This window comes from Methylobacterium sp. J-026, assembly GCF_022829585.1.
GTDB lineage: Bacteria > Pseudomonadota > Alphaproteobacteria > Rhizobiales > Beijerinckiaceae > Methylobacterium.
Genome location: NZ_JAKSYC010000065.1, coordinates 55,170 through 110,684, shown reverse-complemented (window position 1 = coordinate 110,684; position 55,515 = coordinate 55,170). Strand labels below are relative to the sequence as shown.

Sequence of the window (55,515 nt, the reverse complement as noted above, 5' to 3'; positions counted from 1 at the left end):
TCGGTGCATTCGTGTCGATCGTGCTCGTGGCACTGTTCGGGCAGGATCGAGTCCTGCTGCTCCTGAGCTTCACGGTCTGGCTCGGACTGTGCGTGTTCGTGGCGCAGTACCTCCAGGACACCCGCGCTTACGGGGCGATGCTGTCGGGCTACACCGTGGCGATCATCGCCCTCGGACAAATCGACGATCCGCAGGGGGCCTTCGACGCCGCCGTTTCCCGCGTGGCCGTGATCGTCCTCGGGATCGTGGCGATCACCTTCATCAACGACGCGCTGGCCTCGCCGAGCACGTGGCGGGCGTTGCTGCCGCGCCTGCGCGAGGCCTGGGACGGGACGCGGGCCTATGCCCGGGAGACCCTGGACGAGGGCGATCTCGGCGCGCCGCGCACCGCCGCGCTGATCCGGACGATCGCGCCCATGCGGGCCGATGCCAGTGCCATCGCGGGGGAACTCGACGACGGTCCCTTCCGGGCAGCCGGCGCGCGCAGCTGCATCGCGGCGCTCTACGTGATGGCCGCATCGATCCGCACCGTGGCGGCGGCGGCCGCCTGCCTGCGGAACCCGGGCCCCGCGGTCGCGGAGGCCATGGCGATCTGCCGCCGGGTGGCCGACGCGCCCGATCCGGAGTCCCTCGACCGCGATGACGAGCGCCTGCGCGACCTGGTCGATGACGCGATTCGCGACGGGCGCCGGCCCCTCGACGAGGTCGTGGTACTTCAACGCGCCCTCGATTTCGTCTGCGCGGCGACCTTCGCCCAGGACGGGATCGGCGCCGTGGCCGACGGCCACCGACCGTTGCGCGACGCCACGCTGCCCACGCACCGGGATTTCCCCGTGGCCCTGCGCGGCGCCCTTCGGGTGGCCCTTGGTTTCGCGGCGACGGCCGCGGCCTTCGTCGCCCTCGGCCTGCCCCAGGCCTCGTTCGCCCTGGTCCAGGTCGCTGCCACCGCGGCCCTGTCGTCGACGACACCCGATCCCAAGAAATTTGCCAACGGCGTGGTCGTCGGGATGTGCCTCGCCGCGACCTTCGCCGGGATTGCCCGGTTCGTGTTCCTCAACGGCGTCCAGGGCTTCCCGATGCTCGCCATGGCGATGGCGCCGGTGATCTTCCTCGGCTGCTTTCTCTCGCTGAACCCCAAGACCTTCGGCATCGGCTTCATCCTGATCGTGTTCTTCCCGGTGCTGCTCGGCCCGTCGAACCCGCAGACCTACGACGCCCAGACCTTCCTGCTGAACGGGTTCCTGGTCGTGGTCGCGGCCGTCGTCCTGTCGATCCTCGTGCGCATCCTGATCCCGGTCACGCCGGCGCAGCAGCGGATTTTTGCCCTGGATTCTGCGCGCCGGGCCCTGGCGGACGCCCTCGTCGGCGAGGGTGGGGACGCGACCACGCGCACCAGCCTGAACGCGGACCGGCTGTTCCAATTCGCCGGCTACAGCTCCGGGAGCGGCGCGGTGCGGCGGGCCAGTCTCTCGCACGCCTTCGCGCTCGCCCGGCTGGAATCGGCCGCCGCCCGCGCCCATGCCGAGCTGCGCCGGCTGTGGCCGGCGGCGGCGTTACGCGACGCGATCCTGCGGGCCCGCTCGGGCTTGGCGGCGGGGGACGATCGCGCCCTCGAATCGGCGGCCGGCGCACTGATCCGCGCTGCATCCCGGCAGGATCGGATCGTCCGCCTCACGACGGCACGGGCCGCCAGCGACCTCGTAAGCGCGGCGCGAACCGTCGCCCGACACCGGACGTTCCTCCACCGTCTCGACATCGCCCCGTTCTAACGTCTTCAGCAGATGGGATTTTCGGCACGGTCATGTACGAGGACATTCACATCGGCGGGGTCCTGATCTCCTCCTTCGTGGGATATGCCCTGGCGGCGTTCGTCATCCTCCTCCTGTTGCGCTGGTTCTTCGCCCGCATCCGCTTCAGCCGCTACGTTGCCAATGCGCCACTGGCCGAGGCCGGCATCTACGTCTGTGTTCTCGCTGTCCTCATCGCGTTGATCTGAATGTCCGAAACCACCGCCGACGAGGATGATCCCAAGCCCGCGCACCGCGAGGGGAGGACGGATCACGCCGATCTCATGCCGGTCGTCCCGCGCCGGGGCCGGGCCGCCAAGGTCTTCCGCTTGGCCGCGACCGCCTTCATCCTGCTCGTCGCCGTGGCGGCGGCGGCTTACGTCTGGGAGTTCTACGTCGCGGCGCCCTGGACGCGGGACGGGACCGTGCGGGTGCAAGTCGCCAACATCGCCCCGCAGGTCGCCGGCCAGATCGTCGACGTCCGGGTCCGGGACAACCAGACCGTCCATAAGGGCGACGTGCTCTACGTGATCGATCCGGTCGATTTCGAGGTCTCGGTGACCTCGGCCGAGGCCGAAGTCCAGAATCGCGAGGCCGATCTCCAGGTCAAGAATGCGCAATCGGCCAGACGGCAGGCGCTGACCACGGTCTCGACCTCGATCGAAGAGAAGCAGCAATATGCCGGCACCGCGAAGATCGCCGCGGCGGCCCTGGAAAGCGCGCAGGCGCAGCTGAGGCAGGCCAAGATCAACCTCGAACGCACCCAGGTGAAATCCACCGTCAACGGACGCGTCACCAACCTGCTGATGCGGGTCGGCGACTACGCTCGGACCGGAACCTCGAACATCAGCGTGGTCGACACCGATTCGTTCTGGATCGACGGCTATTTCGAGGAAACCAAGATGCCCAACATCCATGTGGGCGACCGGGCCGAGGTCAAGCTGATGGGCTTCGACCCGCACCTGGCCGGGACGGTGGAGAGCATCACGCTGGGCATCTCGACGGCGAACGCCGCCTCCAGCACGCAGGGCCTGCCCGACGTCAATCCGGTCTATACCTGGGTGCGGCTGGCGCAGCGTGTCCCGGTCCGCATCCGCATCGACCATGTCCCGCCGGAGGTCCCGCTGATCGCCGGTATGACCGCCACCGTGGTGGTCAATGGCGGCCGGGCGCCCGCGCCGACCTGGTTCATGGACCTGCGCGCGCGCGTCTCCGCCCTGACCGATTCGGCGGCCACGCCCACGGTCGAGGCGCAGCGGCGTTGATAGCGCCTTCAATGGCAGCGGTGTCGAACGTTCCGATCCTGAATCTGTCGCCAATCCCGGCCCGATTCGGACGGCTTGGCACCGCAGACGCGTGAACGGCGAAGGTCGGCCGACGCTCGACCGGCGCGGCGACACGGATGAACCTCTCGAAGGGACATCCGGTTTCAGCTCGAGAACGATAAGAGCGACGGCAAATCAATGGGGCGCCACTGAAGTTTCTGCAACGCCGCGGAAGCGATCCAAGCCCTTGAGCCGCCGGCTAAAGCGTTGCGGAACGCCACTCGCGCCGGGGCAAAAAGCATTCTCTCGGAGAATTCCATGTTGACCTGTCGCCGAGACGGGCGCAGTCTTTATATGTGCTTCGCGAATGCAGGCACGGACCGGCCGGAAACCTTGATCTTATCAGGTTTCGTAACGGTGACGGTCGGCTGAAGCTGGAGGAGACAGGCATGACTCCACCGCAGCGGAACGCCGCCTAGACGGATCCGGGATCGGTTCGGCCCGGGGCCTAGCGGCACGATACGAGCAGCCGGACGGAAGCGGCTCCAGGGGCGCAGAAGCGGCCGACACGGCACGCCTTCGAATGCGCGAAAAGCCCCGATTCGAGCCGTTCCGCCGCGGTCTCGTCACCCAAGATTGCATCATCCGACCACCCACCTGCCCGGCGGCGCCGCGGCGGGGTATCGTCGTGGCCCAAGCATCAGGCTTCAGCCGGAGTCCGGACTCGAGCGGATCAGCCGCCCATGCCCGGGACCCGAAGCGATGACGACGCGCCGGCGGCTCAGGCGATCCCGAGCTTGTCCTTGAGCAGCGCGTTCACCGCCGCCGGGTTCGCCTTGCCGCCCGTGGCCTTCATGGTCTGGCCGACGAACCAGCCGAGCAGGGTCGGCTTCTCCTTGGCCTGGGCGACCTTGTCGGGGTTGGCCGCGATGATTTTGTCGATCGCCGCCTCGATGGCTCCGGTATCGGTCACCTGCTTTAGGCCACGGCTCTCGACCAGGGCACGCGGGTCGCCACCCTCGGTCCAGACGATCTCGAACAAGTCCTTGGCGATCTTGCCCGAGATCACACCCTCGCCGATCAGGTCGACGATCGCCCCGAGCTGGCTCGCGGAGACCGGGCTCGCCTCGATGGACAGGCCTTCCTTGTTGAGGCGGCCGAACAGCTCGTTGATCACCCAATTGGCTGCAGCCTTGCCATCCCGGCCCTTGGCGACGGCCTCGTAATAGTCAGCCGAAGCCCGCTCGGCCACGAGCACGCCGGCATCGTAGGGCGAGAGGCCGTAATCCGTGACGAACCGCGCCTTCTTGGCGTCCGGCAGTTCCGGCAGGCCGACAGCCAGCGCATCGACGTAGGCCTGGTCGAACTCGAGCGGCAACAGGTCCGGGTCTGGGAAGTAACGGTAATCGTGCGCCTCCTCCTTCGAGCGCATCGAGCGGGTCTCGCCCTTGCTAGGATCGAACAGGCGGGTCTCCTGATCGATCGTGCCGCCGTCCTCCAGGATCGCGATCTGGCGGCGCGCCTCGGTCTCGATCGCCTGGCCGATGAACCGGATCGAGTTGACGTTCTTGATCTCGCAGCGCGTGCCGAGCGGCTCGCCTGGGCGGCGCACGGAGACGTTCACGTCGGCGCGGAGCGAACCCTTCTCCATGTCGCCGTCGCAGGTGCCGAGATAGCGCAGGATCGTGCGCAGCTTGGTGACGTAGGCCTTGGCCTCCTCCGACGAGCGCAGGTCCGGCCGGGAGACGATCTCCATCAGCGCCACCCCCGACCGGTTGAGGTCGACGAAGCTGCGCAGGGGGTCCTGATCGTGCAGCGACTTACCGGCATCCTGCTCCAGGTGCAGGCGCTCGATGCCGACCGTGATCGCCGTGCCGTCGGCCATGTCGACCAGCACCTCGCCCTCACCGACGATCGGGTCCTTGTACTGCGAGATCTGATAGCCCTGCGGCAGATCCGGGTAAAAATAGTTCTTCCGGTCGAAGACCGAGCGCAGGTTGATCTGCGCCTTCAGACCGAGCCCGGTGCGCACCGCCTGGGCAACGCATTCGGCGTTGATCACCGGCAGCATGCCGGGCATCGCCGCATCGACCAGCGAGACATGATCGTTCGGCTCGGCCCCGAACTCGGTGGAGGCGCCAGAGAACAGCTTCGCCCGGCTGGAAACCTGGGCATGGACCTCCATGCCGACGACCACCTCCCAATCGTGGAGGCCGCCCTTGATCAGCTTCTTGGGGTCGACAGGTGCGTTCATGATCGTCCGGGCCGGAAAGGCTTGTCAGGGGCTTCCCACTCCCACCCTCATCCCGAGGTGTCGCGCAGCGGCCTCGAAGGAGGGCTCCTTCGCGGCCCGCTCGCGCGGGCGCCTCAGGATGAGGGCGCGGGTGGAAGCGGGTGTCGTTCGGTCAATTACGGGCCGCTCGCGACAAGAATCAAGCGCGGCGTCCGACGGCGCGCCGTGCCCCGTAGCCGAGGATCGCCCAGAGCAGCGCCGCCAGGGCCCGGACCGGGAAGAAGGTCGGCCCGTCATGGGTGACCGGCGCCGGCCAGGGGATGCCGGCGGCGCTCACCGCCCAGGAGAACAGCACCGAGAAGCCGAGCGCCGCGATCGCCGCGATGAACACCTTGCCGAACTGGCTCGCAGTCCAGCCGAGATAGACCGCCACCACGATCAGCGCCGGATCGAACCCGGCCCAGATCCAGACCGTCCAGGGATAATACGGGACGGTCATGCCCACCACGGCTCAGGCAGCTTGGTCCGCCCGGCCGAATCCTCGATCACCTGGGCGACCGCGAACAGCGTCTCCTCGTCGAAGGGTCGGCCGATCAGCTGGAGACCCAGCGGCAGGCCCTGACCGTCGAGCCCCGCCGGGACCGCGATGCCCGGCAGCCCGGCCATGTTCACCGTCACGGTGAACACGTCGTTGAGGTACATCTCCACCGGGTCGGCCGAGGCCTTCTCGCCGATGCCGAAGGCGGCCGACGGGGTGGCGGGGGTGAGGATCGCGTCGATCCCGGAGGCGTAGGCCGCCTCGAAGTCGCGCTTGATCAGCGTGCGGATCTTCTGCGCCCGGACGTAGTAGGCGTCGTAGTAGCCCGCCGAGAGCACGTAGGTGCCGATCATGATCCGGCGCTTCACCTCGCGACCGAAGCCGGCCGCGCGGGTGTTCTCGTACATCCCGGCGATGTCCTTGCCGGGGACGCGCAGGCCGTAGCGGACGCCATCGTAGCGGGCGAGGTTCGAGGAGGCCTCGGCCGGGGCGACGATGTAGTAGGCCGGCAGCGCGTAGGACGTGTGGGGCAATGAGATGTCGCGGATGGTGGCGCCGGCCGCCTTCAGCCACGCCGCCCCCTCGTCCCAGAGCTTCTGGATCTCGGCCGGCATGCCGTCGACCCGGTACTCCTTCGGGATGCCGATGGTCAGCCCCTTCACGCCCCGGGAGACCGCGGCCTCGAAATCGGGCACGGGCAGGTCGGCGCAGGTCGTGTCCCGGGCGTCCGCGCCGGCCATCGAGCCGAGCAGGATCGCGCAGTCGCGCACCGTCCGGGCGATCGGACCGGCCTGATCGAGCGAGGAGGCGAACGCCACGGTGCCCCAGCGCGAGCAGCGCCCGTAGGTCGGCTTGATTCCGACCGTGCCGGTGAAGGCGGCGGGCTGGCGGATCGAGCCGCCGGTGTCGGTGGCGGTGGCGCCGAGGCAGAGCCGCGCGGCGACTGCCGCGGCGGAACCGCCCGAGGAGCCGCCGGGCACGAGCGGCGCGTCGGAGCCCGCCCGCCGCCACGGCGAGACGACGTTGCCGTAGGCGCTGGTCTCGTTCGACGAGCCCATGGCGAATTCGTCGAGGTTCAGCTTGCCGAGCATCACGGCGCCGTCGCGCCACAGATTGGCCGAGACGGCCGATTCGTAGTGCGGTTCGAAGGTCTCCAGGATCTTGGACCCCGCCGTGGTGATCACCCCGTCCGTGCAGAACAGGTCCTTGATCCCAAGCGGAATCCCCTCCAACGGACGGGCTTCGCCGGCGGCGATTTTTTCGTCCGCAGCATCCGCCATCGCGAGGGCCCGGTCGGGCGTCTCCCGGATGAAGGCGTTGAGGATGCGGGCCTTCCCGATCGCGTCGAGATGCGCCTGCGTCAGCTCGCGGGCCGAGATCCGGTTCGCCTTGAGGGCGTCGCGCGCCTCGGCCAGGGTGAGTTCGTTCGGATTCACGCTGTTCACGTCCCCGCGCGCCGCGGCGCGTCCGCACAAAATCCGGTCCGCAAGGTCCGGGCCGAAGCTCCGAGCCGAGCGCCTACTCGACCACCTTCGGAACCAGGAAGTAATTGTCCTCGGTCTCGGGGGCGTTCGCGACCACGTCGGCCGCGCGGCCACCGTCGGTGACGACGTCCGCACGCTTCTTCATCGCCATCGGGGTGACGGAGGTCATCGCCTCGACGCCGGAGACGTCGACCGCGCCGAGCTGCTCCACGAAGGCCAGGATCGCGTTGAGTTCGCCCTGCAGCGGACCGACCTCGTCGTCGGTGACCGCGATACGCGCCAGATGCGCGATGCGCCGAACCGTCTTCTCGTCGACCGACATGCCGTCCCGTTCGTCCTGGTCCGGGAGCGGCCTCCCGGGATCGGCCGGCCTATAGCACCGGGCTCCGATCGGCCGCAACGCGGGCGGCACGCGGTCACCGGGCCGGCGCCGCCCCGGGCGATCAGCCGCGCGCGATCCGGTCCCGGTCTCAGGTCACGACGTGGTGCGGCGTCACCGACATCTCGATGGTGACCCCGGGTCGCCGGGGGGGCTGGACCAGCGCCTGGGCAAAGCCCAGGACCAGGATCTCGAAGGCGAGCAGCAGCATCAGGCGGTGCTTGCGGGCCATGGCCGGGGCGGCCCGGGATGCTGCTGAACGGGAGAGCGGGCCGATCGTCGACAAGGTGTGACCCCGAGCGGTGGTTTAACGAAGCTTTAACCTACCTAATCGCGAACCGCTCCGCGTGCATCCGGGGCGATCTACGGAGTGCGGCATGCCTGTGGATGAAGGAGCGGAACCGATGTGGGAGCGGGTGTTCACCAGCTTGGTGCCGGGATTCGCGCCGGACGCGGCGGCGCTCGATCGCGCGGCCGCGGAGCTGGGCTTTCCCCTTCCGGATTCCTACCGCGACTTCTGTCGGACCTGCGGTGTCGGCGTGGCCGGCGGTCACATCAGGATCGCCGTGCCGGCCCCCTTCGAGGCGAGCGACCTGATCACGCAGGCCGGCGTCATCGCCCACAGCGTCGGCGCCGCCGTGCGACTGCTGGAGGACGCGGCGGAGCCGCACCGTTTCGATGTCGAGGATGGCGACCCGGGGATCGTCGAGCGCGCCTGCTTCTTCGGCCATGCCGAGGACGGCAGCTTCCTGTTCTGGGACGTGTCCGGCAGCGGCGCGGAATACGATATCTGGCTGCTCGCGCCCGATCTGGAGACGGTCCGGTTCGGCGGCGAGACCCTTTTCGATTTCTTCTCGCAGGTCACCGGCCCCACCGCCGCGCTGATTCTCGGACCGGGTATGGAGCCCCTGCCCGCCCGGTTCGAGGGTGTCTCGGCGGCGATCCTGGGCCGGAGCGGGCAGGCGGAATCATGAACCACGACGCGCTACGCGCCTTCGCCGCCGCCTCGCAGGGTGGGGCGCGGCTGATCGGCATCGATCTCGGCACCAAGACGATCGGACTTGCGCTATCGGATTTGGGGCGCCAGATCGCGACGCCGCTGGAGACGATCCGCCGGGTGAAGTTCACGCCGGATGCCCAGCGCCTCGCCGACTTGTGCCGCCAGCATGCGGTGGGCGGCCTCGTGGTCGGCCTGCCGCTGAACATGGACGGGAGCGAGGGGCCACGGGTCCAGTCGACGCGGGCCTTCGTGCGCAACCTGGCGCCGATCCTGCCCCTGCCCCACGTCTTCTTCGACGAGCGCCTGTCGACCGCGGTCGTGACCCGGGCGCTGATCGAGGCCGACGCGTCCCGGGCCCGACGCGGGGAACTGGTGGACAAGCTCGCCGCCGCCTACATTCTCCAGGGTTGCCTCGACGTGATGCGCCACGTCGCCGACGTCGATTTCAACGCCGATCCGCTCAACGACTAACCAGCGAGACCGTGCCGCTGCCGTGGCGCTCGATCCGCCCGTCGAGTTCGAGTTCCAGCAGCACGGTCTGCACGACGCGGATCCCGACATTGGCGCTGCGGGCCAGCGCGTCGGTTCCGACCGGGCTCGGATCCAGAAGCGCGACGATGCGTGCGCGATCATCCACGGGCTCGGGCGGATCGTCCGGCTCCTCGAACGAATCGGATACGGGCGGCCGTGAGATGTCTCGAGCCCCCAGCTCCCCCGGGTTCAGCGCATCGAGGTCGATCTCGTCCCAGAAGTCGGGCTGATCTCGGAGGTCCGGCCGCCCCCGTACGGGGGCGGCGTCCGCCTCTGGGCCGTGCTCGATGATCGGACCGATCACATCGAGCACGTGTGCGACGTCGGACACGAGGGTTGCGCCCTGGCGGATCAAATCGTTGGTGCCCTCGGCGCGGGGATCGAGGGGCGAGCCCGGGACCGCGAAGACCTCGCGGTTCTGCTCCAGGGCGTAGCGCGCCGTGATGAGCGAACCGGAGCGGCGCGCCGCCTCGATCACGACGGTGCCGTAGGACAGGCCGGAGATGATCCGGTTGCGCCGGGGGAAATCGCGGCCGCGCGGCTCCCAGCCCATCGGCATCTCGGCCACGATGGCGCCGCCCTCCCCCAGGATCGCGTCGACCAGGGCGGCGTGGCTTGCCGGGTAGATCCGGTCCTGACCGCCGGCCATCACCGCGACGGTGCCGGTCTGCAGGCTGGCCTTGTGGGCCCGGGCGTCGATGCCCCGGGCGAGGCCCGAGACCACCGCCAGCCCCGCCTCGCCGAGGCCGCGGGCCAGCCGCTCCGTGAAGGCGAGCCCGGCCGTCGAGGCGTTGCGCGAACCGACGAGGGCCACAGCCGGACGGTTCAGGATTGCGGCGCCGCGCAGGGCCAGGAGCGGCGGCGCCGCATCGGTCTGCTGGAGGAGGCGTGGGTAATCCGCCTCGCCGGTGGCGATCAGCCGTCCGCCGAGGCGGGCCAGGGCCGCCAGCTCGTCCTCGGCCTGGGCGCGGGTCGGGGGCTCCAGCCGCTTGCCCTGCCGGCGTGCGAGGTCGGGAAGGGCATCGAGGGCGGCACCGGCACCGGCGAATCGGTTGACGAGCGTGCGGAAGGTGCGCGGCCCGACTCCCTCGGTGCGGATCAGGCGCAGCCAGTCGAGACGCTGGGCATCGGTGAGCTGCATGCACCCCCCAAGGACCGCGCCGCGCGCGTGCGCTCAGCCCTTCTGGCCGATGCGCCCCTCGGTGCCGGACGCGAGCCGGCGGATGTTGGGCGCGTGCTTCCACCATAGCAGCACGCCCAGCAGCAGGAACAGCACAGCTTGCATCGGCGCGCCGAGGGCCCACAGGGCCAGCGGCGTCGCCGCCGAGGCGGCCAAGGCCGCCAGCGACGAGTATTTCAGCGCGAAGGCGAGACCGAGCCAGATCGCCGCGAAGATCCCGAGCGTCGGCGGGCTGAAGGCGAGGAGCACGCCGATGAAGGTCGCGACACCCTTGCCGCCCTTGAAGCCGAGCCAGACCGGGAAGAGATGGCCCAGGAAGGCGCCCAGCCCGGCGGCGAGGGCGGGACCCTCCCCGAGGCCCTTGGCGATCAGGACCGCCACCGTGCCCTTGAGAGCATCGCCCAGCAGGGTCGCGGCGGCGAGACCCTTGCGGCCGGTGCGCAGCACGTTGGTGGCGCCGATATTGCCGGAGCCGATCGCCCGCACGTCCCCGAGCCCAGCGAATCGCGTCAGGATCAGCCCGAACGGGATCGCGCCCAGAGCATAGCCGAGGGCCAGGGCGCCGAGCGCGGCGGGAGTGGCGAGATCCACGAGCATCAAGCGGCAGCCGCCAGATCGTCGACCGCGTGGACGATCCGCCCGCCGACCAGCGTCAGGACCGCGGCGCCCTGGAGGCGAGCCTCGTCGAAGGGCGAGTTCTTCGAGCGGGACTTCAGCCGCCGCTTGTCGAGGACGTAGGGCAGATCGGGATCGATCAGCACCAGATCGGCCGGTGCTCCGACCGCGAGGCGCCCGGCCTCGCGCCCGAGGATCCGGGCCGGGTTCACCGTCAGGGCGGCGACGAGCTTGGGGAACGCCAGATCGCCGGTATGGACGAGGCGCAGGGCGGCGCCGAGCAGGGTCTCGATGCCGAGCGCTCCGTCCGCGGCCTCCGCGAAGGGCAGGCGCTTGGTCTCGACATCCTGCGGGTTGTGGTCGGACACGACCACGTCGATCACGCCCTCGCCGAGCCCGCGCACCACCGCGTGCCGGTCGGCCTCGTCGCGCAAAGGCGGCGAGAGGCGGCAGAAGGTCCGGTAATGGCCGATGTCGTTCTCGTTGAGCACGAGGTTGTTCACCGAGACCCCGCAGGTCACCGGCAATCCGTCCTGCTTGGCCCGGCGGACGATCTCCACCGAATCGGCGCAGGAGATCATGGCGGCGTGGTAGCGGGCGCCGGTCAGCCGGACGAGGCGGATGTCGCGCTCCAGCATCACGGTCTCCGCCTCGCGGGGGATGCCCATCAGCCCGAGGCGCGAGGCGAGTTCACCCTCGTTCATCACGCCCTCGGCCACGAGGTCGGCATCCTCGACATGCTGCATCAGCAGGGCGTCGAAATCCCTTGCGTAGGTCAGGGCGCGGCGCATCACCTGGGCGTTGCCCACCGCGTGCAGCCCGTCCGTGAACGCGACGGCGCCGGCCTCCTTGAGCAGGCCGAACTCGGTCATCTCCTTGCCGGCCAAGCCCTTGGTGATCGCGGCGGCGGGCAGGACATTGACGCTCGCCGTGTCGCGGGCGCGGCGCAGCACGAAATCCACGATGGCCGGCCCGTCGATGATCGGGTTGGTATCCGGCATGCAGACCAGGGTGGTGACGCCGCCCGCGGCGGCGGCGGCGCTCGCCGAGGCCAGGGTCTCACGGTGCTCCGCCCCCGGCTCGCCCACGAAGGCGCGCATGTCGATCAGCCCGGGCGTCAGGACCCGGCCGGCGCAGTCGATCCGCGTGACGTCAGCCGGGGCACCGGGGGCCGCGCCGGCGGCGATGTCGGCGATCCGACCGTCCCGGACGAGGATCGCGCCGGCGGTCTCGCGCCCGGTCTCCGGATCGAGGAGGGTCGCGTTGGCGAGAAGGGTGCTGCTCACAGGGGCGTCCTCGCCGATGAAGCCGTGCCGTCGAGACGCATGGCGAGACCGGCCGCCGCCATATGGGCCTTGGCCTCAGCGATGCTCGCCTGTCCGAAATGGAAGATCGAGGCCGCCAGCACGGCGCTCGCGCCGCCCTCGGCCACGCCGGCCACGAGATCGTCGAGCCCGCCGACGCCGCCGGAGGCGATCACCGGCACGGTGACCGCGTCGCTGATCGCCCGCGTCAGGGCAAGGTCGTAGCCCGAGCGGGTGCCGTCCTTGTCCATGGAGGTGACCAGCAACTCGCCGGCGCCCCTCCCGGCGACCAGCTTCGCGAAGGCGACGGCGTCGATGCCGGTCGGATCGCGTCCGCCATGGGTGAAGATCGCCCAGGCATCGGGTTCGCCGGGGCCGGAGACGCGCTTCGCGTCGATCGCCACGACGATGCATTGGGCGCCGAACTTCTCCGCCGCCCGGGCGACGAGGTCCGGGTCCTTCACCGCCGCGGTGTTGATCGCGACCTTGTCGGCGCCGGCGAGCAGCAGCGCCCGGACATCCTCGACGGCGCGCACGCCGCCGCCGACGGTGAGCGGCATGAAGCAGGCCTCGGCGGTTCGGCTGACGATGTCGAGCAGCGTGCCCCGGGCCTCGCGGCTCGCCGTGATATCGAGAAAGCACAGTTCGTCGGCGCCGGCCGCGTCGTAGACCTTGGCCGCCTCCACCGGATCGCCGGCATCGCGCAGGCCCTCGAAGCGCACGCCCTTCACGACGCGCCCGTCCTTCACGTCGAGGCAGGGGATGATGCGGGTCTTGAGCACGGGCAGCTCTTCAGTCCAGGGTGTTTTCTGGATCGGCAGAGAAAGGCCGCATCAGCAGCTCTTCCCACGTATAGGGGCATTCTTTCGGGAATAGATGCAACGGTAAACCCGTCTCGGCAGCTGCCTCTTCCCGCGCATCGCGATAAGCGCGCGCCATAGCCTGAGCAACGCGACTTTTAAGACCTGGATTGTCCTCAAGCACGTCCGCCGCTCTATTGCGATGGGTCCGAATCGAGATCGTCCAACTGCGGCTTCGGCGCTCCGGCTGATGATCGAACTTCAGCATGTGCAGCAACACAATGCGCCAGAAGCTCACCAGACTGTCGAACTGGCTCTTGCCCAAGCTCTCGATCTCCTCGGCCAGATTCTCGCTATCAAGCGCCGAGAAGTCGCCGGAGCGCAGACGCGCGCCCTGCTCCTGGGTCCAGGTGTAGAAATCGTCCGCATAAGCCGTTCCGGCCGGGACCGGCCGGACCTTCACCGCCGTCATCGAAGCCTCCCGCTCGGTGCCATCACCGAGGATGACGTATCACGAAGCCGATCCGCGCGCCGCAGCGATCGCAGCCAGGGCCGCCTGCGGGTCGATGCGCCCGTCGTAGAGCGCGCGTCCCGTGATGGCGCCGGCGATCAGCGCGCAATCGGGCTGGAGCAGGCGGTGTACGTCGTCGATCGAGGCGAGGCCGCCGGAGGCGATGACCGGGATGCGCACGGCCTGCGCCAGCGCCAGGGTCATCTCGACGTTGAGGCCCTTCAGGATCCCGTCCCGGGCGATATCGGTGTAGATGATGGCGGCGACGCCCGCGTCCTCGAAGCGACGGCCGAGTTCCTCGGCGGTCATGCTCGATGTCTGGGCCCAGCCCTCGACGGCGACCCGCCCGTCCTTGGCGTCGATGCCGACGGCGATCTTTCCGGGATGCTGGCGGGCGGCTTCGCGGACGAAGCCAGGATCGCGCACCGCGGCCGTGCCGATGATCACCCGGGCCACACCCTTGGCGAGCCAGCCTTCGAGGGTCTTCATCTCCCGGATGCCTCCGCCGAGCTGCACCGGGATCCCGACCCGGGCCAGGATCGCGTCCACCGCGGCGGCGTTGCGCGGCGCCCCCGCGAAGGCGCCGTCCAGATCGACCACGTGGAGCCAGGGGAAACCCTGCCCCTCGAAGGTCGCGGCCTGCGCGGCGGGATCGTCGCCGAAGACCTTGGCCTGGGCCATGTCACCCTGGACGAGGCGGACGCAGCGTCCCTCCTTGAGGTCGATCGCCGGGTAGAGGATCACGGGTTTTTCTGTCCTTCTGGGCGGGGCCGGATCGCGCTCACGGCCGCCAGGCCAAGAAATTCGCGATGAGCGCGAGTCCCAGGCGCTGACTCTTCTCGGGGTGGAATTGCGTGCCCGCGACGTTGTCCCGGGCGACGAGGGCGGTGATCGGTCCGCAGTAATCCGCCTGCGCGACCACGTCGTCGGGATTCTCCGGGGCCAGCGCGTAGCTGTGGACGAAGTAAGCGTGCAGGCCGTCCTCGCCGGTGGGGATGCCGGCGAGGAGGGCATGGTCGCGGGCCGGATGCAGGGTGTTCCAGCCCATATGGGGAACCTTGAGGGACGGATCGGCCGGCCGGATCGGTCCGACATCGCCGGGGATCCAGCCGAGGCCGGGGGTGGTGGTGTATTCCAGCCCCCGGCTCGCGAGGAGCTGCATGCCCACGCAGATGCCGAGGAACGGCCGGCCCGCGCCCTGTGCGGCCTGAGTCATGGCCTCGACCATGCCGGGCACGGCGTCGAGCCCGGCCCGGCAATCCGCATAGGCGCCGACGCCCGGCAGGACGATGCGGTCGGCCGCCGCCACCACATCCGGATCCGCGGTCAGGCAGATCCGCGCGTCGCGCCCGCTCTCGCGGACCGCCCGCTCGAACGCCTTGGCGGCGGAGTGGAGGTTTCCCGATCCGTAATCGATGATCGCGACGGTCTCGGTACTCATGCGGATCTCGTCGGGGCCGTCACCGGGCCGCTTCCTGAGCGGGAAACAGGCCGATCACTGGTTCGGCGCGACGGGTCGGGCCGCCGGGGAACGGCGGCCGCGGGGCCGAGACCGTGCTGTCAAGCCAGCGTCCGAAGGCCCGCGTCTCGGCCTCCTCGGGCGAGGCCGCGATGACCGTGTCGCGCATCGGCATATCGCAACGGGTGAGGGTCCAGCGGCGCAGGCTCGACGCTTCGAGCCCGATCAGCCATGCGGCCAACAGGGCCGCGATCACACCGGCGCCGGTCGGCAGGCCGAGGATGAGGCCCAGGCCGAACAGCGCGAGCAACCCGACGAGCACCATGAGTGCCGCGATCCAGAGGCGATGGTAGAGGAACCACAGCACGCTGAAGGCGAAGGCCGGCCAGGAGAACCCATCCGGTACCAGCACCGCCCGATCGAGGCCGAGGCTCTCGCCCGGGCGCGCCTCGGCCGGCAGGTGGAGCGTGTAGCTGCGCATGCGCATCGCGGGACTCCGACAACGGCGCTCGTCCGGGGCCTCGGGGGCGACCGGGGAGCGCGACGACAAGACGCTCTACAGGGAGCCCTTCGTGGAGGGAATGCGCCCCTCCTCCCGCGGATCGACCGCCACTGCCGTCCGCAAGGCCCGGGCCAGACCCTTGAAGCAACTCTCGGCGATGTGATGGGCGTTGTCGCCGTAGAGCGTCTCCACATGCAGGGTCAGCCCGGCATTCATGGCGAAGGCCTGGAACCACTCGCGCACGAGCTCGGTGTCGAACTGCCCGATCTTCTCGACCCGGAACGTGGTGCGGAACACCAGGAACGGCCGGCCCGAGATGTCGACGCAGACCCGGGTCAGCGCCTCGTCCATGGGCAGGTGGATGTCGGCGTAGCGGGTGACGCCGCGCTTGTCGCCCAGCGCCTTGGCGAAGGCTTGGCCCAGCGCGATGCCGCAATCCTCGGCGGAGTGGTGCTGATCGATATGCAGGTCGCCGACGACCTTCACGTCGAGGTCGAACAGTCCGTGCCGGGCGAACAGGTCCAGCATGTGGTCGAGGAAGCCGATGCCGGTGGCGATCGTCGATCGTCCGGTCCCGTCGAGACCGACGGTGACCGCGATGTCGGTCTCGGCCGTCTTCCGGGTGATGGTGGCGCTGCGCATTTTTCGTCGGACTTTGCGTCGGGGGCGGCCCAAGGGGCCGCGCGCGCCTTCTAGAGGGAGTTTTGCCGGAAGGGAAAGGGCAAGGCCGCCCTATCCGTTCAGGACCCGCCCGGCCACGGCGTCGAGCTTGGCCAGCAGCGCCGGATCGCGGGCGGTGGGCGCGGTCATGATCGCTCCGTCGAGGGCGCGGTGCGAGCCCGCCGGGCAGGGCTCGCGCTCGGCCGGGAAGTCGCGGGCGAGCCGTGCCACCAGCCGGGCCGCCGTGTCGGCATTGCTCCGGGCCACTGCAATCACCGCGGCCACGTCCACGGCGTCGTGGCCGGGATGCCAGCAATCGTAATCGGTGACCATCGCGATCGTCGCGTAGGTGATCTCCGCCTCGCGGGCGAGTTTGGCCTCGGGCATGTTGGTCATGCCGATGACGTCGAAGCCCTGCGCCTTGTAGGCCCGGGATTCGGCGAGTGACGAGAATTGCGGCCCGTCCATGCAGACATAGGTTCCGCCGCGATGGACCGCGACGCCCTCCGCCCGAGCAGCGGTGGCGATCCGGGCCTGCAGGCCCGGTCCCACCGGGTGGGCGAGGGAGACATGTGCGACACAGCCGTCGCCGAAGAAGGACGAGGCGCGGCCATGGGTACGGTCGACAAATTGGTCGACCAGCACGAACAGGCCCGGGGGCAGATCCTCGCGGAACGAACCGCAGGCGGAGAGCGCCACGAGATCGGTCACGCCGGCCCGCTTCAGCGCGTCGATGTTCGCGCGGTAATTGATGCCGGACGGCGACAGCCGATGGCCGCGCCCATGGCGGGCCAGGAACACCACCTTGGTTTCGCCGATCCGCCCGATCCGAAGCGCGTCGGAGGGGTCGCCCCAGGGCGAAGCGACGCGCTCCTCGCGCACGTCCTCGAGCCCCGGCAGCTCGTAGACGCCCGACCCGCCCATCACCCCGAGCACCGCTGCCGTCATCCCGGTTTCCCTTGTTTGAGCGTCATCCTGTCCGCCACCTCATCCCGAGATGCCGGAGCGGAGCGGAGGCCTAAAAGGCGCCTCCCGCAGGCAGGGCGATCCCTGGAACCGTCCTTCGAGACCCGCTGGCGCGGGCACTTCAGGATGAGGTGGTCGGCCGGGATCGATGTCGCCGCGAGACGGACCGCCGCGTTCGCCGAGCGGTAGCACGCAGCCACAGCCCAAAAAAGATGGGCCCCCCGGAGGAGGCCCATCGGTCAGGTGCGAATCGACTGCGCCTCAGTAGGCCTTGTGCAGTTCCGGCTGGAGGCCGTGGACCTCGCCGCCGACATCGGCCCAGACCTTCTTCTTCACGTAGTAGAGCAGACCCGACAGGATGATCAGGAACAGGATCACCCGGAACCCGAGGGCTTTCCGGTCCATCATATGCGGCTCGGCGGTCCACATCAGGAACGCCGCCACGTCCTTGCCGTACTGGTCCACGGTCTCGGGGACCACCGGCTGGCCCTTGTCGTCCTTCGGGTAGGTGACCTGCCCGTCGGTGATCGGAGGCGGCATCGCGATGATGTGGCCAGGATAATACTTGTTGTAGTGGCCGCCGTCAGGAACGGCGAAATCCTTCGGCGGCTCCTCGTAGCCACCGATCAGGGCGTGGATGTAGTCCGGCCCCTGCTCGGAATAGCCGATCAGCGGCAGCCAATCGGTCAGGAAGTACAGGGAGCCGCGCGAGAAGGTCCGCGCCTTGGCGATCACCGAGAAGTCCGGCGGCGCCTTGCCGCCATTGGCCGCGGCTGCAGCCTGGTCGTTCGGGAAGGGCGGCGGGAAGGTGTCGGCTGGCCGACCGGGGCGGTCGAACATGTCGCCGGCATCGTTCGGCCCATCCTTCACCTGATAGGTCGCGGCCAGCGCCTTGACCTGGCCGGCGGTAAAGTCCGGTCCGCCCTCCTGCGCGAGGTTGCGGAAGGAGACCAGCTTCATCGAATGGCAGGCGAAGCAGACTTCCTTGTAGACCTGAAAGCCGCGCTGCAGCTGCGCGGTGTCGAAATGGCCGAAGGTACCGGCGAAGCTCCAGCTCATCCGAGCGGGGATCGGTCCGCCATGCCCTTCCTGTGCTGAGACCGGTGCCGCACCGAGCAGCAGGGCCGCCAGGGCGAACGCGGCTTTCGTCGAGAGGACGCGCGTCATGGTCATGGTCCCGTCGTCAGCCCTTGGTGGTCGGAGCAGCGGCCGCGCCCGCCGGCATGCCGGATCCGCTCACCTGCTTGCCCGGCCCGGTGACGCTCTCCAGGATCGAGCCCGGCAGCGCCTTCGGCGTCTCGAACAGGCCGCAGAGCGGCATGACGAGCAGGAAGTGGGCGAAGTAGTAAGCCGTGCAGATCTGCGAAGCGATGACGTAGCCCCCCTCGGGCGGCTGGGATCCGAGCCAGCCCAGCAGGAAGGTCGCACCGATGAACACCCAGAAGAACTGCCGGTAGATCGGCCGGTAGTTGCAGGAACGCACCCGGGACCAATCGAGCCAAGGTGCGAAGGCGAGGATGATCACCGCCGAGAACATCAGGATCACGCCGCCGAGCTTGCTCGGGACCGCGCGCAGGATCGCGTAGAACGGCAGGAAGTACCATTCGGGCACGATGTGCGCGGGGGTAACGGCCGGGTTGGCCGGGATGTAGTTGTCGGCGTGGCCCAGATAGTTCGGCTGATAGAACAGGAACCACGAGAACAGGATCATGAACACGCAGGTGGCGAACACGTCCTTGACGGTGGCGTAGGGCGTGAACGGCACCGCATCCTTGCCCGACTTGATCGGGATACCTGCAGGATTGTTCTGGCCGGTGACGTGCAGCGCCCAGACATGCAGCACGACGACGCCGGCGATCATCCAGGGCAGCAGGTAGTGCAGCGAGAAGAACCGGTTCACGGTCGGGTTGCCGACCGAGTAGCCGCCCCACAGGAGGGTCTGGATCGTGTCGCCGATCACCGGGATCGCCGCCAGGATGTTGGTGATGACGGTGGCGCCCCAGAAGCTCATCTGGCCCCAGGGCAGGGTGTAGCCCAGGAACGCGGTGGCCATCATTAACAGGTAGATGATCACGCCCAGGATGTAGAGCACCTCGCGCGGGGCCTTGTACGACCCGTAATAGAGGGCCCGGAACATATGGACATAGACCGCCACGAAGAACATCGACGCGCCGTTGGCGTGCGCATAGCGCAGCAGCCAACCGTAATTCACGTCGCGCATGATCTTTTCGACGGAATTGAAGGCGCCCGTCGCCGACGGCTCGTAGTGCATTGCCAGCCAGACGCCGGTGACGATCTGGATCCCCAGGAAAGCCGCCAGGATCGCCCCGAAGGTCCAGAAGTAATTCAGATTCCGAGGGACGGGATAGGCGATGAAGGACGAATGCACGAGGCCGGCGATCGGCAGACGGGCTTCGAACCACTTGGCGACGCGGCTCTTCGGGACGTAGGTGCTGGCAGTTCCGCTCATGACCGCGCCCTCCTCAGGCCACTTCCTTGCCGCCCTCGCCGATCCGGATCTTGGTGTCCGTCTCGAAGGCGTAGGGCGGGATCGGCAGGTTGATCGGCGCCGGCCCATGGCGGACGCGGCCCACGGCATCGAACTGAGAGCCGTGACACGGGCAGGCCCAGCCCTCGAAATTACCCTGATGGCCGATCGGCACGCAGCCGAGATGCGTGCAGTTGCCGTAGACCACGAGCCACTGATCGTGCCCGTTCTTGACCCGGGTCGTGAAGGCGGCGGGATCGATCATCGCCGGCAGGGGGACCGCCTGCATGTCGGTCACCTCCTTGGCGGTGAGCTTGCGCACGAAGATCAGCTTGCCCCGCCAGAACACGTTGACGATCTGCCCGTCCTGGATCGGGGTCAGGTCGACTTCGATCGGCGCACCGGCCGCGATCGTGTCGGCATCCGGCGCCATGGATGAGACGAAGGGCCAGACCACCGCACCCACGCCGACGGCCAACCCCGCTCCCGTTGCCAGGAACAAAAAGTCTCGACGGCTGCCCTCGTGCCCATGGGCCGCGGGCGTGGCGGCTGATGTGTTCGCCAAGATTCTGAACTCCGTGCGTCGGCGTGCGGGCCGCAGGCGCCCTACCCTGATTTCCCGGCTCGGCCAGGATCAAAGCATTATCGTTCTAATCCGAGCAATGAGACCGTCTGACGCCCCCGAGTCAAGCGGGCCGTGCAGCGCAGCGATACGGTCGGGCCGTCATTGTTCCGGCGTGCCGCCAACAGCCGGTTCGGCCCCGCCACGCTACGCCGCGGCGCTGTCGAAGCGGGTGGTTCCATCGGCCAGGAAGCCGCCCGACTGGCGCGACCACAGGCCGGCATAGACGCCGCCGCGGGCGACCAGCTCGCCGTGCGTTCCCTCCTCGACGATCCGCCCCCGGTCGATCACCACCAGACGGTCAAGGGCCGCGATCGTTGACAACCGGTGCGCGATAGCCAGCACAGTCTTGCCGGCCATCAGCGTATCGAGGGACTCCTGGATCGCCGCTTCCACCTGGCTGTCGAGGGCCGAGGTCGCCTCGTCCAGGATCAGGATCGGTGCATCCTTCAGGATCACCCGCGCGATGGCGATGCGCTGGCGTTGGCCTCCGGAGAGCTTCACGCCGCGCTCGCCGACTTGGGCATCGTAGCCGCGGCGGCCCTTGTGGTCGACCAGGTCGGCGATGAAGCCATCGGCATGCGCCAGCCGCGCTGCACGCGCGATCTCCGCCTCGCTGGCGTCAGGACGCCCATAGGCGATGTTGTCGCGAATCGAGCGGTGCAGGAGCGAGGTATCCTGGCTCACCATCGCGATCGCCTCGCGCAGGGATTGCTGCGTGACCGCGGCGATATCCTGCCCGTCCACCAAGATACGCCCGCTCTCGACGTCGTAGAGCCGCAGGAGGAGGCTCGCCAACGTGGACTTGCCCGCGCCGCTGACGCCGACCAGCCCGACCTTCTCGCCGGGGCGGATCGTCAGCGAGAAATCCTCAATCACGGTGGCGTCGCCGCGGCCGTAATGGAAGCCGACGCTGTCGAACCGAATCTCGCCGCCGGTGACGGCCAGGGTCCTCGCGTCCGGCGCATCGACCAGCGCGTGCGGCCGCGCCATGGTCTGCATGCTCTCCTGGATCACGCCGACATTCTCGAAGACGCCCCGCACGGTCTGCATCACCCAGCCGGACATGGCGATGAGCCGGAGGACCAGGGCGATGCCCGCGGAGGCCTCGCCGGTGGTCATGCCGCCGTCGCGCCAGAGGATCAGGCAGGCGGCGCCCGTGGCGATCAGCAGGGCGCTGTTCAGCGCGCCGAGGACGCTCGTGGTCAACGTGACGAGGCGGAACTGGTGCAGGTAGGCCTCGGTGTGGACGTCCACGGCATCGCGCACCGCGGCCCGCTCCTCCCGGTCACGGGCGAAAAGCTTCACCGTCAGGATGTTGGTGTAGCTGTCGACGATCCGGCCGATCAGGGTCGAGCGCGTATCGGCGGTGCGGTGCGAGCGTGCGCGAGCCCGGGGGACGAACCACGTGGTCAGCCCGGCATAGGCGGCGATCCAGAGCAGGACCGGCAGCACCAGCCACGGGGAGATCGAGCCGAACAGCCCGACCGCGGTGATCGCGTAAATGGCTACGTAGAGCAGCGTGTCGATCAGGACGACGGCCAGTTCCCGCACTGCTGGGCCGACCTGAACGACGCGGTTCGCAAGGCGCCCCGAAAAGTCGCCCTGGAAATACGAGAGCGCGTGCCCGAGCGTGTAGAGATGCGCCCGCCACCGGATCTGGCTGGTGGATTGCGGCACGACGAGCTGATTGGACAGCACCTCGTGCGCCCAGATCGAGGCCGGCCGGACCACGGCGATCAGCAGGACGGCGAGGCCGAGACCGGTGGCGTGCTCCGACAGGACGGTCGACCGATCGGCGGTGCCGAGCAGGTCGATGAACCAGCGCATGACGAGGTAGAGCGAAGCCTCGACGGTGCCGGCGATGACGGCGATGACGAACAGAACCGCGAGGACGGCGCGGATCGGACGCACGTAGAACCACGCGAAGCCGATGACCGCGTGCGGCGGCATCCGTGATTCATCGAAGGGCGCGAACGGATCGACGCGGCGCTCGAGCCAATCGAGGAACATGCTGCCTGGGGCGTGACGCTGCGGGAAGCCACCATGTAAGCGCGCGGCGCCCCGCGCCAACCGTGCGCGGAGGTCGCGCCGCCTCAGCGGTTCAGGGCGAGGGCTGCGCCGGACTTGGTGAGCGCACCCTCGAGACCGCCGCCGCCCTGGCGCAGGCGCGCCGCGACTGACCCGCCCGGCTGATAGAGGTAGACCTCGCCATCCCGGAAATCCCAGGCCGAGACCTTGGCGAGATCCTTGTTGGGGCAGGCGGCGGCGGAGGCCTTGTAGAGATCGAGGGCCGGGGCGCTCGACAGGGTGACCTTGCAATTCGCCCCGGTGGCGTCCCGGGCATCCCAGCTCCCGACAACGGAGGCGCGTCCGGTGGAGACCACCGGCGGCGGCGGGGCCGGGGGGGTGACCGGCTCGGCGATCACCGTCGGCGTCGCGGGCGACAGGGACGCCTGGGGGCCGGGCGGGGGCGGCGCATCGGGGCTCGCCGCCACGCCGGGCGGGGGCGCGAGCGGCGCCGCCGTCACGGTCCCGGACGGGATTGCCGGCACCGCGTCGAGGGCGGCCTGCGGCGCCCGGGTGCGCGGCGCGTCCAGACGGCTGGACGCACAGGCGCCGAGGCTGGCCCCCAGGCAGAGAATGGCGAACGTCGACAGGCTCGGGCGCAGCATCGGTCCACTTGGGTCAGGCTTGAAGAGGTGCGCGGATGCGCTTCGTTCCTGACTCGGCGGCAAATGCGCTGACCGCAAGGCGCCACCCGGGGCACCGGGTGAGTCCCTTGCGGACGGGGCACCTTTTCACGGCAGTGTGGCCGCGGGGCCTCAAGGGCCTGCGCTCAGAGCGTGCGCTCGACCATCATCTTCTTGATCTCGGCGATCGCCTTGGCCGGGTTCAAGTTTTTCGGGCAGGTGTTGGCGCAGTTCATGATCGTGTGGCAGCGATAGAGCCGGAACGGGTCATGCAGGGCATCGAGCCGGTCGCCGGTATTCTCGTCGCGCGAATCGATCAGCCAGCGATAGGCCTGGAGCAGGGCCGCCGGGCCGAGGAACTTGTCGCCGTTCCACCAGTAGCTCGGGCATGACGTGCTGCAGCACGCGCACAGGATGCACTCGTACAGGCCATCGAGCTTCGACCGGTCCTCGGGGGTCTGGCGCCATTCCTTCTCGGGGGCGGGCGTCTCGGTCTGGAGCCAGGGCTCGATGGCGGCGTGCTGGGCGTAGAAGTTGGTGAGGTCCGGGACCAAATCCTTCAGCACCGGCATGTGCGGCAGCGGATAGATCCGGATCGCGCCGTCCTTGTCCTTGCGGGTCATCACCGGCAGGGCGTTGTCCGGGCTCTTGCACTCGTCGATGCCGATCGTGCAGGCGAGCGCGTTCTGGCCCTCGATATTCATGGCGCAGGAGCCGCAGATGCCCTCGCGACAGGACCGGCGGAACACCAGCGTCGAATCGACCTTGTTCTTGATCCATAGCAGCGCGTCGAGGACCATCGGCCCGCAATCCTCGCGGTCGACCTGATAGGTGTCGATCCGCGGATTGGCCCCGTCATCCGGGTTCCAACGGTAGATCTTGAAGGTCTGCAGGCTCTTGGCGCCCGGAGGGGCCGGCCAGGCCTTGCCCTGGGTGATCTGGGAATTCTTCGGGAGATTGAATTGGGCCATTGCGATAATATCCGGCAATATCGGTCAGAACCGGAAACCGGTCTGAGGGGATGCACGCGCCGCGAATTGGCACGTACATCGTGATGGCTAGCCTCAGTACACCCGTGCCTTCGGCTCGATGTACTGAATCTCGTTCGACATCGTATAGGTGTGCACCGGGCGGTAATCGATATTCACCTGATGCCGCCCCTCGTCGAGCCAGGACAGGGTGTGCTTCATCCAGTCCTTGTCGTCGCGGTCCGGGAAGTCCTCGCGGGCGTGGGCGCCGCGGGATTCCTTGCGGTTGGCGGCCGATTCCATCGTCACCACCGCCTGGCCGATCAGGTTGTCGAACTCCAGGGTCTCCAGGAGGTCGGTGTTCCAGATCAGCGAGCGGTCGGTGATCTTCACGTCGGCGGCGGCGTTCCAGACCTTGTGGATCAGGCCCTTGCCCTCTTCGAGGACCTCGCCGGTGCGGAAGACAGCGCAGTTGTTCTGCATCGTCTTCTGCATCTCGGCCCGCAGTTCCGCGGTCGGCGTCGAGCCGTTGGCGTGGCGGAAACGGTCGAGGCGCTCCAGCGCCTTGTCGGTCGCGCCCTTGGGCAGCTCCTGCGCCCGTCCGTTCGGCTCGACGATCTCGGCGCAGCGCTTGCCGGCGGCGCGGCCGAACACGACGAGGTCGATCAGGGAATTGGACCCGAGGCGGTTGGCCCCGTGCACCGAGACGCAGGCGGCTTCGCCGATCGCCATCAGGCCGGGCACCACCGTGTCGGGGTTGCCGTTCCGCAGGGTCAGCACCTCGCCGTGATAGTTCGTCGGGATGCCGCCCATGTTGTAGTGCACGGTCGGGAGGACCGGGATCGGTTCCTTGGTCACGTCGACCCCCGCGAAGATCTTCGCGCTCTCCGAGATGCCGGGCAGGCGCTCGTGGAGGATCTTGGGGTCGAGGTGGTCGAGGTGTAGGTAGATGTGGTCCTTGTTCTTGCCGACGCCGCGGCCGTCGCGGATCTCCATGGTCATGGAGCGGGAGACCACATCGCGCGAGGCGAGGTCCTTGGCCGAGGGGGCGTAGCGCTCCATGAAGCGCTCGCCCTCGGAATTGGTCAGGTAGCCGCCCTCGCCGCGGGACCCTTCCGTGATCAGGCAGCCGGCGCCGTAGATGCCGGTCGGGTGGAACTGGACGAATTCCATGTCCTGCAGAGGCAGCCCGGCCCGCAGCACCATGGCGTTGCCGTCGCCCGTGCAGGTATGGGCCGAGGTCGCCGAGAAATAGGCGCGGCCGTAGCCGCCGGTGGCCAGAATGGTCGTCTGGGCCCGGAAGCGGTGGATCTCACCGCTGGCCTGGTCGAGGGCGATGACCCCCCGGCAGCGGCCCTCCTCGTCCATGATCAGGTCGAGGGCGAAGTACTCGATGAAGAAGTCGGTCTGGTTCTTCACCGCCTGCCCGTAGAGGGTGTGCAGCATCGCGTGTCCGGTCCGGTCGGCCGCCGCGCAGGTGCGCTGGGCGGTGCCCTTGCCGTAATCGGTGGTCATGCCGCCGAACGGACGCTGGTAGATCTTGCCTTCCTCCGTCCGCGAGAAGGGCACGCCCCAGTGCTCCAGCTCGTAGACCGCGGCCGGGGCGTTGCGGACGAGGTATTCGATCGCGTCCTGGTCGCCGAGCCAGTCCGACCCCTTCACGGTGTCGTACATGTGCCAGCGCCAGTCGTCGGGCCCCATATTGCCGAGCGAGGCCGAGATGCCGCCCTGCGCCGCGACGGTGTGCGAGCGGGTCGGGAACACCTTGGTGATGCAGGCCGTACGCAGGCCGGCCTCGGAGCAGCCGACGGTGGCGCGCAGGCCGGCGCCGCCGGCCCCGACGATCACCACGTCGAAGGCGTGATCGTGGATCGTGTAGGCAGGCCCGCTGCCGTTGGTGCCGTTGGCGGCCATGATCGGCTCCTCGAAATGCGTGATGGCGGGGTTCAGGCCGGCTGTCCGAAGCCGATCCGCAGGACCGCGTAGAGGCAGGCCACGGCCACCAGGACCGCGTAGATGTTGTTGGCGAACACCGCGGCGATCTTCGTCGCCTGGCCGTGCACGTAATCCTCGATCACCACCTGCATGCCGATCCGCATGTGGATCGTCACCGACAGGAGCGCCAGGATCAGGATGATGGAGACGAAGGGCTTGGCGATCAGCTGCGTCGCTTCGACGTAGCCCCGGCCGGCCATGCTGGCGACGATCACCACGAAGGCGAGCATCAGGACCGTGTTCGCGGCCGCCGTCACCCGCTGTTGCCACCAATGGCCGGCGCCGTGATGGGCGATGCCGAGGCCGCGGACGCGGGCACGCGGGGTGCGGATGGAGACGCGGGTGTCCTGGCGGATCTGTTCTTGAGCCATGCCGGCCTCCTCAGCGGACCAGAAGGGCGACCGCCCAGATGACGAGGGTGAGCGCGACGGAGCCGACCAGCGTCAGGCGCGCCATGCTCATGCGCTTCTCCCTGTCGAAGCCGACGCCGGTATCCCATACCAGATGGCGCAGGCCGCCGAGCATGTGGTGCATCAGCACCCAGGTGTAGGCGAACAAGATCAGGCGGCCGAGCAGCGAGCCGAAGAACCAGGCGACATAGGAATACGCCGCCGGCCCTGAGGCAAGCGCCACGAGCCAGATCGCCACCAGGGCAGTCCCGCCGTAGAGGGCGGTGCCGGTAATACGGTGAAACACCGACATCGCCATCGTCCAGGTCCAGCGGTAGATCTGGAGATGCGGCGAGAGCGGCTGTGCCACGGTCGGGCGGGCGGTGGGTGCCATTGGATTGAAGCCTCGCAGCTGCGAACTGGACCGTCTCTAATCTGGTGCTAGCGCTAGTGCCTGCGGGCCCAAGCCGCAATGTGTCATGCTGCGCCGCACAGCGGGGGGCGTGTTGATAGCGCGGCGGATCTGTCACCGCAGTTGGCCCAGCAGGCACCACCACGCGTAATCGAGGGGTGCGGCGACCACGAGTGAGGCGAGGCCGAAGGCCAGGGTGAGGCGAGTCGCGTCCCGCAGGCGCACGCCGCCGAGCTCGCTGGCGAAGACGATCGGCGGGGCCTGGTAGGGGAAGAACAGGGTCGAATAGCCGATCACCTGCACCGACACGACGGCCAGGGGCGAGAGGCCGCTGGCTTTCACCATCTCGCCGGCGAGCGCGGTGTACAGGGCCGGCGCGCCGTTGGCGGTGACCAGCAGCGTCAGCACGGTGCTGATGCCGGTGAGCACCGCAAAGTTCTGGCCCGGCGCCCCGGGGGCGAGCGGCGCGACGGCGAGCAGCCAATGCCCGAGCCGCGCCCCGAGCCCGGTCTCGTTGACCAGGGCGACCAGGCCGAGCAGCGCCGCGATGTAGAAGCAGGTCCGCAGGTTCACCTGCTGGAATGCCTCAGGCGGCAGCACCCCGACCCGCGGCAACAGGCAGATCACCGCGGCGGCGAGCCCGACCCAGGCGGGTGCGAAGCCGTGCAGGCTGTCGGTCATCCACAGGGCCAGGGTGCAGGCCAGGATCACCGCAAGGCGCAACTCAGCCGCCGAGACAGGCGTCGGCACCGGGAGGGCGTGAGCCTCGGCGCTGAGCCGGTCGGGAAACAGGCGCACGATCAGCCCCACCAGCATCACGCCCTTGACCAGAGCCAGGACAGGCGCGTGAAGGAGGAAATAGGACATGTAGGAGAGGTGCAGGCCGAGCACCTGTTCGGCGGAGCCGGCCATCACAAGGTTGGGGACGTTGGCCGGCAGGATCGCCGCCGACAGGATCGGGGTCGCGACGCCGACCGCCAGGACGGCGCCGGTCCGCCCCGGCCGGCCGGGCGCCAGCCCGAAGCCGTCGCAGAGCGCAAGCGTCACCGGGATCATCAGGGCGATCCGGCCGAGATTCGACGGCATCACGAAGGCGATGAGGAAGCTCAGGGCAACGAGGCCGCCGATGAGCTGCGCGTAGGAGCCCGACAGGCGCGCGGCCAGCGCCCGAGCCATGCGGGCGCCGAGGCCCGTGCGGGTCATGCCCTGGCCCACGACCATGCCGGACAGGACCAGCCAGAAGGCCGAGGCCGAGAAGCCCGAGAACACCGTCGCCGCACCGCCCAGGTGCAGCAACATCGCAAGCCCGAAGAAGGCGAGCGCGGTGACGATCTCCGGCAGCAGCGCCGTCGCCCACGAGCCCATGCACAGCACCAGCAGGGCGGCCGTGGCCGGAACAACCGCCTCCCCGCTCATCCGACCCTCCCACGTTTCGTGCCGACGCGGGCATGGGCCGGTTTGGAACGGTTCGCAATTCGGGACTCGGCGACGCAGACTTCGTAGATCGCGAAGGCCGGCGGGTCGCGCGGTCCCATTCAGGCGTAGAAAAGCCCGACCGTTTCCGGCCGGGCTTTCGTTCAAGCATCGTTCCGACAGAGAACCGCCAGCGTCCTGAGAAAGACGCGGCGGAATCAGGGACCTACAGCATCGTGCCAGGTCCGAGTTTCGGGGCGATGCGGCAGAGCGACCGTGCCCGTAAAAGGGCGTTCAGTAGCCGTAGCCGTAGGTGCCGCAATAGGCCGGATCGTAGCCGTAGCCGTAATCGCCGGTGCAGTTATCGCTGTAGCCATAGCCGATCCCGCCGAGGCCGTATCCGACGCCGAGGCCCAGACCGACGCCGGCCAGGCCGTAACCCAGGCCGCGGCCGTAGCCGCGATGGGCGTATCCGCGGCCGACGAAACCACGATTGCCAATCCCAACGCGCCCGGCATTGGCGAAACCACCCCGCTGGACACCGCCGAGGCCGGCACCCCGACCGATCCCGACCCCGGCGTTACCGACGCCGGCGCCGCGGAAACCACCGCCCCCGAGCCCGGCACCGCCGAGGCCCGCGCCGCGAAATCCCCCACCGCCCATACCGCCGCCGTGAAAGCCACCGCCCCCGAAGCCGCCGCCATGAAATCCGCCGCCGCCGAAGCCGCGGGCATCGGCGCTGACCGGCACCAGGGCGAACGCCGCCAGAAGAGCCGTCGATGCGAGAGCCAATCGTCTCATGAGAAAGTCCGATCCTTGAGAGGAGTATGACTTTCCAACGTCCAATCGAACCCAAGTATCCAAGCTTGACGATTGACGAAGGCGTGTCAGTGCGTCGCTACGCTCAAGTTGAGCCGGCCATCGCTGTGCGATCGGGCGGTCACCGGAATGGCGGCTCGTCGAAGCTCCGCAGCTTGCGCGAGTGCAGGCCGTGCCGGTCGGCACGCAGCATGTCGAGCGCCGCCAGGCCGACCTTCAGGTGTTCCGAGACCGCCCGGTCGTAGAAGGCGTTGGCAGCCCCCGGCAGCTTGATCTCGCCGTGGAGCGGCTTGTCCGACACGCAGAGAAGCGCGCCGTAGGGCACCCGGAGGCGGAACCCCTGTGCCGCCACGGTGCCGCTCTCCATGTCGACCGCCACGGCCCGGGACTGGTTGATCCGCCGCCGCTCCTGGCTGAACCGCAATTCCCAGTTGCGATCGTCGTAGGTGACCACCGTCCCGGTGCGCAGGCGGCGCTTGAGCGCCTCGGCCTGCTCGCCGGTCACGGCGGCGGCCGCGTTCTGGAGCGCCACCTGTACCTCCGCGAGGGCGGGGACGGGCACGTCCGGTGGGACCAACTCGTCGAGGATCCTGTCGCGGCGCAGATAGGCATGGGCCAGGACGTAGTCGCCGATGGTCTGTGACTGGCGCAGGCCGCCGCAATGCCCGACCATCAGCCAGCAATCCGGTCGCAGCACGGCGAGGTGGTCGGTGATCGTTTTCGCGTTCGAGGGACCGACGCCGATATTGACCAGGGTCGTGCCCTGGAGGGTGCCGTCGTCGCCGCGGGCGACGAGGTGGTAGGCCGGCATCTGGTGCCGGTGCCAGGGCGAGGCGGCGATCACCGCGGCCGGATCGGCCTGCGCGGCCTCGGCGCGGGACACGGAGATCCCGCCCGGCAGGACCAGCCGCTCGAACCCCTCCGCCCCCGAGGCCAGCCGTTCGAGCCCGTGGCGGACGAACTGATCGACGTAGCGGTGGTAGTTGGTGAGCAGGATCCAGGGCTGGACCTCGCGCCAGTCGCAGCCCGTATAGTGGACTAGGCGGCGCAGGGAGTAATCGACCCGCACGGCGTCGAACAGGGCGAGCGGCAGCGGTTCGCCGTCGATGAGCGCGAAGGTACCGTCGGCGATCTCGTCGCCCACCAGGGACAGCAGCGGGACGGGGAAGTAGGTGGCCAGTTCCGCGCCGTCGACGGCCCGTCCGCCCGCATCGAGGCCGGCTTCGAGGATGTAGGGATAGGGAATCTCCTGTGAGCTCAGGCCCACTTCCAGCGAGATCCCGTAATCGGCGATCAGCGGCTCAAGCTGCCGGGTGAGATAGGTGCGGAAGAAAGCCGGATGCGTGATCGTGGTGGCATAGGTGCCCGCCGCTTGCAGCTTGGCGGTGGCCCGCCGGACCCGCGGCAGCGGTCCGTTCGGCCGATAGGTGATCCGCAACTCCGGATAGCGGAAGGCCAGGCGCTCGGTCGCGTCGGGCGGTGGGCCGCCCGCGAGATAGCGTTCGAGGGCCGTCCGCAGGGCCCCGGCCGCGTCGTCGTAGAGCTCGACCAGACGGTCGATCGCGGTCCCGGCATCCGCCACTGCCTGCATCGGCCGCAATTCCCGCTCGATCATGTCGCCTCCGATTCCGGTGCCGGCTCTACACCCCGCGACGCGAGGGGGCGAGATCCGGGCTTGCGGGCCACAGGGGCTTGGCCGAGAAGCCGACGGACGCAATGTGAGGATGCATGAGCGCGGACGAGTTCGGGATCCGTCCCGGTGAGGAACTGGCGAGTCTGCCCGCGACCTTCGATGCGGGGCTCCACTTCATCGGCCGGCTGCGCACGCCCTGGCGAGCGCGCTCCGAATGCCCGAAGAACGGGCTGCAGACCGACGCGCTCTGCACCGTCGAGGTGGATGCGCCCTATGTCCCGGGCCTGCGCACCATCACGGGCTGCTCGCACCTCATTCTGCTCTACTGGATGGACCGGGCGACCCGCGGCCTCGTGGTCCAGCAGCCGCGCCACGCGGATGGCCCGCGCGGCACCTTCTCGCTGCGCTCGCCGGCCCGGCCCAATCCGATCGCCCTCTCGGTGGTGGAACTGCTCGGCCGGGACGGCGGCAGGTTGCAGGTGCGCGGCCTCGACTGCCTCGACGGCACGCCGCTCCTCGACATCAAGCCCTATTACGCCTCGACGGATTCCCGGCCGGACGCGCAGGTCGACCGCGCCGGCGCCGCGCCGTGAGGCATCTCGCGGTCCTGATCGTCGGCGGCGTGGGGCTGCTCGCCCTCGGCGGCCTCGTGGGCTGGCGCCTGCACAGACCGGCCGCCGATGCCCGCGCCTATGCAGTCATGCGCCTCATCGCGATTCAGGTGAGCCTGGACGAGGCGCCGCCGGACTATGTCTTCTACGGCGGGGATTCGCAGGTCGAGCTGCAGCCCGGCGGACAGCAGGTCTGCGGCCTGCCGCTGGTCAATGGGGGCGTCAGCGGTTCGACCGCGGCGGCCTATGCGGATCACCTCGCGCAGATGAACTTCAAGGCGCCCCCCCAGGTCGCCGCGCTCACCATCGGCACCAACGACATCCTCGTGAAGAACAAGCCGCGCTCCGCCGAGCCGGCCGCGCGGTTCGAGGCCGCCGCCGAAACGATCGTCCGGCGCCTGCAAAACGTCGCGCCGCGGGTGGTGGTCACCGCCCTCCCCCCGGTCGGGCGCGAGCTCGGGACGCTGGTCGATGCGGCGGCGGTGGCCGCATATTCGCAGCGGCTGCGCGGCCTGTGCGGGCGCCTTGGCTGCGCCTTCGCGGACCCGTTCGCGGCGTTGCGCGACGGCGATACCGGCTACGCCAAGCCGGGCGCCATGCGTGACGGCCTGCACCTGGCCGCCTACCGCCCGGCGCTGGAGGCCCTGGGGCCGGCCCTGTGCGGACCCTGAGGGCTCACTCCCACTCGATCGTGCCGGGCGGCTTCGAGGTGATGTCGTAGGTGACCCGGTTGATGCCCTTCACCTCGTTGATGATCCGGGTCGCCACCCGGCCGAGGAAGGCCATGTCGAACGGGTAGAAATCGGCGGTCATGCCGTCCACCGAGGTGACGGCGCGGAGCGCGCAGACGTGGTCGTAGGTGCGGCCGTCGCCCATCACGCCCACGGTCTTCACCGGCAAGATCACCGCGAAGGCCTGCCAGATCGTATCGTAGAGGCCGGCCTGGCGGATCTCGTCGAGGTAGATCGCATCGGCCTTGCGCAGGGCCTCCAGCTTCTCGGCGGTGATCGTCCCCGGGCAGCGGATCGCGAGACCGGGCCCGGGGAACGGGTGACGGCCGACGAACCCCTCGGGCAGGCCGAGTTCCTTGCCGAGCACCCGGACCTCGTCCTTGAACAGCTCGCGCAGCGGCTCCACGAGCTGCATGTTCATGCGCTCGGGCAGGCCGCCGACATTGTGGTGGCTCTTGATCGTCACCGAGGGGCCGCCGGTGAACGACACGCTCTCGATCACGTCCGGGTAGAGCGTCCCCTGCGCCAGGAAGGCGGCGCCGCCGATCTTCTTCGACTCGGCCTCGAACACGTCGATGAACAGGCGGCCGATGGTCTTCCGTTTGACCTCCGGGTCGCTGACGCCCTCCAGCGCCGAGAGGAACATGCCGCTCGCCTCCACGTGGACCAGTGGGATGTTGTAGTGGTCGCGGAACAGCGCCACGACCTGCTCGGCCTCGCCGAGGCGCAGGAGCCCGTGGTCGACGAACACGCAGGTCAGCTGGTCGCCGATCGCCTCGTGGATCAGCACCGCCGCCACCGCCGAATCGACTCCGCCCGACAGGCCGCAGATCACCTTCTCCGAGCCGACCTGCGCGCGGATCTTGGCGATCGCCTCCTCGCGGTAAGCACCCATGGTCCAATCGCCCGAGCATCCGGCGATGTCACGCACGAAATTGCGAATCAGCAGGGCACCGTGGGGCGTGTGCGCCACCTCCGGATGGAACTGGACCGCGTAGTAGTTGCGCGCCGCGTCGGCCACCGCCGCGAAGGGGGCGTTCTTCGAGATCGCCACTGTGGTGAACCCGTCGGGGAGCTTGGTGACCCGATCACCGTGGCTCATCCAGACCGGATACGTCTCGCCCTTGTGCCAGACGCCGTTGAACAGCGGGCAATCGGCCAGGATCTCGACCTCGGCCCGACCGAATTCCGCGTGGTGCCCGCCCTCGACCGCGCCGCCGAGCTGCGCCGCCATGGTCTGCTGGCCGTAGCAGATGCCGAAGACCGGCACGCCCGAATCGAACACCACCTGCGGCGCCCGGGGCGAGGCTTCGACGGTGACCGATTCGGGTCCGCCGGAGAGGATCACCCCCTTCGGCCGCTGCTCGCGGAAGGCGGCCTCAGCCTTGGTGAAGGGCACGATCTCGCAGTAGACGCCCTCCTCCCGCACCCTCCGGGCGATGAGCTGGGTCACCTGAGAGCCGAAATCGACGATCAGGATCTTGTCGTGGTCGGTGTTCATCGCGGGCGATTATCCGATGGCCGGCACGCGCGCAACGCGCATCCCCGCGGGGGCTGGGGATCGCCGCGCAAGGCGCGCGCCAGGATCGTCGGCGGTCAGTCTAAGTTGCGGACCTTGGCCGAGCCGCCCAGGCTGATCGCGGGCTTCGCCGCCGCCCCGGCGAGGCTCACCTTCTTCTGGCCGGGCGGGGTCTTGGCGCGCAGCTGCGGCGCGGCCTCCGGCACGGGCCGGGACGGCTTCAGGTGTGCCTGGCCGTGGATCACGGAGCCGATCTCGCCGGCGACCCGGATCAGGTCGTCGCGCTCGCAGGACCGGGCGACCTTCAGGCCGAGCTTGTGCATGTGGCTCTTGCCATACAGGTAAGTGGCGAGCTGCGCGCGCTGCAGCGGCGGGATCTCCTCCAGGATCAGCGGCAGGTCGAATTCGTCGGCGCGGTACACGGAGCCCAGGACCTCGAGGCTCACCGGGCAATCGACTTCGGGCTCGGCGCCGCTGGTCGGATGCGACTGGGTCATGGTTGCCTCTCGGGACTCGAAGGATTGGGGTGGACGGATGCCCCGGAGCCGGGGTCGAGTTCAACCCCCGTCGGCACGGCGAGGTCCGCGACCCGGTCGGAGCTTGGTTCGGGGGGCGATTCGGCCGCGGGTCGCCACGCACCCAGGCATCCGGTGCAGACCGATTCGATCACCGCCCGGGCATGGGCCTGACGGCGTGCCCACACGGCTTCGCGGGCCGCGCGTGCGGCTTCGGCATCGGACAGGGGGCGGATGCGGATGAAGAGCGGCTCCTGGGCCAGGCAGGGTCCCGAAGCCAGGACCAGCATTCCCAGTGTCGCGACGATGCGGCGGCCGTGGCCGCGCGCGGACCTGTGAAGCCGTCGCGCGGCGTCCGGCATGCATCCCTCCCGGCGGAACTCGTCACCCTACCTCCCGCCGCAGGGTAAACCGCACGTTAACCATGCCGACTTTCCGGCACGGACTGGTGACGCGAATGCGTGGCTCCCAAGCGGATCTCTACGTCGGCTCTGATATCGCGTCGAGCCGCTGCGCGGCTCGGGTCACCGCCCGGTCGAAGCCACGGCACGGTCGAGCGGAACCGACACCGGGCCCGGTTCGTCGGCGCCCGCGAGATCCTGCGTGGACCGGCGCTGCTCCTGGGCGCGGCCGAGCCAGAGACTGTTCACGAGCCAGACCATGGACAGCGGGATCGCGGCCCCGGCGATGCCGATGCTGCCGAAGCCGAGCCCCTGGATCCCGGTGAACGACCATGCGCCGACCTGGTCGCCGAGCCGATAGACCACCGTGTCGATGAAGCTCTTGGCCTTGTAGCGGTCCTCCCGCGGGACGACCGTGAACAGGACTTCCCGGACCGGGCGCGCAATCGCGAAGTTGCCCGCCCGACGCAGAACCTGAAACGCGACGATCACGCCGATCGTCGGCCACAGGGCGAGTGCCGCGAAGCCGAGGATGCTGAAGGCCGGGAGGATGGCGAGGGTCAGGGCGATGCCGATCCGGTTCACGATCCGACCGGTGAGGAACAATTGGACGCCCAGCGTCAGCACGTTCACCGCGAGGTCGACGCTGGCGAAGAACGCGGTCTGCGCGCCACGATCCGGAAAGCTGCGCTTCGCGATGCCGGCCTGCTCGAAATACAGGAACGTCGACGTCACCGAGAACAGCAGCAGGAACAGGGAGATGTTGAGCAGGTAGGGCGACGCGAAGGTCCGGGTCACGCCGGCCAGCACGCTGCCGCCGATCGTCCGGTCCTGCCCGTCGCCCGCGCCCTGCGTCGATCCGGGCATCTCGTGCAGGCGCGTCGCGTGCGCCGCCAGGCCGCGCATGCAGAACACCGCGACTTCGAGGAGCACGACGGCACCGAGCATCAGGCCCCAGGTCGGGACGTTCTTGGCCAGGAGCGCGGTGGTGGCCGAGCCCGCGATGGCGCCGAGCGTCGCGCCGGCCGCGATGAAGCCGAACAGCCGCCGGCCCTGCGCATTGGAGAACACGTCGACGATCGTCGCCCAGAAGATCGACACCACGAACAGGTTGAAGATCGACAGCCAGACGAAGAACACCCGCCCGATCCATACGCCCCAGTCCGGCGGTGCCAGGTACAGCGTCAGCGCGAAGGCGAGGATATTGGCCGCGAAGAAGCGGTAGGTGATCGGCACGAACCGGGCCCGCGGCATCCGCTTCACCAGGTAGGCGAAGGGCAGGTTCAGGGCGAGCATGCCCACCAGGGTCGCGGTGAACAGCCAGGGCAGGTTCTCGATACCGCCAGCGACCCCCATCTGGTCGCGGATCGGGCGGAGGACGTAGTAGGCGGCCAGGATCGAGAAGATGTAGGCCCAGGCCCAGGCGAGCGCCCTGCCCTCCCCGGGCTGGATGTCGATCAGGCGCGCGAGCGGCCCGCGGGCCGCGGCTGGCTCAGCCATGGGGCGATCTCACCGGCAAGGTCGTCCCCGTCACGCCGCTGCGGCCCCGGCGGTTCACTTGGCGACGCCGAGCTTCTCGCGCAGCTCCGGGGCGGTGAGTTCATGACCGAAGCCGGGGGAGCCCATGGCGAACCGGTCGGCCTCCTTGAGCGGACCGACCACCACCGGGTCGAAGCCGGCATCGCGGACCAGACCCTCGGCGACCTTCAGCGCCTCCGGGTCGTCCCCGGCGATCGGGATCGCCATCCGGCCGCCGGCGCGGGCCTTGCCGCCGTCGGCGCTTTCCTTGGCGAAGACCTTATAGTTCGCCGCATTGAACGCCCGGACCAGCTTCGCGCCCGGGAAGTACTTGGCGGAGGTGGTACCGATGCCGTTCGCCTGGACCTCGTCGTAGAGCGCCCCGTCGCGCCGCTGGGTGGCGTTGCCGGCGTCGAGCACGATCTTGCCGGACAGGGCCGGCCCGATCTCCTTGGCGAGATCCGGATAGGCCTTGTAGGGGACCGCGATGAACACCGCGTCCCCGAACTTGATCGCCTCCTCGGGGGTGCCGGCCTTCGCCTTGGGGCCGAGTTCCGAGACCATGGACGCGAGAGTCTCCGGGTGACGCGAGGCGAACATCACCTCGTGCCCGTCCTTGACCCACAGGGTCCCGATGGTGCCGCCGATATTGCCAGCGCCGATCACGCCGATCCGGATCTTCTTCGCCCCGTCCTGCGCCTGGACCGGGATGGCGGAAACCGCCAGCGACAGGCCAGCCGCCAGGGCGAGCGCCGCGCGGCGCGTGACTCGATCAGACCGCATCGATGAAGCTCTCCATCTGCTTGCGTTGTGCCGGACCCGGGAGTGCCCCCCGGGCGGCGCCGAGATTGTCCGCGACGTAGCTGGCCTTCGCCATGCCCGGGATCGGGCAGGTCACGGCCGGGTTGCCGAGGACGTATTTGAGGAAGAATTGCGGCCAGCTCGCACAGCCGAGGTCCTTCGCCACCGGCGGCAGATCCTTGCCCTGCACCGCCTTGAACAGGCGGTCGCGGCCGAAGGGCACGTTGGTCATCACCGCCATGCCCCTCTCGGCGGCGAGCGGGATCACGCGCTCGGCGGCGGCCCGGTTGTCGATGGCGTAATTCACCTGGATGAAGTCGAGGGTCTCCCGCTTCATCACGGCCTCCAGCGCCTCGAGCTGGTTGTCACGCCAGACGGTGACACCGACGTAGCGGATCCGCTTCTGGCTCTTGAGGTCGCGCAGCAATGCGAGGTTGTCGGCCACGTCGATCAGGTTGTGGACGGCGACGAGATCGAGCGTCTCGACCTTCATCCGCGTCAACGACCGTTCGAACTCCGCGCGGGTCGCCTCGTGCCCGGTCGTGTCGACCTTGCTGGCCAGGAAGATCTTCTGGCGCAGGCCCGGCTCCGACAGGATGGCGCCGAGCACGTCCTCTGCCGTGCCGTAGCTCGGAGCGGTGTCGATCACCGTGCCGCCGAGGGTCACGAAGCTCCGCACCGCCTCCCTGAGGGGCGCGACGTTGTCGGGTGTCGGCTCGACCTCATAGCGGCGGGAGGTGCCGATCCCGATCGCCGGCAGCATCTCTCCGCTGGACGGGATCGGCCGGCGGATCAGCGGTTCGGCGGCCTGGGCGAAGCGGCTCGCCAGCGGGGCGAGCGCGGCCGCGGCGACGACGGCGCGACGGGATACGGGCATGGCCGGCCTCCGACGGGGTCAGGACACCGACTCACATAGGGCGCCGCCGGCCCAAGTGTATTCGTTATTCTCACGCTTGCGCGAGCGCGTCCGGACGAGAGGTCGCGCTAATCCTCCTCGGGCGGATCCTCGAACGCGGCACCTTCCGTGTCTGGGGCGATGCGGAACCGGTACTCGTCGATGGCCAGGAAGGCCCGGTGCGCCACCTGCGGATCGATGCCGTCGCGCACCACGAGGGTCTGGAAATCGATGAACAAGCGGGCGATGCGCGCCTCGTCCGACAGGGCAGCGAGCGCCGACGAGCTGGCGCCGGCGCGCATCATGTAGCGTCGCGCCTCACCGGCAGCGTCGGGCGCGGCCAGGACGACGACCTGCCCGGCGGTCTCGGGCTTCAGCTCCGCCCAGCGGATGGGCGTCCAGGCGATGATGGCCTCGATAAGCTTCATCGAAAGCTCCGGCGGGTGGGGAGACCCGCCTAACGGCCGCGCGCCGGCGCGTCGAGGCGTCCGTTGCGTCGATCAGTGCGCCGGCTCCACCTGACCGCGAATCTCGCCCTTCGGGTTGGCCGCGGTGTGGAGGTTGAAATAGAGCTTGCCGGCTTCGAGATCCGCGGCCTTGGCGTCGTCCAGGGTCGCCTCGCCGGAGAACGGGCTGGTGGTGGCCGTCACCGGTACGAGCACGCCGGCATTCTCGCCGGCCTTGGCCGGTCCGTGGAAGTGGGCTGCGGTCACCGGACCGGTGAGGCCGCTATACGTCCCGGTCCAGCTCAGGCGCTTGGTCGCCGGGTCGTAGGTCGCCGAAACCGCCCCGGTGCCCGTCGACGGGGTCGCCGGCACTTCGCTGCCCCCGCTGAGGGCCGCGCGGTAGGCCGCCCCGGCCGCCGCGAAGGCCGGCGCGGCGACGAGCGGGATGGCGAAAGCGAGCAGGGCGGCGAGCGGGGAGATGGCGCGACGGGTCATTGAACGCTCCGGTCTAGCCGGCCCCGACAGGGACCGTTCGGCCGACATAGGGGCGCGGGCACGGTCGAACATGCGTGCCGTGCCGCTGGCCTCCCGCCCCGCATGACAACCTCGCGCGTCCGTCGCGCCCGAGACCATCGCGAAACGGCGCGCATGACCGTTGACACTATGCGCCCGGCCTCCCTATACCGCCGCCGTCGCACGCGTCGCCCTCCGGGGCGCAGGCGGCTTGGGGCGGGGTAGCTCAGCTGGTTAGAGCAGAGGAATCATAATCCTTGTGTCGGGGGTTCAAATCCCTCCCTCGCTACCAACTTCAATAAAAGCTTTGCTGCGAAGCCCTGGCCAGGACGCCGGGGCTTTTTCGTTATCGGAGCGGATACGGGGCGTCGGGCTCCGGGTCCCAGGCCAGGTTGGCTTCACGGATGCGGCCCACGGCCACGCAGGGGGTTGTCCACAGGCCCCTCGTGTTTGGCCCGTGCGATGGGCCCGACCATGCCTTGCCGCGGGTCGAAGTCCCGCGGTGACACTGGAACGGACGGTGTCCCTCACAAACCGCAGACCGCCATACCCGCCACGCCTACCCATCGCTGACCTCGCTCCCCGGAACGCCGTGCCCAACGACGGCCGAAGATCCCACGGGTGAGCCTGGCGCGGCGGACGTCCGCGGCCCTCGTCCTTCAAGGGCTTCGGGACGAGGAAGAGGCCGCATTTCGCCGCCGCCACGCCTGCGCGACATCCTCGCCGGTCTCGCATTGGAGACCAAGCTGATCCGCCTGCGGCGGCAGCTTCAAGCCAAAGGTTGGGAGACGCAGCCGCGCGCGCCGGCGGGACAGCCAAAGGGTGGCGAATGGGTGCAGGGCCCCAGCGGAGGCCGGTGGGCCTCTCTCCAAGAGGATAGACCCGGCGGGCCTTCCCCTCAGGATCCGCCCGCGCTCGCGGACGGCACGACGCTCGAGGATGGGACGCGCGTCCTCTCGATCCGAATACATGCGGGGCGCCAACCCTTCGACGAACAGCATACGGTTATTGCTCCGGACGGTGAGAGCCGGATCTTCGAGACATCTGGCGAAACCCAGACGATTCGAGATGGCCATACGGGGGAAGTCCTGTCGCGGACCACGTTCACGCCGACAGGCCTCGTCGCTGAGCCGATTGTTCAACCTGCCCTTGTCCCTGCTCTACCGCTGATCGCAGCCCCCATCATCGCAACCTTCGAGCTTGGGTTGCAGCTCCTGACGTATCTCTCTGCCCGGGAGGACGCGTACGGCACCGTTCTCGGGCTCACAGCGCAAGAATATAAAAGCGGGGACGATCCGGAAAAGGATATGCCGATCTGGATTGGCCAACTCAGCCAAGCACAATTGGACGAAGCTTGTCCAAGAAATGGGGAAGTGCAGGCGATCGTCGACGAAGTCACTGCGCGTGTGACAGCGCAAGGCGGGTACGCAAATGCGACGCAGCTGGGTACAAAGATTCATGTTGAGATTGCGCATACGATTTAGGAGAAGAAAGATCCAAACTTTGTCGCCGAACTCATTCTCGCCAAGCGCAATGAAGATGGAACATTCATACTATCTGGTAGTAAGAGGTCCGATATATTCGCAAGGCCTCGTATCGACACCGCATGTATTTACGATCCAAAAATTGGACGGAAGGGTTTGACCCGTCGTCAAGCCGTCGATTCGGTCATAGCGGCAAAGGCGAATTCCCCGACGTCGTGCGATTTATCATGATACAAGTGAGGCCCAGGAAATGGCGACATTGAGACTTGCAGCGGCGCAGCAAATTCGAGAATTATCTGCCCCGCTACTGGATCGAAATCAGGATGTTATTCTGACAGGCGGAAAATTTCTTTGTCTTCAAAGTGTTGGTCACATCGCCAGGCAGATCCGGATCGATAATAGACCAAACCGTGGATACTTCCTGCTCGAATGGAGACTAACAGAGTTGTATATTCGTGGGGATAAATTCGGTTTTGGAGGCTATGGTCGATCGATCGGTTTGATTGGTCGATCCCGTCGGTTCAAACCAGCTGGGCAAGACGGCGTCTGGGATTGGGACGACCCGATGATTCGTGACGATTTCGTGGAGCAAATTGAAACCGAAGTTCTACCCTTTCTCCGATCCTTAGACTCGATCGAGAAAATTGTAACTTTTATCTTATCTCAGGAAATAAGAGGTTACAGCTTTCGCAAGGATCATATTTGGATGTGTTTCACGCATGCAGCGCTTGGCGAGTTGGCAACCGCAAGAACGCATTGGGATTTAATTACCCCGAGCTTTAAGGAACGACACGAAAATCAAGCAGCGATCGATGGTAAACCAATGTCAGATTATTTTCGCAGCTGTCTCGCCGTGGGGGAGGTACTGAAGGGGGGCGATCACATGGCGTTGGCAAAACTGCTTTGGGAGAATGAGCGGACCGAAGCAGACCGTTTCAAGCTCGGCCGTCACTGGCAGCCGACGGCGTTTCCGTTTCAGAAAGTTGCTCCTCCAATCGCCGCCACCCCTGTCGACCCTACCGAAGGCGATGGGGACCGGAAAGGTAGGGCGATTGCTTGAAAGGAATGGATTCCGGTGTTGCGTATTGCGGGATTCTTAGGGTGCCTCGATGAGGTGACGCATGCGCTGCCAGGCACGGCACGGGTGGAGCATTCTTCGGCGACGGATGACCCGCGCCAGGGTAGGAAGGTAATCTACCTACTGCCGGGGATCGTCTTGCTGGTGTTATGCATGGCCTTGTGAGCGACCTTGGCCTCGGCCGAGCACTTCGTCGGGATCCGACGCTGGGGCTGGGAGAAGCCGGCGTTCCTGTGCACGATGCTGCCGTTCCGGCATGACATTCGTCACACCACACCCTCAAACATGTTCTGAATGCCCTGGATCCAGGCCTGCTCTTGGCGTGCTACGCGGCCAGGGTCGAAGCCTTTCGCGAAACCGAGCCCGGCATCGTCGCGATCGATGGCAAGAGGTCGCGTCGCGTCCGGGCCAAGGGCGGCCAACCGCTCCTTGTCGTCTCTGCCGGGGTCACGCGCCAGTGACTGGTGCTGGGCCAGGGGGCCGTGGGTGAGAAAGCCAGCGAGATCACGGCGATCCGGCTGCTGTTTGAGCGGGCACAGTTGACCGGCGCCTTGGTGACGATCGACGCCATGGGCACGCAGACCACCAACGCCCAAACCATTCTTGATAAGGGCGCCAACAATCTCCTTTCGCACGCGGACAACTGGCCCGTGCTCGCCGAGGACGTGCGCCTGATCTTCGACGATCCCGGACAAGCCCGCCTCGAGACCCACCAGACCATCGATCTTGACCACGGGCGCAGCGAACTCCGCCGACACGTCGTCTGCCACGACGTCGCTGGACTCACCTCCGATCGCCGCGATCCCGGCCTCAAGGCCATCGCCGTGGTCGAGGCGACGGTCGGACGCGGCGACAAGACTTCGGTCGAGCGGCGCCACTTCCTGTCCTCGCTCCCGCTGAACGCCAAGCTGTTCGCCCGCGCCGTGCGGGCGCATTGGAGTATCGAAGACCATCTCCACTGAGTGCTTGATGTCATTTCCCCTGACTATTTCATGCACTTGCGCATCGCCGACGGTCCTCACACCATGGCCATCAGCAAGCACGTGGCTATGAACCTCATCCGCACCGCGCCCGGAACCGACAGCCTCCACATCCGCAGGAAAGCTGCTGTCTGGAACCACGACTACCTCAGGGCCATCGTCGCTCAGACCGCCTGATCCCCTTCAAGCGATTGCCCTGGTCGCGCTGCGTCGACGATCACAAAACCGGAAATGCGGAGATCTCATTGGCGCGGGCAATGCAGCTCGCGGCTACCGCCATTAAGAATTACCCTTACCTAAAGCGAATCATCATCATTCAAGTGAAACCGCAAACATGAGCTCGGCTCCCCAAATCAAGAGGCTGGCCAAACCTCTGCTCCAACGGCACAATAACCTCATCATGGCCACCGGAAATATTATGGTCTATCTCCCAGTAACTCATTGGAGCCGTTATATTCGCATTCACAACAGACCAAAGAGAGGGTATTTTACAGTCGACTGGTGGGTTGATACTCGCTTCGAGCCGGGACACTATGCGTTCATCAGTCGGAGCGGAGCGTGTGCGCTAATTGGCCGATCACTTCAATACAAGCCCAAGGGCCAAACCGGGCTGTTCGAATGGAATGATCCCACCATGTCGGGCGACTTTATCGACCAAGTCGAAGCCAGGATCCTGCCAATGTTCTCCACTCTCGATACCTTGGAAAAGACGATCGTCCACCTTCGTTCACACCAGAACAACTCCTTTGCCGAGTATCCGCCTTGGAAGACGCTGATGCATGTCGCACTCGGCGAAATTCCGGCCGCGCAGGCCGAGTGGCAATCTGTGATGCACAAGTATGTGCCGCACACGACCGTTTCAGATGTTTTATGCGATTACGTCTACGACCAGTGGTGCCTGTTGACCGAACCGCTGATGGCTGGCGACCGCGCAGCGCTGGCGCGGTTGCTGCATGGCTGGGAGGCCTCGAACATTATCGGTACAAAGCTTGAACCCTATTGGCGTTCAACGTCGTTTCCCCTGGAGCACAGTGTTTAAGTTATGGTCGGCAAAATCAGCGATCATACTCGCGTGGGATCGGCCAGATACGATCAGGCTCGAGATCGCCTGCTTTGACAACAACCACGTCGAGGTATCGACCTCCCGGGGTACGGAAGACATCCACGGAGATTACGATTGACTGCTAAAAATACTGGCCGATAATCGGATGGACTAGATCGGGCAATGCGCTATCGCGGTCTTCGGCATACCATCGGCAAGACATAGCGCGCGATTGTCAAGCATCACTCCGGCCAGCGCAAAGCCGCCGCCGCCGCCAGCGTCCCGACGACGGCCGCGATGAGGGTCAATGCCGCCAGAACGGCCAGCGGCACGAGAAACGGCACCGTACCCCCCGTCGCCGCCTGGGCGGCTGAGACGCCGAAGATCAGGCTCGGGATCATCAGCGGCAGGACCAGGACCGCAAGAATCAGCCCGCCCCGCCGGATCGAAGCCGTGAGCGCCGCGCCCACCGCGCCGATAAAGCTGAGCGCCGGAGTGCCGGCGAGCAGCGTCAGCGCGGTGGCGCCCATGGCGGTGCCGTCGAGGGCGACGAGCAGGCCGAAGAGCGGGGCGGCGAGCGCCAGCGGCAGCCCGGTGGTCAGCCAATGGGCCGCGACCTTGGCGAGGACCACGCATTCGAGCGGTACCGGCGCGGCCGTCATCAGGTCGAGGGAGCCGTCCTCCTCGTCGGCCTGGAACAGCCGGTCGAGGCCGATCAGGGTCGAAAGCACCGCGGCGAGCCAGAGGATCGCCGGGCCGATCCGCGACAGCAGGTTGAGGTCGGGCCCGAGGGCGAAGGGCACCAGGGCGACGATCATCAGGAAGAAGACCAGCGACAGGGCGCCGGACCCGCCGACGCGTCCCGCGAGCCGCAGGTCCCGGCCGATGAGGGCGAGCATGGCGCGGATCACGCCCATTCCTCCGGCTCCGGGACCTCGGGCGCCGCCCCCGCCGCACAGCGCTCGATGCGCAGTTCCGCCGCCCCGGGCAGATCGAGCGTCTGGTGGGTGGCGGCGATCACCAGGCCGCCCCCGGCCCGGTGCCCATCCATCAGCGCGGCCAGGATCGCCTGCGAGCCCGCGTCCAGCGCCGCGGTCGGCTCGTCGAGCAGCCAGAGCGGGCGCGCGCAGACCAGCAGCCGGGCCAGGGCGACCCGCCGCCGCTGCCCGGCCGAGAGGTAGGCCACCGGCAGGTCGTGGGCGTGGCCGAGGCCCAGCCGCTCCAGGGCGTCGTGGGGTGTCAGGCGCGGCGCGCCGAGGAGATCCCGGGCGAACAGCAGGTTCTCCCCTGCCGTCATGGAGGACTTGAGCCCGTCGCGGTGCCCGACCGCGTGGAGGCATTCGGGCAGGCTCGCCTCGCCGACATCGGTCACGGTGATGCGACCGGCCTCGGGTCGCAGCCGGCCGGTGAGGATCGCGAGCAGGCTCGATTTGCCGGCGCCGTTCCGGCCGGTGACCGCAAGCGCGTCGCCGGGCCCGAGGGCGAAGGCGAGATTCGAGAAGATGCGGCGCCCGGAGCGGCGGCAGGCCAGATTGTCGACGCTGAGCCGCACCCGATCCTCCGACCTCTCCCCCGCCGCCGGGCGGCGACCCACACGGCGCCGCCTCCATGCCCGATTGCCGCCCGGAACGGAACCGCGCCGTCCGGTCACGCTTTCGTTCTGTGGAGGAGGATTGCCCATGGCCGAGGCAAGATATCCAAGCGAGGCGGAGATCGCCGAGACCCCGGACGCGGTGGCCGGCCGCGCCAAGGTCGAGGCGCGGATCGCCGCCTGCACGCCGGACGAGCAGGCGGCGTTCTGGGAGGCGGTCGGGCGCTGCTTCGGCGGCGGCAAGCCGCCGGAGGTGCCGGTCCAGCCCGACTGATCAGGCGCCCCGGCGCGTCAGCGCCCGCAGCGCCCCCCGGAAGGTCCGCACGTCCTGCTCGGTCAGGCTCATGCGGTGGAGCATGTCGCGCATGTTGCGTGCGATGATTTCCCGCTTCTCCGGCGGATAGAACCCGGCCGCATCGAGGGCCGTCTCCAGGCTCCCGAACAGGGCGACCAGCGCCTCCCGGGTCGCCGGCGGGGACAGCAATTCGCCGGTGAACGGCAGGATCGCCCGGCCGCTGGCCTGACGCCACGCGTAGCCGACCAGCAGCACCGCCTGGGCGAGGTTGAGCGAGGGGAAGTCCGGCGAGACCGGGAAGGTGACGATGGCGTCGGTGAGGGAGACTTCGTCGTTGGTCAGCCCGACCCGCTCGCGCCCAAACATCACCGCCGTGCGCTGGCCCGGGCGCGCCACCACTTCGGCCATGGCCTCCTCAGGGGCGAAAACCCGCTTCATTTGCCCGCGCTCGCGCGCCGTGGTGGCCAGCACGTAGCGGCAATCGGCAATCGCCTCGGCGAGGCTGCCGTAGAGGGTCGCCCCGTCGAGGACATGCGTGGCGCCGGACGCCGCCTCGCGCACGCCCTTCTTGGGCCAACCGTTCTTCGGATTGACGAGACGCAACTCCGACAGGCCGAAGTTCGCCATGGCCCGAGCCGTCATGCCGATATTCTCGGCCAGTTGCGGCTCGACCAGGATCACCGCCGGAGCAATGCCGGGGGGGATCTCGGTGACCGTCCTCGGGGTTTCGCCCGGCGCGTCGCGGCTCGTCATGCCGGCCCTCTGGCATGGCCGGCCCCGGTCCGTCGAGGGTCGGGTGACGAAGCCGCCGGGATGACAGTGCGCGCCTTCCGTCGCCGGAAGGGCCGCGCTATGTCGCGGGGCGAAAACCGCCCCAGGACTCGGCCGAGACCCCTTGGGCAGGCGACCGCACGGCGCTTGCATGCCGTGCGCCGGAACAACGCGGAAGGCATCGGTCCATGGCGAAGATCAAGGTAGCGAACCCCGTCGTCGAGCTCGACGGCGACGAGATGACTCGGATCATCTGGACCGAGATCAAAAACAAGCTCATCCATCCCTATCTCGACGTCGATCTGGAATATTACGACCTCGGCGTCGAGCACCGGGACGCCACCGGCGACAAGGTCACGGTCGATGCCGCCGAGGCGATCAAGCGCCACGGCGTCGGCGTGAAATGCGCCACCATCACCCCCGACGAGCAGCGGGTGAAGGAATTCGGCCTCAAGGAGATGTGGCGCTCGCCCAACGGCACGATCCGCAACATCCTCGGCGGCGTGATCTTCCGCGAGCCGATCATCTGCAAGAACGTGCCGCGCCTGGTGCCCGGCTGGACCCAGCCCTTCGTGATCGGCCGCCATGCCTACGGCGACCAGTACCGCGCCACCGACTTCAAGGTCCCCGGCAAGGGGCGCCTGACCATCAAGTTCGAGGGCGACGACGGCACCGTCATCGAGAAGGAGGTGTTCAAGTTCCCGGACGCCGGCGTCGCGATGTCGATGTACAACCTCGACCAGTCGATCATCGACTTCGCCCGTGCGTCGCTGAACTACGGCCTAGCGCGCAAGTACCCGGTTTACCTCTCGACCAAGAACACCATCCTCAAGGCCTATGACGGCCGGTTCAAGGACCTGTTCCAGAAGGTCTACGAGGAGGAGTTCGAGGCCAAGTTCAAGCCACTCGGGATCACCTACGAGCACCGCCTGATCGACGACATGGTCGCCTCGTGCCTCAAGTGGTCGGGCGGCTATGTCTGGGCCTGCAAGAACTACGACGGCGACGTCCAGTCGGACACCGCCGCGCAGGGCTTCGGCTCGCTCGGTCTGATGACCTCCGTGCTGATGACCCCGGACGGCCAGACCGTCGAGGCCGAGGCCGCCCACGGCACCGTGACGCGCCACTACCGCGAGCACCAGAAGGGCCGCGAGACCTCGACCAACTCGATCGCCTCGATCTTCGCCTGGACCCGCGGCCTCTCGCACCGGGCCAAGCTCGACGGCAACGACGATCTGGCGAAGTTTTCGGCCACCCTCGAGAAGGTCTGCGTCGACACCGTCGAGGCCGGGCACATGACCAAGGACCTCGCGCTGCTGGTCGGGCCGGAGCAGAAGTGGCTCTCGACCACCGGCTTCCTCGACAAGGTCGACCAGAACCTGAAATCCGCGATGGGTGCCTGACGCGGCTCTGCAGCGACACGACGGATGGCGGGCGTCCCCGGGACGTCCGCCGTTTTGCCATCCAGGACCGCCGGCGCTGCCCCCCCCCCCGCCGCCGGGCACGACCGAGCACCGTGAGAAAATCACGAGGATCCCACCCATCCCCCTCATCCTGACGCGACGGAGCGCAGCGCAGGCCTCGAAGGAGCCCTCAACCCGGCTGCGCGATCCCGGGCGCCCGCCTGAAGGCAAGCTGCAGCCGGCGCCTCAGGATCTGGGCCCGGATGGGATGGGCGCTGGCCCTGGAGCGGGCCGTGTATCGATCACGGTCTTGGCGCGTGATCGTCCCGTCGAGCCGTCTCAGGCGGCGACCAGCAGGGCCGCCCCGGCCACGCCGGACAGGACCAGTCGCAGCCGGCCGAGCCAGAGCGGGGAGAGGCCACGTCGGGGCAGATCCTGGTCGATCAGGCCCCAGGCGAGGACCAGGACGCCGAGGATGCGCAGGTCCCAGGGTGCCGGCGCCGCCAGCGCGGCCCAGGCTACCAGGGAGGGGATGATGGCGATGAGGTAATCGGCGTTGCCGGCATTGCGCGCTGCCGCGGCACCCCAGCGGATCCCGCCGAGGAACGAGGCGATGACCGCCCCGTAGGCCGAGAGGATCGTGCGCGGCGCCAGCCCGAGGCTGCTCAAGCCGCCGTCGCTGCCCGAGACCGCCAGCGCCGCAAAACCCAGGAACGGGATCAGGCCGGCCACGCCGAGCACGAGGGCCCCGATCGGGACGGTGTTCCGGCGCGCCATCCTTCCTCCGAGCAGCGGCAAGGGTCGGAGACCCGTGCGATCCGATCCCACTCAGTCGCGAGCCGGCCGGAGGGTTCCCGCATCGCCGTACCGCGGTCAAGCTCGGATTGCCCGGGACGCCGCGGCGTCGCGCCTCCCCGGACGCGTTCCCTATGACCGCCGCGGCGGGGCGGTGAAGGCGACCGGACTGGGCGCGGGAGCGCCGAGGAGCGACATCGGCGCCGTGGCGGCGGCCTTCTGGCTGGGGGGCTCGTTCACCGCCGCGTCAATCTTTCGCGGCTTGAACCCGGCCGCCAGGGTCTTCGCGCTGGCCAGATCGGCGGTGCTGAGCTTGTTCGCCACGTCGTCGCGCTTCTTGGCGGCATCGTCGTCACCTTGCGCCGCGGCGGCCGCGAACCAAGCGTAGGATTGCACCAGGTCCTGCGCGAGGCCCATTCCCCGGGCGTACAGCACGCCGAGGTTGTATTGGCTGTCGCGGACACCGAACTCGGCGCCCTGGCGGAACCAGGAGGCCGCGGAGGCGAAGTCCGGCTTCCCGTTGGCGGCCGGGTTCTCGGCGTAGAGCACGGCCAGATTGTGCATCGACCGGGCGTGGCCCTGCTCGGCGGCGCGGCCGTACCAGGCCTTGGCCTTGTCGAGGTCGCGGACCACGCCGGTCCCCTTCTCGTACTGGCCCGCGATCTTGTACTGGGCCGGGGCGTAGCCCGCCGAAGCAAGCTTCTCGAACAGCTTGGCCGCCACGGCGGGGTCGCGGGGCATGCCGCGTCCATCGCTCTCCCGGGTGGCGATGTCCCAGATCGCCGTACCATCGCCGTCGAGGGCGGCGGCTTTCACCTTGGCGAGCGCCGGCGGCAGGTTGCCGAGATCGGCCTGCAGGGTGTTCATCCCCGAGACCTGTGGCACCGGGGCCTTGGCGGTGGGCGTACGGGCGTCGGCCGGAACCGGGTTCGGCAGGGCCTGGGTGGTCGTCGGATCGGCCAGGGGCGGCTTCGCGCCCGGCGCGTCCTTCCAGGTCTCCGCCCGGGACTCCTTGGCACTCTCCTTAGAGAGCTCCTTCTGGATGTCCTTCGTGGTCTCCTTGGCGGTCTCGCCGGTCTCGGGCTTGATGGCCCCGCGCGCCGGGTCGCCGGCCGAGTCCGGGCGGACGGTCGGCGCCGGGTTCGCGGCCACGACCGGCTTCGGCTCCTCCGGATTGCGCAGGTTGATCGCCTGGAGCGCGCCCAGCGCCAGCACGATCGCCGCGAGTCCGAGCAGCAACGGCCGGCGGCGGCGATCGACTTCGCTCCGCAACCGCTCGAGGCGGCCCGGCTCGCCCGAAAGCTGCGGCGCCACCTTCGCGGCGCGCGTGTCGCGGCGCTCGGTCGGCGCCTCGGCAGCCAGCTCGGCCTGCGCGGCCTGCGCGGCCCGGCGGGCCGCCGCGATGAAGCTCGTCTTGATGTCGCTCTCGGCGCCGGGCTCGACGGTCGGGCGGGCGCGGACCGGATCGGCCGGGCGCTCCTTGCCGGACCGGCGGCCGGGGAGGCCACGGCCCGCCCGCGTCGGACGCCCGCTGCCGGGTTCGAGCAGATCGTCGGCGATCCGCGGGGTCTCGGCACCCTCCCGCCGGGCGGCCGGGCTCGTATCCGCGGCGGCGAGCGACACCTCCGGGCTCGTCGAGGACATCAGGCGCTCGCTCAGCGAGGGCGCCCGCGGGTCGACGGCCTCCACGGGGCCGAGCCGGACGAGGAGGCGTTCGAGGGCGGTCTGGACGCCCTCCAGTGTGGCGCCGAGGCGCTGATCCGACACTGCCTGCCGCGCCTGCATGTCGGCGAGGCTCGCACGTAGGAGGCCGATCTCCCCCGTCTCGGCGGCAAGACCGGACCCGCTGAGGGTCTGGGCGACGGCGTTCCGGGCAGCGCGCTCCACCGCGGCCTCGCTCGGAGCCGCTTCCCGGAGGGCGGTGACCTGCTGCAGCAGGTCGCTCATGGTGCGTTCGAGACCGACCAGCGCCGGGTCGACGCCGCGCGGCGCGTCCAGGCGGCCGGCCAGCGTCACCACCTGCTGTTCGAGGGCGTCGAGGCCCTCGTGCTCCGAGCGGGTGCCGACGTGGTCGACCTCCTCGGCGAGGGTGTGCAGCATGGCGTCGATCGAGGCCGGCTCGCCGGGATGGGCGATGTCCGCGGTGCCGGCCTGCGCGGCCCCCTCCTCCTGCGCGCAGAGGTTATCGACCTCTGCGGCCAGCATCTGAATCTGCTCGGCCAGGGCGGCCGGCGCGGCGACCGTCACGGCGCTGCGGATCTCCTCCAGCTGCGGGCGCAGATCCGCATCGCCGCGGATCCGCCGCAGCTGCGCAACCTGCGCGCTCACCGAGTCCAGGCTCTCCGCGAGGTCCTGAATCCGCTCCGGGCCGGCGAGCGCACCGGTCCGGTCACGGATCTCCTCGAGGTCCGTGAACAGCCCGGCCAGAATCCGTCCATCGGCATCGGCGGGGGCGGTCGCCGCGAGGCCGTCCAGGCGCTCGCCCAGCCGCCGGACATCCTCTTCGACGCGGGCGTGGGCGTTCTCGGCGACCTCATCGGACAGGTGCGCGACCTGGGCTCGGATCTCCTCGATCGGCTGGGCGACGGCGGTCAGATCGGCCCCGGCCCGGGCCCGCTCGATGCCGCCCGCGAGCGTGACGACGGCCTCCTCCAGGGCGCCGATGTCGCGGCTCGTGGCGAGCCGGTCGATCGCCGCGCGCAGGCGCACGATCTCGTATTGCAGCTCGGACAGAACATCGGCCGAAGCGGCCCCGTCCTCGGTGCGGACCACGAGGCGCCGGGCGAGGTCCAGGCGCATGCTCGCGACGACCCCGCCATCGGCGGCGGCACGGGTCGCGACGTCGCCCGCCACCTCCTGCGACAGCTCCCGCTGGCGCTGGCGGATGTCCTGGACCGCGCTGCGGATGTCGGCGGCGGCCGGACGCGCACGGCGGCTGGGCTGACGCGTGGCGGCGACCTGCTCGCCGAGCTGCGACATCCGGCGCTCGATGTCGCCGAGCCGCTCGGTCACCTGCTGGACCGGGGCGCCCTTGAGGGCGCGCTCGATCCGGGCCTCGATCTCGGCGAGCCGCTGCGCCTCAGCCACCTGCGACTCGCGCCGGTCCGCGTCCAAGGCCCGGTCGAGCCCGTCGAGCCGGTTCATCAGCGCGGCGATGCCGTCACCGTAGGTCTCGGCGACGGGGTAGGTCTCGGTCGCCGGCGCCGGGCGGGCGGACGGGCGATCCTCGGGGGAGACCGCGCCGTGATGGGCCACCGCCCGGTCGGCGAGCGGCTCCGACCGAATCGCGGTCTCCGGGCGGGTCACCGGCCGGTCGGGCTGCTCCGCCCGGAGGCGGCGGCGGTGCCGCCGGTTGCCCGGCGCGCCGGATTGCGGCTGCGGCACGACCGAGGCGATCCACGTCTCCAGCGGAACCCCGGCCCGGGCGGCGACGTCGCGGGCGGCGTCGAGCACTTCGGGATCGAAACTGTCGAGCTGCGGCATCGCGGTGCGGGTCATCGGGGGCCTGTGGTCGGCAGCGTTCGGCGTTCAATCCTGTGCACGGTGGCCGCGTCCCCAAATGGGTATCCGCGGAGTCCGCCTCGGATCGTTCGAGCCTGACCATTAACATTCTTGGTAAACACGAGGTTAAGGGCCTACTGACTTGGTAATCGTCTTGGCAGACAGGGCGTCGCAGGCTCCGCCGCGTGTCATCGCGTGCGGAGGCGGCGCCGTTGCCCCGGGCCCGGCCGCGTCGTTACATGCTGCGCGCACAGCGGATCGAACCGAGAGGTCCGCGCAGACGGGGGAAGCCAGAGATGCCGCAGTATCGCGCACCGGTCGACGACACGCTGTTCCTGCTCTCCGACGTGTTGGGCTTCCATGCCCGGGACAACCTGGCGGGCTTCGCCGACGCGTCGCCCGACGTGGTCGAGGCGGTGCTGCGCGAGGGCGCGAAGCTCGCCGAGGCCGTGCTGGCGCCGCTCAACCGGACGGGGGACCTCGAGGGCTGCCGCCGGGAGGCGGACGGCACCGTGCGCACGCCCACCGGCTTCAAGGGCGCCTACGACACCTATGCCAGCGGCGGCTGGATGGGCCTCTCGGTCCCCGAGGCCTATGGCGGCCAGGGCCTGCCGCACACCCTCAACACCGCCATTCAGGAATTCGCCTCGGGGGCAAATCTCGCCTTCGGGATGTATCCGGGCCTGACCCAGGGCGCGATGGCGGCGCTGCTGGTCCACGGCACGGAGGCGCAGAAGGCGCTCTATCTGCCCAGGATGGTCGAGGGCGCCTGGACCGGCACCATGAACCTTACCGAGCCGCATTGCGGCACGGATCTCGGGCTCCTGAAGACCAAGGCCGTGCCCAACGGCGACGGCTCCTACAGCCTGACCGGCACCAAGATCTTCATCTCGGCCGGCGAGCACGACCTCGCCGAGAACATCGTCCACTTGGTCATCGCCCGGATCGAGGGCGCGCCCGCCGGCACAAAGGGCATCTCGCTGTTCGTGGTGCCGAAGTTCCTGGTGAATCCGGACGGCTCGCTCGGCAGCCGCAACGGCGTCTCCTGCGGTTCCCTGGAGCACAAGATGGGCATCCACGGGAACGCCACCTGCGTGATGAACTACGACGGCGCGACGGGCTGGCTGGTCGGCCAGGAGAATCGCGGCCTCAACGCCATGTTCGTGATGATGAACGAGGCGCGCCTCGCGGTGGGCGTCCAGGGGCTCGGCCAGTCCGAGGTCGCCTACCAGAACGCCGCCGCCTACGCGAAGGACCGCCTCCAGGGCCGGGCGCTCACCGGCGCGAAGGCGCCCGAGAAGGCCGCCGACCCGATCATCGTGCATCCGGACGTGCGGCGCACGCTGTTGCAGATCCGCGCCTTCAACGAGGCGGCCCGCGCCCTGATGCTGTGGACCGCGCTCCAGGCCGACATCCTGCACCGCTCCGAGGACGCCAAGGAGCGTCAGGCGGCCGACGATTACCTCGGGCTGATGACGCCGGTGGTGAAGGGGGTCTTCACCGACCGCGGCTTCGCCAACGCGGTCGAGGCGCAGCAGCTGCTGGGCGGCCACGGCTACATCGAGGAATGGGGCATGTCGCAGTTCGTGCGCGATGCCCGCATCGCCATGATCTACGAGGGCGCCAACGGCATCCAGGCCATGGACCTGATCGGCCGCAAGCTCCCGAAGGACGGCGGCCGGGCGATGATGACGTTCCTTAGCGAGGTCCAGACCTTCCTGAAGGACCACGGCGAGGATCCGGCGATGGCCGCCTTCGTCAAGCCGCTCCTCGCCGGGGTGAACGACCTCCAGGGCGCCGTCATGTGGCTGATGCAGAACGCCTTCTCGAAGCCCGACAATGCCGGCGCCGGCGCCACCGACTTCATGCATCTCTTCGGTCTGGTGGCGCTCGGCTACATGTGGGCGCGGATCGCCAAGGCCGCGCTGGCCCGGAACGCGGAGGCACCCGCCCCGCGCTGGGAGTCCAAGCTGACCGGCGGCCGGTTCTTCATGGAGCGGATGCTGCCGGAGACGGGCTTGCGGCTCGCGCGGATCAAGGCGGGGGCGGAGAGCACCATGGCGCTGGAGGCGGAGGCGTTCTGAGCGCTGGCCGGCTATCCCACCCGCGCCGTCATCCTGAGGGGGTGCGAAGCACCCTCGAAGGAGCCCCTGGGGTCGGCGCGATCCCCGGAGCCCTTTTTCGAAGCCTGCGCTGCGTTCTGGCGCCTCAGGATGAGGGGTATTGGTTGGGTCAGCCCTCAGCGCAGGGTCGAGAACTCTATCCCGTGCCGCGTGGGTACCGCACCGCGCTCAGGCTCGGAGCGCCGTATCCAGATCGTCGATCAGGTCGGCCGGATCCTCCAGGCCGATCGACAGCCGCACCACCTCCGGCCCGGCGCCGGCGGCGGTCTTCTGCGCGTCGGTGAGCTGGCGGTGCGTGGTCGAGGCCGGGTGGATGATCAGCGAGCGGGTATCGCCGATATTGGCGAGGTGCGAGAATAGCTGCAGGTTCGAGACCAGCTTGACCCCGGCCTCGTAGCCGCCCTTCAACCCGAAGGTGAAGACCGCGCCGGCCCCGTTCGGCGTGTAGCGCTGCGCGAGCGCATGGTACCGGTCGGTCTCCAGGCCCGGATAGCTCACCCAGGACACCGCAGGGTGCTGCGACAGGTGCAGGGCGACCACCAGGGCGTTGTCGGAATGGCGCTGCATCCGCAGCGGCAGGGTCTCGATGCCGGTGAGGATCAGGAAGGCGTTGAACGGCGACAGGGCCGGGCCCAGGTCGCGCAGGCCCAGCACCCGGCAGGCGATGGCGAAACCAAAATTGCCGAAGGTCTCGGCGAGCACCATGCCGGAATATTCCGGCCGCGGCTGGCTCATCATCGGGTAGCGCGCGTCCCCCGCCCATTGGAACGAGCCGCCGTCGACGATCAGGCCGCCGATCGAGTTACCGTGGCCGCCGAGGAATTTGGTGGCCGAGTGCACGACGATGTCGGCCCCGTGCTCGAACGGCCGGATCAGGTACGGCGTCGCCATGGTGTTGTCGACGATGAGCGGGATGTTGTGTTTTTTCGCCACCTGCGACAGCGCCGCGAGGTCGGTGATGACCCCGCCCGGATTGGCGATGGATTCGCAAAAAATCGCCTTGGTCCGCGGCGTGATCGCCGCCTCGAAGGAGGCGGGATCGTCGTTGTCGGCCCAGACCACCGTCCAGCCGAAGTTCTTGTAGGAATGGCTGAACTGGTTGATCGAGCCGCCATAGAGCTTGTTCGAGGCCACGAACTCGTCACCCGGCTGCATCAGCGCGTGCAGGGTCAGGAACTCGGCGGCATGGCCGGAGGCGACGGCCAGGGCCGCCGTACCGCCTTCGAGGGCGGCGATGCGCTCCTCCAAGACCGCGTTGGTCGGGTTCGTGATCCGCGTGTAGATGTTGCCGAAGGCCTGGAGCCCGAACAGCGAGGCGGCGTGGTCGACATCGTCGAACACGAAGCTCGTGGTCTGGTAGATCGGCGTGGCCCGCGCACCCGTGGCCGCGTCGGGGGCGGCGCCCGCGTGGATCGCCAGGGTGTTGAAGCCGGGCAGGCGGTCGGTCATCGTCGGGTCTCCTCCGAGCACGCGAGCCTGTACGCCCGCCCGTGAATCTGGCGCAAGCGATGGCGCCGCCGCGGTCCGGACGCGCCTACATGTCCGATGCCGAACCGATGTCGACATGCGGCTGGCCGGCCTCGACTAGGGCCCGGTCCACGGCCTCGATCGCCACGAGCGTCCGGGTCAAGTCCTCGGACATGGAGATCGGCGCCACTTCGAGGCCGCCGATCCGCCGGGCGATGGCGTTCCGCTGCCGCGCGAGCGCCGCGCGGGCGCGGTTCAGGTCCTGGATCTCGTCGGCGGTCATCCGCACTTCCTTTCCGGACCGGTGCCGGTCAATCCCCGGGCATCCAGTCGATGTTCGGCCGCTGCGCCAGAATGCGCTCGAAATAGTCGGCCACGGCCTGGGCCCC

56 protein-coding genes, 1 tRNA gene and 1 pseudogene (2 of these 58 running past the window's edge) are annotated in these 55,515 nt (G+C 68.7%); 15 read left to right on the top strand and 43 right to left on the bottom strand.

The window, feature by feature from the left end; genetic code table 11:
- The 3 genes in view from MKK69_RS05855 to MKK69_RS05845 are tightly spaced (at most 32 nt apart) and all read left to right on the top strand, a layout consistent with a single transcriptional unit that may run on beyond the window.
- A protein-coding gene (locus MKK69_RS05855; protein WP_243966776.1) for an FUSC family protein crosses the window boundary here: on the top strand, window positions 1–1,769 show its 3' portion. The gene continues 265 nt to the left of window position 1, outside the view; 1,769 of the gene's 2,034 nt are visible here — the last part of the coding sequence; the start codon falls outside the window, past its left edge; it ends in the stop codon at window positions 1,767–1,769.
- A 32-nt stretch (window positions 1,770–1,801) separates the two neighbouring features.
- Window positions 1,802–1,996, top strand: coding sequence for a DUF1656 domain-containing protein (locus MKK69_RS05850; RefSeq protein WP_243966775.1), 195 nt, complete (start codon window positions 1,802–1,804; stop codon window positions 1,994–1,996).
- Complete coding sequence (locus MKK69_RS05845) at window positions 1,997–3,052, top strand: HlyD family secretion protein (protein ID WP_243966773.1); 1,056 nt, start codon at window positions 1,997–1,999, stop codon at window positions 3,050–3,052. It abuts the gene before it with no gap.
- 781 nt (window positions 3,053–3,833) lie between these two features.
- Here the strand turns inward: MKK69_RS05845 and gatB are convergent.
- The 5 genes from gatB to MKK69_RS05820 form a co-directional block, all read right to left on the bottom strand.
- Entirely contained in the window at window positions 3,834–5,306 is a 1,473-nt protein-coding gene (gene gatB / locus MKK69_RS05840) for an Asp-tRNA(Asn)/Glu-tRNA(Gln) amidotransferase subunit GatB (protein WP_243966772.1), read from the bottom strand.
- A gap of 178 nt (window positions 5,307–5,484) precedes the next feature.
- Window positions 5,485–5,784 (bottom strand): hypothetical protein, encoded by a 300-nt coding sequence (locus MKK69_RS05835; protein WP_243966771.1) that lies wholly within the window; start codon window positions 5,782–5,784, stop codon window positions 5,485–5,487.
- Window positions 5,781–7,259 carry an Asp-tRNA(Asn)/Glu-tRNA(Gln) amidotransferase subunit GatA gene (gene gatA / locus MKK69_RS05830; protein ID WP_243966770.1) on the bottom strand — a complete coding sequence of 493 codons (1,479 nt, stop codon included), beginning with the start codon at window positions 7,257–7,259 and terminating at the stop codon, window positions 5,781–5,783. The genes MKK69_RS05835 and gatA overlap by 4 nt, the downstream gene beginning before the upstream one ends.
- Before the next feature lie 82 nt (window positions 7,260–7,341).
- Entirely contained in the window at window positions 7,342–7,629 is a 288-nt protein-coding gene (gatC, locus tag MKK69_RS05825) for an Asp-tRNA(Asn)/Glu-tRNA(Gln) amidotransferase subunit GatC (protein WP_243966769.1), read from the bottom strand.
- Window positions 7,630–7,777: 148 nt separating this feature from the next.
- Window positions 7,778–7,918: a hypothetical protein gene (locus tag MKK69_RS05820; protein WP_243966768.1), complete on the bottom strand. Its 141-nt coding sequence runs from the start codon at window positions 7,916–7,918 to the stop codon at window positions 7,778–7,780.
- 172 nt (window positions 7,919–8,090) lie between these two features.
- Between MKK69_RS05820 and MKK69_RS05815 the strand changes: the two genes are divergently transcribed.
- Both MKK69_RS05815 and ruvX read left to right on the top strand, forming a co-directional pair.
- Entirely contained in the window at window positions 8,091–8,660 is a 570-nt protein-coding gene (locus MKK69_RS05815) for an SMI1/KNR4 family protein (RefSeq protein WP_243966835.1), read from the top strand.
- Window positions 8,657–9,157 carry a Holliday junction resolvase RuvX gene (gene ruvX, locus MKK69_RS05810; protein ID WP_243966767.1) on the top strand — a complete coding sequence of 167 codons (501 nt, stop codon included), beginning with the start codon at window positions 8,657–8,659 and terminating at the stop codon, window positions 9,155–9,157. The genes MKK69_RS05815 and ruvX overlap by 4 nt, the downstream gene beginning before the upstream one ends.
- On the opposite strand, the gene dprA is transcribed toward ruvX, so the two are convergent.
- The 22 genes from dprA to MKK69_RS05700 form a co-directional block, all read right to left on the bottom strand.
- Window positions 9,147–10,358 (bottom strand): DNA-processing protein DprA, encoded by a 1,212-nt coding sequence (dprA, locus tag MKK69_RS05805; protein WP_243966766.1) that lies wholly within the window; start codon window positions 10,356–10,358, stop codon window positions 9,147–9,149. The genes ruvX and dprA overlap by 11 nt on opposite strands.
- Before the next feature lie 33 nt (window positions 10,359–10,391).
- Window positions 10,392–10,994: a glycerol-3-phosphate 1-O-acyltransferase PlsY gene (gene plsY / locus MKK69_RS05800; RefSeq protein WP_243966834.1), complete on the bottom strand. Its 603-nt coding sequence runs from the start codon at window positions 10,992–10,994 to the stop codon at window positions 10,392–10,394.
- Window positions 10,994–12,298 (bottom strand): dihydroorotase, encoded by a 1,305-nt coding sequence (locus tag MKK69_RS05795; protein ID WP_243966765.1) that lies wholly within the window; start codon window positions 12,296–12,298, stop codon window positions 10,994–10,996. Before MKK69_RS05795 ends, plsY begins: the two co-directional genes overlap by 1 nt.
- Window positions 12,295–13,098: an imidazole glycerol phosphate synthase subunit HisF gene (gene hisF / locus MKK69_RS05790; RefSeq protein ID WP_243966764.1), complete on the bottom strand. Its 804-nt coding sequence runs from the start codon at window positions 13,096–13,098 to the stop codon at window positions 12,295–12,297. The genes MKK69_RS05795 and hisF overlap by 4 nt, the downstream gene beginning before the upstream one ends.
- Before the next feature lie 10 nt (window positions 13,099–13,108).
- A complete protein-coding gene (locus MKK69_RS05785; RefSeq protein ID WP_243966763.1) occupies window positions 13,109–13,588 on the bottom strand; it encodes a DUF29 domain-containing protein in 480 nt (159 codons plus the stop codon).
- Between the two features lie 39 nt (window positions 13,589–13,627).
- Complete coding sequence (gene hisA, locus MKK69_RS05780; protein ID WP_243966762.1) at window positions 13,628–14,371, bottom strand: 1-(5-phosphoribosyl)-5-[(5-phosphoribosylamino)methylideneamino]imidazole-4-carboxamide isomerase; 744 nt, start codon at window positions 14,369–14,371, stop codon at window positions 13,628–13,630.
- 37 nt (window positions 14,372–14,408) lie between these two features.
- Entirely contained in the window at window positions 14,409–15,068 is a 660-nt protein-coding gene (hisH, locus tag MKK69_RS05775; protein ID WP_243966761.1) for an imidazole glycerol phosphate synthase subunit HisH, read from the bottom strand.
- Window positions 15,069–15,087: 19 nt separating this feature from the next.
- On the bottom strand, window positions 15,088–15,573 hold the full coding sequence (locus tag MKK69_RS05770) for a DUF2628 domain-containing protein (protein ID WP_243966759.1): 486 nt from the start codon (window positions 15,571–15,573) through the stop codon (window positions 15,088–15,090).
- A gap of 69 nt (window positions 15,574–15,642) precedes the next feature.
- Window positions 15,643–16,230, bottom strand: coding sequence for an imidazoleglycerol-phosphate dehydratase HisB (gene hisB, locus MKK69_RS05765; protein ID WP_243966758.1), 588 nt, complete (start codon window positions 16,228–16,230; stop codon window positions 15,643–15,645).
- A 90-nt stretch (window positions 16,231–16,320) separates the two neighbouring features.
- On the bottom strand, window positions 16,321–17,196 hold the full coding sequence (locus MKK69_RS05760; protein WP_243966757.1) for an S-methyl-5'-thioadenosine phosphorylase: 876 nt from the start codon (window positions 17,194–17,196) through the stop codon (window positions 16,321–16,323).
- A 279-nt stretch (window positions 17,197–17,475) separates the two neighbouring features.
- Window positions 17,476–18,387 carry a cytochrome c1 gene (locus MKK69_RS05755; protein WP_243966756.1) on the bottom strand — a complete coding sequence of 304 codons (912 nt, stop codon included), beginning with the start codon at window positions 18,385–18,387 and terminating at the stop codon, window positions 17,476–17,478.
- Window positions 18,388–18,397: 10 nt separating this feature from the next.
- Window positions 18,398–19,684, bottom strand: coding sequence for a cytochrome b (locus tag MKK69_RS05750; RefSeq protein WP_243966755.1), 1,287 nt, complete (start codon window positions 19,682–19,684; stop codon window positions 18,398–18,400).
- Window positions 19,685–19,697: 13 nt separating this feature from the next.
- Window positions 19,698–20,267: a ubiquinol-cytochrome c reductase iron-sulfur subunit gene (gene petA, locus MKK69_RS05745; protein ID WP_243966754.1), complete on the bottom strand. Its 570-nt coding sequence runs from the start codon at window positions 20,265–20,267 to the stop codon at window positions 19,698–19,700.
- 204 nt (window positions 20,268–20,471) lie between these two features.
- Window positions 20,472–22,337: an ABC transporter ATP-binding protein gene (locus tag MKK69_RS05740; protein WP_243966753.1), complete on the bottom strand. Its 1,866-nt coding sequence runs from the start codon at window positions 22,335–22,337 to the stop codon at window positions 20,472–20,474.
- An 83-nt stretch (window positions 22,338–22,420) separates the two neighbouring features.
- Window positions 22,421–22,999 carry an AprI/Inh family metalloprotease inhibitor gene (locus MKK69_RS05735; RefSeq protein ID WP_243966752.1) on the bottom strand — a complete coding sequence of 193 codons (579 nt, stop codon included), beginning with the start codon at window positions 22,997–22,999 and terminating at the stop codon, window positions 22,421–22,423.
- Between the two features lie 164 nt (window positions 23,000–23,163).
- On the bottom strand, window positions 23,164–23,988 hold the full coding sequence (locus MKK69_RS05730) for a succinate dehydrogenase iron-sulfur subunit (protein ID WP_243966750.1): 825 nt from the start codon (window positions 23,986–23,988) through the stop codon (window positions 23,164–23,166).
- A gap of 93 nt (window positions 23,989–24,081) precedes the next feature.
- Window positions 24,082–25,899 (bottom strand): succinate dehydrogenase flavoprotein subunit, encoded by a 1,818-nt coding sequence (gene sdhA / locus MKK69_RS05725; RefSeq protein WP_243966748.1) that lies wholly within the window; start codon window positions 25,897–25,899, stop codon window positions 24,082–24,084.
- A gap of 32 nt (window positions 25,900–25,931) precedes the next feature.
- The gene (gene sdhD, locus MKK69_RS05720) at window positions 25,932–26,351 is read right to left on the bottom strand and encodes a succinate dehydrogenase, hydrophobic membrane anchor protein (RefSeq protein WP_243966746.1); all 420 of its coding nucleotides are present in this window, start codon (window positions 26,349–26,351) and stop codon (window positions 25,932–25,934) included.
- Between the two features lie 10 nt (window positions 26,352–26,361).
- Window positions 26,362–26,763 (bottom strand): succinate dehydrogenase, cytochrome b556 subunit, encoded by a 402-nt coding sequence (gene sdhC / locus MKK69_RS05715; protein ID WP_243966744.1) that lies wholly within the window; start codon window positions 26,761–26,763, stop codon window positions 26,362–26,364.
- A gap of 132 nt (window positions 26,764–26,895) precedes the next feature.
- The gene (locus tag MKK69_RS05710; RefSeq protein WP_243966743.1) at window positions 26,896–28,197 is read right to left on the bottom strand and encodes an SLC13 family permease; all 1,302 of its coding nucleotides are present in this window, start codon (window positions 28,195–28,197) and stop codon (window positions 26,896–26,898) included.
- A 291-nt stretch (window positions 28,198–28,488) separates the two neighbouring features.
- On the bottom strand, window positions 28,489–28,995 hold the full coding sequence (locus tag MKK69_RS05705; RefSeq protein ID WP_243966742.1) for a hypothetical protein: 507 nt from the start codon (window positions 28,993–28,995) through the stop codon (window positions 28,489–28,491).
- Window positions 28,996–29,134: 139 nt separating this feature from the next.
- The gene (locus MKK69_RS05700; RefSeq protein ID WP_243966741.1) at window positions 29,135–30,628 is read right to left on the bottom strand and encodes an AMP nucleosidase; all 1,494 of its coding nucleotides are present in this window, start codon (window positions 30,626–30,628) and stop codon (window positions 29,135–29,137) included.
- Window positions 30,629–30,741: 113 nt separating this feature from the next.
- Between MKK69_RS05700 and tsaA the strand changes: the two genes are divergently transcribed.
- Both tsaA and MKK69_RS05690 read left to right on the top strand, forming a co-directional pair.
- Complete coding sequence (tsaA, locus tag MKK69_RS05695; RefSeq protein ID WP_243966740.1) at window positions 30,742–31,239, top strand: tRNA (N6-threonylcarbamoyladenosine(37)-N6)-methyltransferase TrmO; 498 nt, start codon at window positions 30,742–30,744, stop codon at window positions 31,237–31,239.
- Window positions 31,236–31,928 (top strand): SGNH/GDSL hydrolase family protein, encoded by a 693-nt coding sequence (locus tag MKK69_RS05690; RefSeq protein ID WP_243966739.1) that lies wholly within the window; start codon window positions 31,236–31,238, stop codon window positions 31,926–31,928. Before tsaA ends, MKK69_RS05690 begins: the two co-directional genes overlap by 4 nt.
- Window positions 31,929–31,932: 4 nt before the next feature.
- On the opposite strand, the gene guaA is transcribed toward MKK69_RS05690, so the two are convergent.
- The 8 genes from guaA to MKK69_RS05650 all read right to left on the bottom strand — a co-directional run bounded on the left by guaA (window position 31,933) and on the right by MKK69_RS05650 (window position 38,578).
- Window positions 31,933–33,489: a glutamine-hydrolyzing GMP synthase gene (gene guaA / locus MKK69_RS05685; protein ID WP_243966738.1), complete on the bottom strand. Its 1,557-nt coding sequence runs from the start codon at window positions 33,487–33,489 to the stop codon at window positions 31,933–31,935.
- Between the two features lie 95 nt (window positions 33,490–33,584).
- The gene (locus MKK69_RS05680) at window positions 33,585–34,004 is read right to left on the bottom strand and encodes a hypothetical protein (RefSeq protein ID WP_243966737.1); all 420 of its coding nucleotides are present in this window, start codon (window positions 34,002–34,004) and stop codon (window positions 33,585–33,587) included.
- The gene (locus MKK69_RS05675) at window positions 34,001–34,384 is read right to left on the bottom strand and encodes a hypothetical protein (RefSeq protein ID WP_313900832.1); all 384 of its coding nucleotides are present in this window, start codon (window positions 34,382–34,384) and stop codon (window positions 34,001–34,003) included. Before MKK69_RS05675 ends, MKK69_RS05680 begins: the two co-directional genes overlap by 4 nt.
- A 162-nt stretch (window positions 34,385–34,546) precedes the next feature.
- Entirely contained in the window at window positions 34,547–35,923 is a 1,377-nt protein-coding gene (locus tag MKK69_RS05670; protein ID WP_243966735.1) for an NTP/NDP exchange transporter, read from the bottom strand.
- Between the two features lie 54 nt (window positions 35,924–35,977).
- Complete coding sequence (locus tag MKK69_RS05665; protein WP_243966734.1) at window positions 35,978–36,724, bottom strand: NADPH-dependent F420 reductase; 747 nt, start codon at window positions 36,722–36,724, stop codon at window positions 35,978–35,980.
- Entirely contained in the window at window positions 36,714–37,619 is a 906-nt protein-coding gene (locus MKK69_RS05660) for an aldo/keto reductase (RefSeq protein ID WP_243966733.1), read from the bottom strand. The genes MKK69_RS05665 and MKK69_RS05660 overlap by 11 nt, the downstream gene beginning before the upstream one ends.
- 107 nt (window positions 37,620–37,726) lie before the next feature.
- Window positions 37,727–38,065, bottom strand: coding sequence for a hypothetical protein (locus MKK69_RS05655; RefSeq protein WP_243966732.1), 339 nt, complete (start codon window positions 38,063–38,065; stop codon window positions 37,727–37,729).
- Between the two features lie 72 nt (window positions 38,066–38,137).
- The gene (locus tag MKK69_RS05650) at window positions 38,138–38,578 is read right to left on the bottom strand and encodes a CHRD domain-containing protein (protein ID WP_243966731.1); all 441 of its coding nucleotides are present in this window, start codon (window positions 38,576–38,578) and stop codon (window positions 38,138–38,140) included.
- A gap of 233 nt (window positions 38,579–38,811) precedes the next feature.
- On the opposite strand from MKK69_RS05650, the gene MKK69_RS05645 reads away from it, so the two are divergent.
- From MKK69_RS05645 to MKK69_RS05625, 5 genes and pseudogenes are all read left to right on the top strand, one after another.
- Window positions 38,812–38,888, top strand: a tRNA-Met gene (locus MKK69_RS05645).
- 442 nt (window positions 38,889–39,330) lie between these two features.
- Complete coding sequence (locus tag MKK69_RS05640; protein ID WP_243966730.1) at window positions 39,331–40,080, top strand: hypothetical protein; 750 nt, start codon at window positions 39,331–39,333, stop codon at window positions 40,078–40,080.
- A 250-nt stretch (window positions 40,081–40,330) separates the two neighbouring features.
- Entirely contained in the window at window positions 40,331–41,140 is an 810-nt protein-coding gene (locus MKK69_RS05635; RefSeq protein ID WP_243966729.1) for a hypothetical protein, read from the top strand.
- A gap of 66 nt (window positions 41,141–41,206) precedes the next feature.
- A pseudogene (locus tag MKK69_RS05630) lies at window positions 41,207–42,315 on the top strand (ISAs1 family transposase).
- A 223-nt stretch (window positions 42,316–42,538) separates the two neighbouring features.
- The gene (locus MKK69_RS05625; RefSeq protein ID WP_243966728.1) at window positions 42,539–43,177 is read left to right on the top strand and encodes a hypothetical protein; all 639 of its coding nucleotides are present in this window, start codon (window positions 42,539–42,541) and stop codon (window positions 43,175–43,177) included.
- A 245-nt stretch (window positions 43,178–43,422) separates the two neighbouring features.
- Here MKK69_RS05625 and ccmB read toward each other — a convergent pair whose 3' ends face one another.
- Both ccmB and ccmA read right to left on the bottom strand, forming a co-directional pair.
- Window positions 43,423–44,097: a heme exporter protein CcmB gene (ccmB, locus tag MKK69_RS05620; protein ID WP_279598204.1), complete on the bottom strand. Its 675-nt coding sequence runs from the start codon at window positions 44,095–44,097 to the stop codon at window positions 43,423–43,425.
- Complete coding sequence (ccmA, locus tag MKK69_RS05615) at window positions 44,088–44,732, bottom strand: heme ABC exporter ATP-binding protein CcmA (protein ID WP_243966727.1); 645 nt, start codon at window positions 44,730–44,732, stop codon at window positions 44,088–44,090. The genes ccmB and ccmA overlap by 10 nt, the downstream gene beginning before the upstream one ends.
- Window positions 44,733–44,859: 127 nt before the next feature.
- On the opposite strand from ccmA, the gene MKK69_RS05610 reads away from it, so the two are divergent.
- Complete coding sequence (locus MKK69_RS05610; protein WP_243966725.1) at window positions 44,860–45,045, top strand: hypothetical protein; 186 nt, start codon at window positions 44,860–44,862, stop codon at window positions 45,043–45,045.
- On the opposite strand, the gene MKK69_RS05605 is transcribed toward MKK69_RS05610, so the two are convergent.
- Window positions 45,046–45,819, bottom strand: a complete 774-nt coding sequence (locus MKK69_RS05605; protein WP_243966724.1) for an RNA methyltransferase — start codon at window positions 45,817–45,819, stop codon at window positions 45,046–45,048.
- 206 nt (window positions 45,820–46,025) lie between these two features.
- On the opposite strand from MKK69_RS05605, the gene MKK69_RS05600 reads away from it, so the two are divergent.
- Window positions 46,026–47,240: an NADP-dependent isocitrate dehydrogenase gene (locus MKK69_RS05600; RefSeq protein ID WP_243966723.1), complete on the top strand. Its 1,215-nt coding sequence runs from the start codon at window positions 46,026–46,028 to the stop codon at window positions 47,238–47,240.
- A gap of 339 nt (window positions 47,241–47,579) precedes the next feature.
- Here the strand turns inward: MKK69_RS05600 and MKK69_RS05595 are convergent, their stop codons facing one another.
- Window positions 47,580–48,017: a DUF3429 domain-containing protein gene (locus tag MKK69_RS05595; protein WP_243966722.1), complete on the bottom strand. Its 438-nt coding sequence runs from the start codon at window positions 48,015–48,017 to the stop codon at window positions 47,580–47,582.
- A 150-nt stretch (window positions 48,018–48,167) separates the two neighbouring features.
- The gene (locus MKK69_RS05590) at window positions 48,168–51,533 is read right to left on the bottom strand and encodes a hypothetical protein (protein WP_243966721.1); all 3,366 of its coding nucleotides are present in this window, start codon (window positions 51,531–51,533) and stop codon (window positions 48,168–48,170) included.
- 299 nt (window positions 51,534–51,832) lie between these two features.
- Between MKK69_RS05590 and MKK69_RS05585 the strand changes: the two genes are divergently transcribed.
- Window positions 51,833–53,620, top strand: coding sequence for an acyl-CoA dehydrogenase C-terminal domain-containing protein (locus MKK69_RS05585; protein ID WP_243966720.1), 1,788 nt, complete (start codon window positions 51,833–51,835; stop codon window positions 53,618–53,620).
- A gap of 207 nt (window positions 53,621–53,827) precedes the next feature.
- Here the strand turns inward: MKK69_RS05585 and MKK69_RS05580 are convergent, their stop codons facing one another.
- From MKK69_RS05580 to MKK69_RS05570, 3 genes are all read right to left on the bottom strand, one after another.
- Window positions 53,828–55,108 (bottom strand): O-acetylhomoserine aminocarboxypropyltransferase, encoded by a 1,281-nt coding sequence (locus tag MKK69_RS05580; protein WP_243966719.1) that lies wholly within the window; start codon window positions 55,106–55,108, stop codon window positions 53,828–53,830.
- Between the two features lie 85 nt (window positions 55,109–55,193).
- On the bottom strand, window positions 55,194–55,409 hold the full coding sequence (locus tag MKK69_RS05575) for a hypothetical protein (RefSeq protein ID WP_243966718.1): 216 nt from the start codon (window positions 55,407–55,409) through the stop codon (window positions 55,194–55,196).
- A 28-nt stretch (window positions 55,410–55,437) separates the two neighbouring features.
- Window positions 55,438–55,515 carry the 3' end of a hypothetical protein gene (locus MKK69_RS05570; RefSeq protein WP_243966716.1) on the bottom strand. It continues 165 nt past the right edge of the window, so the window shows 78 of its 243 coding nt (coding positions 166–243); the start codon falls outside the window, past its right edge — the gene reads right to left on this strand; it ends in the stop codon at window positions 55,438–55,440.

Coding starts and splice junctions, on each gene's coding strand:
- MKK69_RS05850 (WP_243966775.1), top strand. CDS start 1,802: ATGTACGAGGACATTCACATCGGCGGGGTCCTGATCTCCTCCTTCGTG.
- MKK69_RS05845 (WP_243966773.1), top strand. CDS start 1,997: ATGTCCGAAACCACCGCCGACGAGGATGATCCCAAGCCCGCGCACCGC.
- gatB (WP_243966772.1), bottom strand. CDS start 5,306: ATGAACGCACCTGTCGACCCCAAGAAGCTGATCAAGGGCGGCCTCCAC.
- MKK69_RS05835 (WP_243966771.1), bottom strand. CDS start 5,784: ATGACCGTCCCGTATTATCCCTGGACGGTCTGGATCTGGGCCGGGTTC.
- gatC (WP_243966769.1), bottom strand. CDS start 7,629: ATGTCGGTCGACGAGAAGACGGTTCGGCGCATCGCGCATCTGGCGCGT.
- MKK69_RS05820 (WP_243966768.1), bottom strand. CDS start 7,918: ATGGCCCGCAAGCACCGCCTGATGCTGCTGCTCGCCTTCGAGATCCTG.
- MKK69_RS05815 (WP_243966835.1), top strand. CDS start 8,091: ATGTGGGAGCGGGTGTTCACCAGCTTGGTGCCGGGATTCGCGCCGGAC.
- ruvX (WP_243966767.1), top strand. CDS start 8,657: ATGAACCACGACGCGCTACGCGCCTTCGCCGCCGCCTCGCAGGGTGGG.
- dprA (WP_243966766.1), bottom strand. CDS start 10,358: ATGCAGCTCACCGATGCCCAGCGTCTCGACTGGCTGCGCCTGATCCGC.
- plsY (WP_243966834.1), bottom strand. CDS start 10,994: ATGCTCGTGGATCTCGCCACTCCCGCCGCGCTCGGCGCCCTGGCCCTC.
- MKK69_RS05785 (WP_243966763.1), bottom strand. CDS start 13,588: ATGACGGCGGTGAAGGTCCGGCCGGTCCCGGCCGGAACGGCTTATGCG.
- hisH (WP_243966761.1), bottom strand. CDS start 15,068: ATGAGTACCGAGACCGTCGCGATCATCGATTACGGATCGGGAAACCTC.
- MKK69_RS05770 (WP_243966759.1), bottom strand. CDS start 15,573: ATGCGCATGCGCAGCTACACGCTCCACCTGCCGGCCGAGGCGCGCCCG.
- hisB (WP_243966758.1), bottom strand. CDS start 16,230: ATGCGCAGCGCCACCATCACCCGGAAGACGGCCGAGACCGACATCGCG.
- MKK69_RS05760 (WP_243966757.1), bottom strand. CDS start 17,196: ATGACGGCAGCGGTGCTCGGGGTGATGGGCGGGTCGGGCGTCTACGAG.
- MKK69_RS05755 (WP_243966756.1), bottom strand. CDS start 18,387: ATGACCATGACGCGCGTCCTCTCGACGAAAGCCGCGTTCGCCCTGGCG.
- MKK69_RS05750 (WP_243966755.1), bottom strand. CDS start 19,684: ATGAGCGGAACTGCCAGCACCTACGTCCCGAAGAGCCGCGTCGCCAAG.
- MKK69_RS05740 (WP_243966753.1), bottom strand. CDS start 22,337: ATGTTCCTCGATTGGCTCGAGCGCCGCGTCGATCCGTTCGCGCCCTTC.
- MKK69_RS05735 (WP_243966752.1), bottom strand. CDS start 22,999: ATGCTGCGCCCGAGCCTGTCGACGTTCGCCATTCTCTGCCTGGGGGCC.
- MKK69_RS05730 (WP_243966750.1), bottom strand. CDS start 23,988: ATGGCCCAATTCAATCTCCCGAAGAATTCCCAGATCACCCAGGGCAAG.
- sdhA (WP_243966748.1), bottom strand. CDS start 25,899: ATGGCCGCCAACGGCACCAACGGCAGCGGGCCTGCCTACACGATCCAC.
- sdhD (WP_243966746.1), bottom strand. CDS start 26,351: ATGGCTCAAGAACAGATCCGCCAGGACACCCGCGTCTCCATCCGCACC.
- sdhC (WP_243966744.1), bottom strand. CDS start 26,763: ATGGCACCCACCGCCCGCCCGACCGTGGCACAGCCGCTCTCGCCGCAT.
- MKK69_RS05710 (WP_243966743.1), bottom strand. CDS start 28,197: ATGAGCGGGGAGGCGGTTGTTCCGGCCACGGCCGCCCTGCTGGTGCTG.
- MKK69_RS05705 (WP_243966742.1), bottom strand. CDS start 28,995: ATGAGACGATTGGCTCTCGCATCGACGGCTCTTCTGGCGGCGTTCGCC.
- MKK69_RS05700 (WP_243966741.1), bottom strand. CDS start 30,628: ATGATCGAGCGGGAATTGCGGCCGATGCAGGCAGTGGCGGATGCCGGG.
- tsaA (WP_243966740.1), top strand. CDS start 30,742: ATGAGCGCGGACGAGTTCGGGATCCGTCCCGGTGAGGAACTGGCGAGT.
- guaA (WP_243966738.1), bottom strand. CDS start 33,489: ATGAACACCGACCACGACAAGATCCTGATCGTCGATTTCGGCTCTCAG.
- MKK69_RS05680 (WP_243966737.1), bottom strand. CDS start 34,004: ATGACCCAGTCGCATCCGACCAGCGGCGCCGAGCCCGAAGTCGATTGC.
- MKK69_RS05675 (WP_313900832.1), bottom strand. CDS start 34,384: ATGCCGGACGCCGCGCGACGGCTTCACAGGTCCGCGCGCGGCCACGGC.
- MKK69_RS05670 (WP_243966735.1), bottom strand. CDS start 35,923: ATGGCTGAGCCAGCCGCGGCCCGCGGGCCGCTCGCGCGCCTGATCGAC.
- MKK69_RS05665 (WP_243966734.1), bottom strand. CDS start 36,724: ATGCGGTCTGATCGAGTCACGCGCCGCGCGGCGCTCGCCCTGGCGGCT.
- MKK69_RS05660 (WP_243966733.1), bottom strand. CDS start 37,619: ATGCCCGTATCCCGTCGCGCCGTCGTCGCCGCGGCCGCGCTCGCCCCG.
- MKK69_RS05655 (WP_243966732.1), bottom strand. CDS start 38,065: ATGAAGCTTATCGAGGCCATCATCGCCTGGACGCCCATCCGCTGGGCG.
- MKK69_RS05650 (WP_243966731.1), bottom strand. CDS start 38,578: ATGACCCGTCGCGCCATCTCCCCGCTCGCCGCCCTGCTCGCTTTCGCC.
- MKK69_RS05635 (WP_243966729.1), top strand. CDS start 40,331: ATGGCGACATTGAGACTTGCAGCGGCGCAGCAAATTCGAGAATTATCT.
- MKK69_RS05625 (WP_243966728.1), top strand. CDS start 42,539: ATGGCCACCGGAAATATTATGGTCTATCTCCCAGTAACTCATTGGAGC.
- ccmB (WP_279598204.1), bottom strand. CDS start 44,097: ATGGGCGTGATCCGCGCCATGCTCGCCCTCATCGGCCGGGACCTGCGG.
- MKK69_RS05610 (WP_243966725.1), top strand. CDS start 44,860: ATGGCCGAGGCAAGATATCCAAGCGAGGCGGAGATCGCCGAGACCCCG.
- MKK69_RS05605 (WP_243966724.1), bottom strand. CDS start 45,819: ATGACGAGCCGCGACGCGCCGGGCGAAACCCCGAGGACGGTCACCGAG.
- MKK69_RS05600 (WP_243966723.1), top strand. CDS start 46,026: ATGGCGAAGATCAAGGTAGCGAACCCCGTCGTCGAGCTCGACGGCGAC.
- MKK69_RS05595 (WP_243966722.1), bottom strand. CDS start 48,017: ATGGCGCGCCGGAACACCGTCCCGATCGGGGCCCTCGTGCTCGGCGTG.
- MKK69_RS05590 (WP_243966721.1), bottom strand. CDS start 51,533: ATGACCCGCACCGCGATGCCGCAGCTCGACAGTTTCGATCCCGAAGTG.
- MKK69_RS05585 (WP_243966720.1), top strand. CDS start 51,833: ATGCCGCAGTATCGCGCACCGGTCGACGACACGCTGTTCCTGCTCTCC.
- MKK69_RS05580 (WP_243966719.1), bottom strand. CDS start 55,108: ATGACCGACCGCCTGCCCGGCTTCAACACCCTGGCGATCCACGCGGGC.
- MKK69_RS05575 (WP_243966718.1), bottom strand. CDS start 55,409: ATGACCGCCGACGAGATCCAGGACCTGAACCGCGCCCGCGCGGCGCTC.